Source organism: Achromobacter sp. GD03932 (genome assembly GCF_029839485.1).
Classification (GTDB): Bacteria; Pseudomonadota; Gammaproteobacteria; order Burkholderiales; family Burkholderiaceae_B; genus Achromobacter; species Achromobacter bronchisepticus_A.
On sequence record NZ_JAOCAT010000002.1, the window covers coordinates 223,350 to 278,147 of the forward strand.

Genomic DNA, 54,798 nt, shown 5'->3' on the forward strand with positions numbered 1-54,798 from the left:
CAGCTGTTCGACGCGCAGCACGAGCGGCGGCACGCCGGCTTCTATGGCGGCGGCCTGCGCATCGGCTTGCGAAACGTCCAGTTCGGTGGCGACGCCTTCGCGTTGGCGCAAACGAGTCAGCGCCAGGTTGCGCTCGGCATTGGCAAGCGTTTGGCGCAGCACGTCCAGTTGGTTCTGCGTGCCGCGCAGCAGGATGTAGTTGCGCGCCGTTTCGGCGCGGATGGCCAGGACCACGCCGCGCTGCGCCTCCAGCGCCGCCTGGGACTGGGCGCCGGCCTGTTCGACTTCGCGTCGCACGCGGCCCCACAGGTCCAGTTCCCAACTGGCGTCCACACCCGCTTGCCACAGATTGAATGAGGACTTGCCGCCGTGGCCCGAAGGGTCGGCCAGGCCGACCTCGCTGTTCTGGCCGCGCTTGTAGCTCGCGCTTGAGCCTACGGCGGGCAGGCCGTCGGCTTCGGTCACGCGCAGGGCCGCGCGGCTTTGCAGCAGGCGTTCGTGGGCGATGCGTATGTCCAGGTTGGCGGCGGTCGCTTCGGCGATCAAGGCGCTCAGGGTGGGATCGCCGAAGCTGTCCCACCAGGATGTGTTCACATCTTGCGGCACGGGGACGCTGTCCACGGCGGAGGCGTCAGGCATCCGCCATTGCACGGGCAATGGCGCCTGGGGAGCCTGAAAGTCGGGGCCCACTGCGCAGCCTGCCAAGGCGGAAAGCGTGCAGGCCAGCGTGGCATTGATCAAGCGGCGCGGGGTCATTGCATGGACTCCTCTGCCGCGGCGCCGGTATCGACCACGGCTTCGACGGACATGCCGGCGCGCAGCGGCGGCGCGCCTTCGGCCGGCGCGTCCAGCACGATCTTGACGGGCAGGCGCTGCGCGACCTTGGTGAAGTTGCCGGTGGCATTGCTCGGGACTACCGGCGAAAAGCTCAGGCCCGTGGCCGGTGCGATGCTTTGGACGCGGCCGCGCAGCGGCGTATCCGGATAGGCGTCGACCGTGATGGTTGCGGGCTGGCCCGGGCGCATGCGGGTCAACTGCTTTTCCCGGAAGTTGGCCACCACATAGGCTTGTTGCAGCGGCACCACCGCCAGAATCGGCGTGCCCGGGCTGACATAGGCGCCCACGCGCAGCGAGCGCCGGCCGACGATGCCATCGATGGGAGAGACGACCTGGGTATGCGACAGGTTGAGTTCCGCGCGGTCCTTCAGCGCCTGTGCGCGCAGCAGCCCGGCCTGCGCGGCCTCGCGGTTGGCTTCCAGCACGTCGCGCTGCTTGCGCGCGGCCTGCAGTGTGGCCGTGTGTTCGGCCTGCCGCGCCTGCGCCATGTCCAGCCGGCTGCGGGCCTGTTCATAGGCCTGCTGGGTGCCCGCGCCCTCGCTGGCCAGCCTGCGGTGGCGCTGGGCCTCGCTTTCGGCATAGCGAATATCCGCCAGGTCGGCGCGCGTGACGGCGACGGCCTGCTCGATCACGGCTTGCTGGCGTTCCAGGGTTGCGGCCGCGTCCGACAGGCGTGCGCTGGCGACTGCGAGTTCGGCGCTTGCGGCCGCCAGCGCGGCCTGATGGTCGCGGTCATCGATGCGGGCGAGCAGCTGGCCTTGCTTGACGGCCTGGTTGTCTTCGACCAGCACGGCGTCGATGAAGCCGGACACCTGCGGGGCGACGATGGTGTGGTCGGCGACGACAGTGGCGTCATCGGTGGATTCGGCGGCGCCGGTGGCGGACCATGACCAGCCTGCATAGGCCAGCAGGACCAGGGCGCCCAAGGCGCAGGCGCGGGGAAGGGGAGAGGTCAAGAGAGAGAAAGGCATGTTATGGACTCGATTTCAGGTCGCGGCGCGCGGTGGATAGATGCGGGTCGCGACGAAGGGGATGAGCAGGATGAGGAGCACGGCCACGCCGGCCATGCACAGATAGAGGTCGGCTGAGGTCAGCACGGCGGCCTGTTCCTGGATGCGGCGGGACAGCGCGGCCGCGTTCTCGCCGGCCGTGCTCAGCGGAAAGTTGCCCAGCTGGTCGGCCAGCATGCTGGAGTGGTAATTGCGGCGCGAGGTGGTCAGCGCGTCCAGCAGGCCGGTGGCGGCTACCGCGGCAAAGCCCTTGATGGTGTTGAACCACGATGACGCCCAGGGGCCGTCCTGCGGCGCCAGGCCGCCGGTGGCCAGCATCAGCAGCGGGATCACGGCCATGGGCTGGGCGAAGATCTGTACGGCTTCGAGCAGGTAGAACTGCTCGCGCGACCAGACGGGCGTCAGTTGCGACCCCAGCAGGCAGGACAGGGCCAGCAGGCCGAGGCCCGAGGCCAGCACCCAGCGGCAATCCACCTGGCGCAGGTTGCACAGCGCCGCGACCAGCGGCAGGGCGATCAGTTGCGGCAGGCCCATGGTGAGCAGCACCGGCGCTGTTTCCAGCGGCCGGTAGCCGCGCAATTGCGCCAGGAATGACGAGGGAATCAGGATCACGCCCAACAGCACGATCAGCACGCCGCCCAGCGTCAGCAGGGCATGGCTGAGGTTGCGGTTGCGCAAGAGCTGGATCTTGAAGAACGGCAGGGGATGCGACCATTCGTTGATCATGAACAGCACCATCAGCACGCCGCCTCCGCCCAGCAGGACGGAGATCAGCGGCGAGTTAAGCCAGTCCAGCCGGTCGCCCTGCAACAGGCCGATGACCAGCATGGACAGCGCCGGGGCGCCCAGCAACAGGCCGCGCCAGTCGAACAGGCGCAGCCGTTCGAGCTTGAGCGGATCCTGGGGCAGCCCGCGCCAGACGGCCCAGGCCGCGAGCGCCGCGGGAGCGACGATCAGCCAGAAGGTCCAGCGCCAGCCCAGCACCTCGGTGCAGAAGGCCGCCAGCGGTATGCCCAGGCTGGGCGCGAAGGTGGCGGTGAGGGCGTAGCCGCCCAGGCCATAGAGCTTGATGCCCGGCGGCAGGAAGCGCAGCGCCACCGTCATGAGCATGGGCGGCAGCGCGCCGCCCGCGAGGCCTTGCAGCGTGCGCAGGAACAGCAGCACGGGCAGGTTGGGCGCAAACGGGCAGAGCGCGCCGAACAGCGCAAAGGCGGCCAGCGCCGTGACCGTGAAGCGGCGCAATGAAAACGTGACCGAGCACCAGGGCGCGAATGCCATGGCGCATACCGACGCCGCGGCGTAGACGGCCACGAACCAGGTGCCCTGGTCGTAGCTGATGCCCAGCGCGCCGCGGATGTCGGGCAGCGCCATCTTGGTCACGTTTTCGTTGAGCCCGGCGAGGATCACCGCCAGCAGCACGCCGAGCAATCCGGTCAGGATGCGCCAGCCGAAGGCCGCCGCGGCGGGCGGGGCGGGGGGAGCGGCGGCCGTCATGATCGTGGGCCGCCCCTGCCCGGGGATGAGGAAGACAACATGGAATAGCGTCCTTGGATAACAGGAGCTATTCAGTCTAGGTAGATGCGGGGGGCGGAAAAACCATTCCTGGATCAACCCACCCTTGCGCCCGGCGCAAGGGTGCGCGGGCCGCAGCGGGGGCGTGCAGCGAGGCTTGCACGGCGGGCAACCTTCGATTGCGCCACGCGGGATTTATCCCGGCGGGCATGCGAACGAATAATGCGGCACTCGTTAACCGCAGAGGATTTCATGAATACATACCGACTCTCCATCCTGGCGCTGAGCATGGCGCTGGTTGGCGCCGCAGCGCATGCCGAAGGCAAGACCCGCGAACAGGTGCGCGCGGAACTGATGGAAGCCAAGGCCGCCGGCCTGGTGACCTACGGCGAACAGCAATATCCCGTGGATCTGCCTCATGTCAGCACCAAGACCCGCCAGCAGGTGCGCGAAGAACTCGACGCCGCGCGCGCGGCCGGCCTGGTCACGTACGGCGAACAGGACTATCCGCCTGCGCTACCGTCGCAATCGCGCCAGACCCGGGACCAGACGGTCGCGGAACTGCGCGAGGCGCGCCTGCGCGGCCAGATGAAATCGGGCGAACTGGACTACCCGCCCACCGTCAATTGATACCGTCGGCCTTGTCCGCGAAGTAGCGGGCAGGGGTCTTGCCCAGCGCCTTGCGGAACATGGTGATGAAGGCGCTGACGGATTCGTAGCCCAGGTCTTCGGCAGTGCGCTGCACCGAGACGCCGGCGGCCAGGCGCTGCAGGGCCTGGATGATGTGCATCTGCTGGCGCCAGCGGCCGAAGCTCATGCCGAGCTCTTGCTGCACCAGCCGCGCCAGCGTGCGTTCGCTCATGGCGACGCGCCTGCCCCATTGCGCCACCGTGCTGCGGTCGGCGGGGTCGGCGTGCAGGGCATCGGCGATTTCGCGCAGGCGCGGGTGGTCCGAAATGGGCAGGTGCAGTTGTTCGGTCGGCATGCGCGCCAACTGCTCGACCAGCACTTCGGCCAGCTTCCGGTTGGCAGGCGTGGCCGTGTCCTGCGGAGCCAGGTCCGCCAGATAGGCGACCAATTCGCGCACCAGCGGCGAGATCGCCAGCGTGCAGCACTGTCCAGGCAGGCCCGTGGCGTCGGGCGGCACGAACAGGAAACACACCCGGCCGTTCTGCGTGACGCGATTGCTGTGCGGCACGCCGCCAGGAATCCAGACGCCATATTGCGGCGGCACCATCCACAGACCCTGCGGCACGGAGCAGGTCACGCCGCCCTGCAAGGACAGCACCAGCTGGCCCATTGCGTGCCGGTGTGGTGGAGACTCCTGGTCGTTCTCGTCCGCATGCACGCGCATTGCATAGGCCTGTTGCGTGTCGATATCGGGATTGAAGAACGGGGCCGGGTCGTCCAGACGGTGCATTGAATTTCACCTTGACCGAATTTAGGGATAATTTGTCATTATGGCGAAATTCGGCGAAGGCGGCGATGCTTAAGCTGGCGGCATGAATTCGCATATCCCTACTTCCAAACGTCCCGCCGGCCATCCCGTGTTGCTGATCGCCGGCATTCTTTGCATGTCCATGGCGCTGCGCGCGCCGATTACTGGCGTGCCGCCGCTGACCGGCATGATCCGCGAGCAGTTGGGGCTGAGCGCCACCGCCGCGGGCATGCTGATCACCTTGCCCTTGCTGGCCTTTGCCGTGGTGTCGCTGTTTGCCGCGGGCCTGGCTCGCCGCCACGGACTGGAGCGCAGCTTGTTTGCCGCCATGCTGCTGATCGCGGCTGGCATCCTCGTGCGCACGCTGGGGCCGGCCTGGAGCCTGTTCCTGGGCACGGTTGTCATCGGCGCCGGCATCGCCATCGGCAATGTGTTGTTGCCCAGCCTTCTGAAGCGCGATTTTCCGCAGCAGCTCGCGGGCCTGACTTCGGCCTATGTGCTGACCATGAGCCTGGCCGCGGGGCTGGCGTCCGCCATTGCCATCCCGCTGGCGGGTCTGTCCGACGCGGCCTGGCGCTTTTCCTCGGGCTGCCTGTTGGTGCTACCCGTGCTCAGCGCCTTGCTATGGCTGCCGCAGCTGGCCAATCACACCGCGCCCGCGGGATCCACGGCGCATGCGCCGCACGGTCCCAGGTTGTGGCGCTCCGCGCTGGCGTGGCAGGTGACGCTGTTCCTGGGCATCAATTCCTTCGTGTTCTATGTGGGCGTGAGCTGGCTGCCGGCCATCCTGCGCGATGCTGGCTATACGGCTGAACGCGCCGGCACGTTGCATGGCTTGCTGCAGCTCATGTCGGCCGTCCCGGCCCTGTTCCTGGCTCCCCTGGTGCGGCGCCTGAAGGACCAGCGCGGCGCGGCGTTCTGCGCGGCCGCGGCTTCGCTCGTCGCGTTTGCCGGCTTGATCGTCGCGCCCGGCTGGGCGACGCTGTGGATCGTGCTGATGGGCCTGGGCACGGGCGGCGGCATCATTCTGGGCCTTGCATTCGTGGGCTTGCGCGCCAGTCATGCGCAGCAGGCGGCGGCGCTGTCGGGCATGGCGCAGTGCGTGGGCTATCTGTTCGCGGCCAGCGGCCCTGCGCTAGCGGGCACGCTGCACGACACGCAGGGAGACTGGACCCTGGCGCTGGCCCTGTGCGCGGTCTTGTGCCTGGCGATGGCGGCCACCGGTCTTTACGCGGGCCGCGCCATCCAGATCGGGCAATACCGGGATGCCGCGCTCAAGTCTGTCCGGCCCGGCTTTTCCACAAGCGCACCAGTGGCTCGGGCGCGTCGGTCTCCGGCACGTCGAAGCTGATGTCCGCGAGGTCGTCGCCTTTGTACACGACTTCGACGTGGAAATAGCGCTGATCGCCGCCTGCCGGCGCGCAGCGCGGAACGGCCACCGGCGCGGCGCGTTGCAGGGCGTCGCAAACCTCCTGCCGCAGGTCCGGCGGGCAGGTGGCGAGGTCGATGCTGCGCGGCTGCGCCAATGCCGGCATATAGGCCAGCCCGCCTTCGCGGGTCAGGCGCACCAGCATGGCAAGGTCCAGGGATGGCAGCTCGATCATGTCTGGACTCCCACGCCGGCCCAGGCGCGGGCGACGGCATCGCGCACGGCGGCGTCATGGCGTTCCGCCGCGACGGCCAGCGTCAGTTTCGCGAACTGCACGAAGTCGGCATCGTGGCGCAGGCGCTTGTCGCACAACGCGTCGTACCAGACGCGGCCCGCGCTGGCCCATGCGGGGCCTTCCATCGAAGTGGCCGCCAGATAAAAGGCGCGGTTGGGGATGCCGGAGTTGATGTGCACGCCGCCATTGTCGTTCGGCGTGTCCACGTAGTCGCGCATGTGCGCGGGCTGCGGATCCTTGCCCAGCAGAGGGTCGTCGTAAGCGCTGCCGGGTTCCGCCATGGAGCGCAGCGCGCGGGCGCGGATCTTGGGCTTGAACAGCCCGGCGCCCACCAGCCAATCGGCCTGGCGCGCGTCCTGGCCCAGCGTGTGCTGCTTGACCAGCGCGCCGAACACATCGCACAGGGATTCGTTCAGGGCGCCGGACTGGCCTTGGTAGAGCAAGGCGGCCTCGGCGTCGATCACGCCGTGCGTGAGTTCGTGGCCGATGATGTCCACGGCCACCGTGAAACGGTTGAACACTTCGCCGTCGCCGTCGCCGAACACCATCTGTGCGCCGTTCCAGAAGGCGTTGTCGTAGTCTTCGCCGTAATGCACGGTGCCGACCAGCGGCAGGCCCTGGCCGTCGATGGAGTGGCGCTTGTAGACGTCCCAGAACAGCTTGTAGGTCGAGCCCAGATGCTCATAGGCCTCGTCCACCGCCACGTCGCCGCTGGCGGAGGCGCCTTCGGCGCGCACCAGCTTGCCGGGCAGGGTGGTGGTGTTGGCGGCGTCGTGCACGGCGCGCTGCGGCGTGCCGGCGGGCGCTGCCTTCTTGGGCCGGGCGGGCTTGGCGCGCGGCGGCTGCGCCGCCATTTCGCGCAGGCTGCGCTGCTGCTGGTCGATGATCAGCGTCTTGACCGCGGGCATGCTGACCCGCGCATCGGCGTGCTGCGCCAGCCGATCCAGCATGTAGGGGGGGATCACGCCGATCAGCGGCGCGGACTCGGAAGGACGTGGCATGCGCGGTCTCCGTCGTGGGCGCCGGGCCAGGGCCGCGGCGCGAGGCGATTCAACGGTAGCAGATAGATCCGCGGCAGGGACGTAACAGTGTGCGGCCTGATGCTAGGAACTATGGACGCCGCGTGGCGGCGTCCATGGCGCGCGGCGCCTAGTTGAACACGCCCGTGAGGACGTCCGCGACGACGGCGGTGGCGATGGCGACGAGGATCAGGTCGCTGCCCGCGACGCGCCATTCGTAGCCCGGATGCACGGGCAGGCGCGCCAGCATGGGGCCGGGCACCATCTTCTTGGCGATGCCCGGAGGCAGGGGCTTGCCGCGCGCCAGGTTCTTGCGTATGCCCGGCGGCAGCGAGCCGTAGCCCGTCGCCCCGGCCTGCACGGCATAGCTGCGCGCGGTGGACACGGTGATGCCCGCGGTGCTGAGCGTGACGCTGACGCCGCTGTCCTGGCTCTGCTGGCCCTTGTTCTTGCCATTGCCGTTACCGCCGCCATTGCCATTGCCATTGCCTTGGCCCGCGTGGTCTGGCTTGCCTTTGCCCTCGGGCGGCGCGGCCTGTGCCGGTGCGCCAAGCACGGCGGCACAGGCAAGGATGGCGACGATCATTGAAGGTGTGCGGCGCATGGTTGTGGCTCCTGCAGTGTAGAGAGTTGCCTAGCGTAGCGCTGTCGTTGGGTTCGTGCCACTGTCCTTCGCCGATGCCGTCGCAACAATCGCCACAATTCGCCTGACGTTCCAGTCGCGATAGAATCCCCTGCTTATTTTCCGGGGGGGAACGCACGATGAGGTATTTCCTGATCTTGGTTGGGGCGGCCGTGGTCGCCTATTTGCTGGCGCGCGGCATCGCCGCCGTGCTCTCGGACCGTAAACGTTCAAAATCAGAAAGGGATTCGAAGTGAAGCCGACAGATATCCAGATGGTCAAGACGATTGGTGCCGTAAAGCCGCGTAGTTTCAAGATCGCGGTGATCACGGCGGTGTTGTTTTTGCTGATTCTGTTCCTGGCCTTCGATTCCTGGTTCCAGGTCGACCAGGGCGAGCGCGGCGTGGTGCTGCGCAACGGCAAGCTGGTGCGCGTGTCGGAACCGGGCCTGGACTTCAAGACCCCGTTCATCGACAACGTGATGACGGTGTCGGTGCGCGACCACACGTTCGTGTTTGAAAAGCTGGAAGCCTACAGCTATGACCAGCAACCGGCCACGCTGCGCGTGTCGGTGACCTACCGCGTGCCGTCCGAGCACGTGGCCGAGCTGTACTCGGAATACGGCACCATCAGCAATCTGCAGATGCGCGTGCTGGAGCGCAAGACCCCGGATTCGGTGAAGAACGTGTTCGGCCAATACACGGCGGTGCGCGCCATCCAGGAACGCCAGAAGCTGGGCCAGGACGTGAATGCTGCCGTGCTCAAGACGATGGAAGGCGCACCGGTGCAGGTGGTGGGCGTGCAGATCGAGGAAGTCGGTTTTTCGCAGGCCTATGAGCACTCGATCGAACAGCGCATGTTGGCGCAGGTGCAGATCGAGACGACCCGCCAACAGAAGGAAACGGCGATGATCACCGCCGAGATCCAGGTGGTCAAGGCCAAGGCGGAAGCCGACGCGCGCCGCCAGCAGTTCACGGCCGAGGCCGACGGCATCCGCATGCGCGGCGACGCCGAGGCGGCCGCGATCCGCGCCAAGGCCGAGGCCTTGGCCGCCAACACCAATCTGGTGAGCCTGAACGCGGTGGAGAAGTGGGACGGCGTGCTGCCGACCACGCAGGTGCCGAACGCGGCCCTGCCGTTCATCGGCATCAAGTAGGCGCCGCGGGCGCAGGCTGTGCCCGCAGCGGCGGCGCAGCCTGACGCCGGCGCGCGTAGTCCATGAGGCTGTCGCCCGACAAGGCCTTGCTGTAGTACCACCCCTGCACGATGATCTCGGCGGGGGATTCCAGCGCCATCAGCTGCTGGTCCGTTTCCACGCCTTCCACCACGATCTGCAGGTTCAGCGCTTCGCAAAAGCGCAGCAAGCCGTTCAGGACCAGCGCGCCTCGGGGACTGTCTTGCGCCACGACGAAGCTGCGGTCGATCTTGACCGCATCGATTTCGAACTGGTGCAGATAGCTGAGGGCGGAATAGCCGGTGCCGAAATCATCGATGTAGATGCGGGCGCCTATCGCATGCAGACGGTCGAAGGCGGTGTGCAGCGCCTGGGTGTCCTCCACCAGCGCGTCTTCGGTCAACTCGACCGAGATCTGTCCGCCGGCCTGCGCCAGCACCTTGATCAGTTTTTCGAGGTAGTCGCCGGACGTCAGCGTGCCGGCCGTGACGTTGATGGTCATCGGCAAGCGGAAGTCGCGCTTGCGCCATTGCAGACATTGCTGCACGGCCTGTCTGGCCACCCACAGGTCCACCTCCCGCATCAGGTCGGCCTGCGCCAGCCAGCGCAGGAATTCCACCGGCGTTTGCCGCGCGCCGTCGGGTCCGGTGGCGCGCAGCAGCGCTTCGCAGCCGGTGCACAGGCCGCTGCGCAATGACACCTGCGGCTGGAATTCCAGATGGAAGTCGTACTGGCTGATGGCGCGGATGCGCGTGTTTTCGGCGTTGCGGCGTGCACGGTCGGCATAGGTCTGCACCACCGGATCATGCGCGTACAGCAGCGATTCCTCTTGCAGCCGCGTGAAGGTCGTGTCCAGCGATTTGAAGTAGACGGTGGCGCTTTCCTGGCGCTGCCGCTCCAGTGCGACGACAAAGGGCGCGTACAGACACGCGCCCAGCGCCACCAGCACGAGTTGCAGCGCCACGCCGCCCAGGCTGCCGCCGGCGGCAATGTAGGCGTTGAACAGCACCGGCGAGGTCAGCGGCAAGGTCGTCGCCGCGGAAGGCAGCCAGCCCAGTTGCACGACGGCCAGCGCGAGGATGGCGTTGGTCACCGGCGCCAGGATGAACGGCGCCAGCAGGCGCGGATTCAGGATCAGCGGCAGCCCGAACAGCAGGATTTCATTCACGTTCAGGAGCGCCACCGGCAGGCTGGCCAGCGCCAGCAGCCGCAGCGATTCGGTGCGCGCAAACACCAGCATGGCCACGGCCAACGACAGCGTCGCGCCCGATCCGCCGATGAAGACGAAAGCGCCCAGGAGGGTGCTGTTCAAGGCATACATGCCTTCGTAGCCGGCGGACTGGGTGGCGGAATTCAGCATGGCCGCCTGGTCCATGACGCTCATCAGGGGGGCCAGGGCGTGGTAGCCGTGTATGCCGAAGAACCACAGCAGCGAATTCAGGCCGGCGATCAACGCGCCCGAGGTGAAGGGGCTGTCCAGCGAGGCCAGACTCAAGGGTATGTTGAACTGCGCCACGGCGGGGATCTGGAGCGCGGCGGAGAGCGTCAGCACGACCAGGCCGGCCGTCAGCAGGCCGGGTACGACCATGTTCAGCGTGTCGCGGACGTTATCGCTGATAACGCCGTCGGGCGCCAGCTGGGTCCAGCGGCGACGGTGCAGCCACGCCATCAACGGCACGGTCAGCAAGGGCGAAACGATGGCGATGAACAGTACCAGGGTGGCGGCGGCCTGGGGGTAGGGCGTCATCAGGCCGTCGGCGATCATCACGTAGGACAGGCACAGGAACGCGGTGGGCAGATGCGGCACCCGATGGCGGAACGACAGCATGTAGCCGATGGACGTGCCGGCCAGGATAGGCATGAGGTTCGTCAGCTTGTCGTGGACGGCGGTCAACAGTTCCACGACGGTGGCTGGCAGGCCCAGTTGCCGGGCGATGACGGTCAGCACCAGGAACAACGCCGTGACCAGCAGGCACGGCAAGGTCCAGAGCAGGCCCTCGCGTATGGCGCGCAGGGCGCTTGCGCCCGCCAGCGCGGCCAGCCGATCCTTTGGATAACGCATCAACGCCAGTTTCGACATGGCGGTTCGCTCAAGAGTCCGTGCAAGCGAAGATCCCCGCTCCCGTGTTTGTAAGAATATTTTGCTACATCCTAGCCCCGCTTTTCCAGGTTAAGCAATCGACGCCTATCAGAATGTCAGGGATTCCCCTCTATCAAGAATTGCAAAGCGGGCGCAAGGTGGCAGCACAGGCGCACGGGGCCGCTATACGATCAAGCGTCGTTCGCCCGGTGGCGGGACTACAAGCTTCAGAAAGAGGAGACGTGGATGTCTCAGTTGGATTGGACGTCCGGCGATACCAAGCCGGACCGGCAGGGATACTACGAAACGCGGTACGACACAGGATGCACGGCCATCACGCTTTACAGCGTGCTGGGTTGGATGCCGGTGAAAACGCCCGGCAACATGGTGAGCTGGCGCCCGTTGCCGCCCGCCGTCGAAAGACAGGAAGCCGAGCGCCACATCCAGGAACTGCGAGAAGCGCAAAGCCACGTTCCCATGGATTACTGAGGCGGCGCGCGGGAGGGGCCCCAAGGACAGTGGCAGGCAGTTGCGATAATGAGAATTATTTGTAAAATTCGCGGCGTCGCCATCTCCGTTGTCCGATCGGTCCATGTCCCGTTCCCCTCCGCCCCGTTCCGGCTGGCTCGCCTACTACGACGAGCTGGTGGGGGTATGGAGCCGTAGAGTCGGCAACCGGCATGATGCTGAGGACGCGGCGCACGATGCCATCGAACGCCTGCTGAAGGCCGACGCCAGCGTCGCGTTGAAGGCGCGCAGCTACCTGTTCCAGGCCGCCGGACATCGCTTGATCGACCGCTGGCGCCGGCAGGAACGGACCGAGCATGTACCGCTGGACCTGCTGGACGAGGCTGACCAGCCCGCCTGGACCGACCCGGAGTCGCCGGTGCGCGCGTCGCGTCTGGCGGACGATCTTGCGCAAGTCCTGGCAGAATTGCCACCCAAGTGCCGCGAGGCCTTTGTCCTGAATCGCATCGAAGGCTGGACGCAGGCCGAGGTGGCGCAGCATATGGGCCTGTCCAAGAACATGATCGAACGCTACGTCATGCGGGCAATCGAATTCGTCCGCGACCGCATGCGTGAACACAATCCATGACGATGCCTTCCACCAACGACCGCGATGAGCAGGGCGCGCCCGATACGGCGGCGCAGTGGTTCGCGCGTTGGCATTCGGGCGACCTGACGCGCCGCCAGCGACGCGAGTTTGCCCGCTGGCGGCGCGATCATCCCGAGGCCGCGCGCGAGTTCGACCGCATGCAGCAACTGGGCAAGGCCGCCGCCGGAATGTCCCGCGATCAAGTCCGGACCTTGCTGGGCGGAGAGATTCCGGCCCGGCCCCGGCCGCAACGGCAGCGCCGCCTGGCGCTGCGCATGGCCGCGGGCTGTGCGGCATTGGCTGCGGCCGCCATGGTGGCGTGGTGGAACCTGCCGGCGGAGATTCCGGGATACTCCGCGACGCTGGTCGCGGAGCGCGGCGAACGCCGGCAAGTGACCTTGCCCGATGGTTCCGTGCTGGAACTCAATGGCGCGACGCGCGCCGAGGTGCGTTTGTACGCCGGGCGCCGGGAAGTGGCGCTGGACGGCGGCGAGATCCTGTTCACCGTCAGCGCCGATGCGGCGCGGCCATTCATCGTGCGCGCAGGCAGCGGCGTGGTGCGCGTGACCGGCACCGTCTTCGATGTGCGGCGCGACGAGGATCAGGTCGCGGTGCTGGTGGCGTCCGGCACCGTGGAGGTGTCGGGCGGCCGCTGGTGGAACATGGGTCATGCCGTGCTGCGCGGGGGGGACGGCATCCGCGTGCCAGCCAGCGGCGCGATCGGCGTGCCAGCGCCCGCCGACGTCCAGAGCGCGATCGCGTGGCGCGAAGGCCGGGTGGTGTTCAAGAACGCGCCGCTGGCCGAGGTGGTGCGGGATATGAACCGCTATTTGCCCACGCCGTTGCGGCTGGCGGACGACAGGGCGGGGCGCTTGCGGGTATCGGCGTCATTCAGCCTGGATCGGCCCGAAGCCCTGGTCGACGCCTTGCCGGCGGTGGCGCCGGTGCGCCTGACGCCGCGCCCGGACGGCGCCATCGACATCAGCGCAAAGTAGCTTCATCGAGGCGTGGTTACAAAATAAATGAGAATGGGATTCAGGTTTATCTTGGGCTGATTCGTTCTACGAAGGAAGGCGGCAGCCGCCGCGTTTCCATCTCGGGAAACGTTCCCCGTATCGTCGAACAGAACAGCAGGTACTTGTGACTATTCCAGCAGCCCGGCATTTCCCCGCCGTTGCGCGCCTTGCGTGCGCATCTCCCCGGTTCATGTTTTCTTCCCTGCTGTTGGCAGTGGCCTTGGCGACGGCGGGCACGCCGGCGATTGCTCAGCCGCAAGCGCCCGCCGTGCCTATCGACATCGCGGCACAGCCCTTGGGCGATGCCGTGATGCAATGGGCGGCGCAGGTCAAGGTGCGCGTGTTCTACGCGCCTGAAGTGGTGGCCGGTGTAAGCAGCAACGGCCTGCGCGGCCGGCTATCGCCCGAGGAGGCCTTGCGCAGCCTGTTGCAAGGCACGGGCGTGACGTACCGTTGGCAGGGCGACAGCATCATCTTGTCGCGCGATGGCGGCGTGGCCAGCCTTGCGCCAGTGACGGTGCTGGGCAGTATGAATCCGGCGGTGACCGAAGGCACCGGCTCCTACACGACTCCGGCATCGGCCGCCGCCACGGGCCTGACCTTGTCGCTGCGCGAAACGCCGCAGTCCGTCAGCGTGGTGACACGCCAGCGCATCGACGACCAGAACCTGCGGTCGCTGGACGAAGTGATGGGCAGCGTGGTGGGCGTGCAGGTGGTCAGCGAGGACACCGATCGCACGGACTTCTGGTCGCGCGGCTTCTACATCGACAGCCTGCAGTACGACGGCGTTCCCACCACCATCGGCCTGTCGATGTATGGCGAATCCGACAACGATTCATTCATCTACGACCGCATCGAAGTCGTGCGTGGCGCGACCGGCCTGATGACGGGCGCGGGCAATCCGGGCGCTTCGATCAACCTGGTGCGCAAGCATGCCAATAGCCGCGAATTCACCGGAACGGTGAGCGCCGGCGCGGGGTCGTGGAATCAATATCGCGGCGCGGTGGACATGTCCACGCCATTGAACCAGGAAGGCACCGTGCGTGCGCGCATGGTGGCGATGTACCAGGGCCGCGACTCCTACATCGATCTGTACCATGCCAACAAGCAGGTGTTCTATGGCGTCATCGATGCGGACCTGACGCCATCGACCCGGTTGAGCCTGGGCGCGGACTACCAGGACAAGCGTCCGCGCGGATCCACCTGGGGCAGCCTGCCGGTGGTGTTCAGCGACGGCACGCCGACCGACTGGCGGCGTTCCAAGACCACCGCGGCGGACTGGACCTACTGGCATACGACCAACCAGACCGTATTCGCCACGCTGGAACATCGCTTCGCCAACGATTGGGCGGTCAAGGCCGATTGGTCGCAACGCAAGAGCAAGTACGACGCCAAGCTTTTGTACCTGTACGGCGACCTGGACCGTGCAACCGGAACCGGCTTGGCGGCGCTGCCGGGATACTGGAATTCCTACGCGCAGCAGACCTCGCTGGACTTGCAGGCCACGGGGCCGTTCAACCTGCTCGGCCGCAAGCACGAGCTGGTGGTGGGCGCCATGCGCAGCCGCTACGGCGAGGACTTCTACCGCTACGGCTTCGACCGCGCCACGCTGGCGGATACCGGCAACTTCTACCAGTGGGACGGCTCGTACGCGCAGCCGACCTGGACCGAGGCCAGCTTGCGGGACACGGTGACGCACCAACGCGGCGTCTATGCCGCGGCGCGGTGGTCGCTGGCCGACAATCTGACTGTCATCACGGGCGGCCGTTACGCGAGCTGGGAATCGAAATCGCCCACGCGCGACCAGAAGGATTCCCAGTTCATTCCGTACGCCGGCGTGGTGGTCGACCTGAACGACACCTACTCCGCCTACGTCAGCTATACCGACATCTTCCAGCCCCAGGACAATCGGGACAGCAGCGGCAATTACCTGGATCCGGTGCAGGGCCAGAACTATGAAGTGGGCCTGAAGGGCGAGTACCTGGACGGCAGGTTGAATACTTCCGTCGCGCTGTTCAAGGTCAGGCAAAGCAAGGTCGCGGTGCTGGACGGAGACAAACTGGTGCCCGGCACGCCCGATCAGGCCTACAAGACCGCCGACGGCGTCACCACCAAGGGCATCGAGCTGGAAGTGAGCGGGCTGTTGTCGGAGGGCTGGAACGCCTATGCCGGAGGCACGTACTACACCAGCCGCGATGCGCAGGGCGTGTCGGTCAATCCCGAGCGTCCGCGCGCGGTGGCCAAGCTGTTCACCACCTATCGGTTGCCGGGTGCGTGGAACCGCCTGACGGTGGGTGGCGGCGTCAACTGGCAGTTGTCGAGCTACTCCGAAGTCAGCGCCGGCGACGCCACGGTCACGGTCAAGCAGAAGGCCTACGCGATCTACAACCTGATGGCGCGCTACGACTTCAATTCGCGCCTGTCGGCGCAGATGAACCTGAACAACCTGTTCGACAAGAAGTACTACCTGGGCGGCGTGGGCAACCAGGTCTACTACGGCGAGCCCAGAAGCGTGTTCGTCAACCTGACCGCCAAGTTCTGATTGGCGGCGCGCCGCTGCGGTAGCCAGGGGCGCGTCCAGAGCGGGGCAAGGATACGATAGAATATAAATGGTTCCTATTTAGATTCTATTGCCAGGTGCGCCTTGCCTCCGCCCGACTCCCCTCCCGCCGACAACGTCGCGCAACTCTATCGTGACCACCACGGCTGGCTGTCGGTCTGGTTGCGCAGGAAGCTGGGCAATTCCTTCGACGCGGCGGACCTGGCCCATGACACCTTCGTACGCCTGATGGCCGGGCGGCGCAGGACGGAGGCGGGCGCGGAGCCGCGCGCGTTGCTGACGCACATCGCGAAGGGCCTGGTGGTGGACCACTGGCGCCGGCGAACGCTGGAAGAGGCCTATCTGGCCACGGTGGCGCAATTGCCCGAGCAGCAGGCGCCGTCGCCGGAGGCGCGCGCGCTGATCCTGGAAACCTTGCACGCCATCGATACGGCGTTGCGGACGCTATCCGCCAAAACGCGCGAGATCTTCCTGCTGTCGCAGTTCGACGGCATGGGCTATGACGCCATCGCGCAACGCCTGGACGTGTCGCTGTCCACGGTCAAGCGCCATATGCAGGCGGCGCTGACCGCATGCCTGATCGCAAGCCAGGCCGACGCGTGATCGACCCCGCGATCCTGAGGGAAGCGGCCGGCTGGCTGGTGCGTTTCCAATCCGAGAGCTTGTCGCCGTCCGAGCGTGAGGCGTTCGACCGCTGGCGCGCCCGCAGCCCGGCGCACGCCGCCGCATGGCAACGCGCCGAAGAAATGCTGCGCGGATTCGGCCAGGTGCCTCCGCGCATCGCTGGCGATACCTTGCGCCGGCTGGATCGCCCGGGTCGGCGCCAGGCCGCGCGCGCGCTGGCCGGCCTGTTGATCGCGGGACCCGTGGCATGGCTGGGCTGGCGCGAGCTGCCCTGGCGCGAGTGGAGCGCGGATGCGCGCACCGCGACCGGCGAGCAGCGCCGCCTGGAATTGGCCGATGGCACGCAACTGGTGCTCAATACCGCCAGCGCGGTGGACATCGACTACACCGCACAGCAGCGCACGGTCTGGTTGCGGGCGGGCGAAATCCTGCTGACCACGGGTAGCGATACGCCGCAGTTGCGCCGTCCCTTCATCGTCCAGACCGCCCAAGGCGCGATCCGCGCGCTGGGCACTCGCTTCCTGGTGCGCGACGAAGGCGATGCCGTGCGCGTGGCGGTCTTCGAGGGCGCGGTGGAGATCTGGCCCGTGGCGGCGGCTGGCAGCGCCACGGTGCTGCCGGCCGGACGGCAGACCGTCTTCAACGGGCGCGAGGTGCAACCCCAGATCCCGGTGGAGACGTCGGCGGCGTCGTGGGAGCAGGGCATGCTTGCCGCGCGCAACTGGCGGCTGGCCGACCTGGTGGATGAACTGGCCCGGTATCGCCGCGGCATGCTGCGCTGCGATCCAGCAGTGGCGGGGCTGCGCGTGTCCGGGGCGTTTCCGTTGAACGATATCGATGCCAGCTTGCGCTTGCTGGAAAAGACCCTGCCCGTGAGGGTGAGCAAGGTCACGCCGTACTGGACGACGGTGGTACCGCGCGCCGGCGTTACAAATTAATCGCGAACTGGCTGAACCTTTTCTTCGCTTCGTCCGGTGTACCGGGTGAATCGCCGCGAATCGCGCGCCGCCCAGACCCTTACGAAGGATGGTTTCATGGTTTCCCGAATCTCCCGTTCGCCGCGCCCCGTGCGCGGCAAAGCCGTGCTGACGCCGCTGGCGGCGATGCTACGGGCAGCCGGCATGGGCTTGGCGCTGTTGGCCGCCACGGGGACGTCGCAACAGGCGGTGGCGGCCGATACGGTGAGCGCCGCTGCGCGCAAGCCCTACGCGATCGCCGCCGGTCCGTTAGGCGACGCGCTGGCTCAGTTTGCCGCCGCTGCCGGCGTGCCGCTGTCGTTCGATCCGGCCATGGTGTCGGGGTTGCGCACGAACGGGTTGGATGGCGCCTACACGGTGCAGGAAGGCTTTGTCCGTTTGCTGTCCGGATCGGGCTACGTCCTGTCGGAGCAGGGCGGAGGAGCCTATTCCCTGCGCAAGCTGCCGTCGGGATCGGATGCGTCGGCGACCGTATTGCCGGCAGTGACCGTAGCGGCTAGCGCAGCGGCGCCCTACGCGTTGCCGGCGGAGTACGACGGTGGCCAGGTGGCCCGGGGTGGACGGCTGGGATTGCTGGGCAACCGCGACGTGATGGACGTGCCATTCAATGTCACGAACTACACATCGGACCTGCTGGCGAACCGTCAGTCGGTGACGCTGGCGGATGCGTTGAACGTCGAGCCATCGGTGCGTTTTACCGGGCAGATCGGCGGCGTGACCGACTCTTTCTACATCCGGGGCTTTCCTATCGGCGAAGGCAACCTGGGTGAGATCGCCTTTGACGGGGTCTATGGCGTGGCGCCCAACTATCACGTCTACACCGACTACATCGAGCGGGTCGAAGTGCTGAAAGGACCGGCAGCGCTGCTGTACGGCATGTCGCCCAATAGCGGCGTGGGCGGCGTGATCAACATGGTGCCCAAGCGGGCGCTGCCGCAGGACCTGAGCCGCGTGTCCGCCGATTACGTGGGCGACTCGCAATTCGGCGCGCGCGCGGACCTGAGCCGCCGCTTCGGCAATGACGGCGAATGGGGCGTGCGCATCAACGGCATGCACCGGCAGGGCGATACGCCGCTGGACAATCTGTATTCGCGCACCGACATCGGCGCGCTGTCGCTGGACTACCAGGGCGAGCGGCTGCGCGCCTCGCTGGACCTGCTGACGCAGAATGAAAAGATCGACGCGCCCACGCGGCCTTTCCTGGTGGCGGCGGGCATCGATGTGCCGCATGCGGCGGACGGGCGGCGCAACGCCACGCAGCCCTGGGGCTGGTGGAAGTCAGACGGGCAATCGGCGCTGCTGCGGGTCGAGTACGACATCAGCGACCGCCTGACGGTGTTCGCCGACGCGGGCGGCTCGGACACGAACGTGTCGCGTCTGTCGGACCAGACGCCTACCATCGTCAACGAGGCCGGCGACACGGTGGTCACGCCGAACAATTTCAGGTTCGAGGTCAACCGCAGCACCTACAACGCAGGCCTGCGCGCCAAGCTGGATACAGGTCCGGTGCGCCATGCCATCAGCTTCATGGGCAGCCTGTACAGCGACCGGAACTCGCAGGCTAGCGTAATGGGCACGCCGCTCACGTCGAACATCTATCATCCGATCACGCGGCCGGAGCAGTACATCCCGGCGCCGGCCAACGTGCCCAAGATTTCCTCGTCCGATCTTTCCGGCCTGGCGTTGGCCGATACGCTGAGCATCCTGGACGAGCGCGCGCAGCTGACCCTGGGCGTGCGCCAGCAGCGCATCCAGTCCCGCAATTTCAACGCCACGACCGGCGTGCGCACCGTCAGCTACGACGAAAGCGCGACCACGCCGCTGGCGGGCATTGTCATCAAGCCCTGGAGCCATGTGTCGCTGTACGCCAATTACATCGAAGGCCTGAGCAAGGGCGACGTGGCGCCTGCCACCGCGTCCAACGCCGGCCAGGTGTTCAAGCCCTATAAGGCCAGGCAGAAGGAAGTGGGCGTGAAGGTGGACCTGGACAGCGCCATGCTGACCCTGAGCGCCTTCGAGATCACCAAGCCCAGCGGCCAGCTGACCAACGGCGTGTACGGCGCGGACAGCGAGCAGCGCAACCGCGGCCTGGAATTGAACCTGGCCGGTGAACCGTGGCGCGGCTTGCGCCTGCTGGGCGGTGTGACCTTGCTGGACGCGGAGCTGACGCGCGCCGGGAGCAAGGCGGTGGTCGGCAATCGGCCCGTGGGCGTGCCCAAGGTGTCGGTGAACCTGGGCGCGGAATGGGATACGCCTTGGGTCGCGGGCCTGACCCTGACCGGCAGCGTGATGCACACCGGCAGCGAATACATCAATCAGGCCAACACCCAGTCGGTGCCGTCGTGGACCACGTTCGACCTGGGCGCGCGCTATGCCACCAAGGTCTATGGTAAAGACCTCACGCTGCGCGCCAATGTCGTCAACGTGTTCAACCGGGCCTACTGGTCGGGCGTGGCCTCGTACGGCACGATTTCCCAAGGGGTGCCGCGCACGCTGATGCTGTCCGCGTCTATGGACTTCTGACCGGCGCTAGGAGGCCAGCAGCCCGCTGATGCGGGCCAGGTTGTCCAGCGTGCTGCGCAGGTGCTCCGCCAGTTCGGCTGCGGCCTCTTCGTTGCGTTCGTGTTCCAGCAGTTCCAGGATGGCCAGGTGCTGGTCGCAATGCTGGCGGTAGCGGCTGCGGTCCTGCATGGAGCGGTACGAGAGCAGCCGGCGCACGCGGTTCACGCGCTTGATGGCGTCGATGAAGAAGGGATTGCCCGAGGCCTCCACCAGCGATTCATGGAAGCGCACGCCGCGTTCGTGCAGCTGGTCGGCGGTGTCGGTGGCGATGCCGCCGTCCAGCAGGTGCTTTTCGGCGGCGCGGCAACGCGCCAGCACTTGCTTGTCGATGTGAAAGCCCGGCTCCAGCAGCGCGGCCGGCTCCAGCGCCAGCCGCAGACGGTAGGACTGCAGCAGGCTGTCGGGCGTGGTCATCATGGATGAGAATTCCCAGCCATAGCCGGGCCGCCGCTCTGCCCAGCCTTCCTGCGCGATGCGGCCCAACAGGGCTTGGGTCTGCGCCGCCGTCAGGCCATAGCGCGCGCGCAGCAGCGCTTCGCTGCATTGCATGGGCAGTTCGCCGCGCAGCAGTTCGTCGGCCAGCTTGAAGTAGCTGTGCGTGACGATGTCGTCAACGGAGGGCGGCGCCAGGTCCCCTTGCATGTGTGCCAGCGCGGCGTGATCCCGTTCCAGGAAATAGCCGCGGTTGGGTTTGCGCGAGACGACGCCGCGTTGCTCCAGGATGCCCAGCGCGTCGTTGACCGGCGAGCGCGACAGGCGCAGCCGGTCGGCAATCTTCTGCGCCGTCAGGTGCGCGCCCGCGGGCAGGCGGTCTGCCTGGATCAGCGCCAGGATTTTCGCGGCGGTATTGGATTGGGCGCTCATGCGTTGCGGACGGCGGAATGGATGGTGTCCGAGAGAATAGCGGGAATGACGCCGCCCATGCGCAGCAGCCTGACTTCCAGCCGGGTCTCGACCGCCGCCGTGGCCTGCAGCGTCTCTTCGGCGCCGCCGGCGCGCAGGATGCGGACCGCCACGGGCATGCGCGGCGTCAGCGCCGCGGCCGGGGCATCGATCTCGATCCTGTCGCCAGGCCGGATCCGCAGCGTTGCCGGCGTGAGGCCGGCGGGCAGGCGCAAGGGCAGGATGCCCATGCCGATCAGGTTGGAGCGATGGATGCGTTCGAAGCTGACCGCCAGCACGCAGCGGATGCCCAGCAGACGTTGCCCCTTGGCGGCCCAGTCGCGCGAGGAGCCGGTGCCATAGCGCTCGCCTGCCACCAGGACCACGGGCTGGCCGGCCCGGGCGTAGCGGCCGGCGGCCTCCCAGATCGGCTCCACCCGGCCGCTGGGCGCATGCAGCGTGTGGCCTACCGGCGCTTCGGGTATGAGCAGATTGACGAGGCTCTTGCTATAGAAGGCGGCGCGCAGCATCACCTGCCAGTTGCCGCGGCGCGATGCGAAGACGTTCAGGTCGTTGCGGTCGTCGCCGCGTTCGACCAGGAAGTCGGCGATCAGGCTGTCCGGCGGAATGGCGCTGGCGGGCGACAGGTGATCGGTGGTCACGTCGTCGCCCAGCACCAGCAGGGGATGCGCGGTGTAGCGGCCGAGCTGGCCGGCCGCTTCGGTGCTGGCGAAAGGCGGACGGCGCAGCGCGGTGGAGGCGGGGTCCCAGGGGAAGCGCGCCGAGTCCGGCGCTTGCAGCGCATGCCATGCCGGGTTGGCGCTGGCCATCCGGAAGGCCTGGCGGTAATCGGCGGGCTGCTGGCCGGCGGCAAGCGCGGCGTCTATCTCCGCGTCGTCAGGCCAGAGCTCGCGCAGATGGACGGCGCGGCCGTCGGGCGCGGCCTGCACGGGTTCGCAGCTCAGATCGCGTTCGGCGTCGCCCGCCAGCGCGTAGGCGATGACCAGCGCCGGCGACATGAGAAAGCCCAGATCCAGGTCTGGATGGATGCGGCCGGCGAAATTGCGGTTGCCGGACAGCACCGCCACGGGATGGACCGCGCCCGCCGCCATGGCCGCGCGCACGGACTCGGGCAGGGGGCCGGAATTGCCGATGCAGGTGGTGCAGCCGTAGCCCACGATGTCGAAGCCCACGGCGGACAGATCTTCCAATAGCCCGGCGCGCGCGAGATACGCCGCCGCCGCGGGCGAGCCGGGAGCCAACGAGGTCTTCACCCAGGCGGGCACGCGCAGGCCGGCCTGGCGCGCCTTGCGGGCCAGCAGGCCGGCCGCGGTAAGCAGCCGTGGATCCGAGGTATTGGTGCAACTGGTGATGGCGGCGATCGCCACGGCGTAGCGGGGCAGGCCGTGCGCAGGGACCGCAGGGGCACCCGCCAACCCGGCCAGGATGGCCTTGGCGTGTCCGTAGGGATGCAGGTCCTGCGGCCGCCGCGGACCGGCCACATGCACCTGCACGCGGTCCAGCGCGATGTCGACCACGCGCGTGTAACGCGGCTCGGCAGCGGGGTCGTAGGCGATGCCGGTGCGCTCGGCATAGGCCTGTACCTGCGCGATCAGCGTTTCGGGCCGGCCCGTCTGGCGCAGATAGGCCAGCGTCTGCCCGTCGATGGGGAAGTAGCCCGTGGTGGCGCCGTACTCGGGCGCCATGTTGGCCACCACGCAGCGGCTGCCGGCCGGCAGCGTGGCCACGCCCGGTCCGAAGAATTCCACGAACTCTCCGGACACCTGGATCTCGCGCAGGCGCTGCGTCACGGTCAAGGCCAGGTCGGTCGCGCTGACTCCCGCGCCCAGCGCGCCGGTCAGGCGCACGCCGATCACGTCGGGAATGCGCAGCAGCGTGGGCATGCCGAACATCACTGTCTGCGCCTCCAGGCCGCCCACGCCCCAGCCCAGCACGCCGATGCCGTTGACCATGGGCGTGTGGCTGTCGGTGCCTATCATCATGTCCGGATGCAGGGCGATGCCGTCGGCGTTTTCCTGCTCGCAGACCACTGTCGCGAGTTGCTCCAGATTGATGGTGTGCATGATGCCGGTGCCCGGCGGATGGATGCGCACATTGGACAGGGCCTTGGAGGCCCAGCGCAGGAAGCGGTAGCGCTCGGCGTTGCGGCGCAGCTCCAGGTCCAGGTTCAAGGCCGCGGCATCGGCGCGCGCATAGGACTGCACCGCCAGCGAATGGTCCACCGACACGTCCACGGGCAATACGGGATTCAGCGCGGAAGGATCCACGCCGGCCTCGGCCAGCGCGTCGCGCATCGCGGCGATGTCGACCAGGGCCGGGGTGCTGGTGGTGTCGTGCATCAGCACGCGCCCGGGCTGGAAGGCGATCTCGGCTTCGCTGGTGCCGTGCTCCAGCCAGCGGAACAGGGCCGCGGCGGCCGCGTCGCGCTCCGCGTCCTGCATATTGCGCAGCGCGTTTTCCAGCAGCAGCCGCAGGACCACGGGCAGGCGGAAATATTGGGCGCCGTACGTGCCGGGCAGGTCCAGGCAGGTATGGCGGACGCCATTGAGGGTGAAGACGGCGTGGCGAGGCGTGACGGCATGGATGTGCATGGCCGTCATTTTGCATATTACATTGTAAAAATGCAATTTAAGAAAATTGGGGGCGGATAGCCCGTAATTCGTCCCGACGTAGCCCGGATACCGCGGCCACGGGTTTAGCGCATGACGGAGTCCAGCGCGCTCAGGGCCGGCGGAATCATGGCCAGCAGGCGGGCCTTGCCCACGCCGTCCCTGGCTTGCACCGACAGGCCGTGCAGCACGACGGCGTAGTAGTCGCCCAAGGCCTGCACATCGGTGCCGGGCTTGAGTTCGCCCGCCTTCAGCGCGGCTTCGAGCCGGTCGATGATGGACTGCGTGCGCGCCTTGCGATGGGTGGTGAGCCACGCCATGACCGCTTCGTTTTCGGCGGCGTAATTGGTGGCGGCCGACACCACCATGCAGCCTTGCGGACGGCCGCGCCGGGTATAGGTGGCCACTGCGTCAGCCAGCAGCTTGGCGATGGCCTCGCGCACGCTTTCCGTGCCTTCCAACGCTTTTTCGGCGAAGGCGCCGTCGCCGGCTTCGTAACGCGCTACCGCTTCGCGGAACAGATCCTGCTTGGAGCCGAAAGCGGCATAGAGCCGTGCGGAAGCCAGTCCCGTCGCGGCCACCAGGTCCGCCATCGAAGTGCCTTCGTAACCCTGCTTCCAGAACGCAAGCATTGCCTGCTGAAGCGCCAGGTCGCGGTCGAATTCTCTGGGTCTGCCTGCCATGACGGTCTCGTTGAAATGAACTGAGGCGCAGTGTAACGCCGCATGTGCGCTGCCTGGCGTGCGTAGCCTGCGCTTGCGCCGATTCTTCGCATCGTCTATTCTTTGTCGTTCGACAAACAATTAGGTTTAAGAATCATGCAAACGATCAAAGGACCCAGCCTGCACCTGGCCCAGTTCAGCGACGCCGTCGCGCCCTTCAACAGCCTGCCCGCCATCGCGGAATGGGCGGCGGGCGTAGGCTTCAAGGCCTTGCAGATTCCCGCCTGGGACCAGCGCTTTTTCGACAGCGCGACGGCGGCCGTCAGCCAGGACTATTGCGACGAGATCAAGGGAACGCTGGCCGCCCATGGCCTGGTGATCAGCGAACTGACCAGCCATATCTACGGCCAGTCGCTGGCGGTGCATCCGGCCTACGACGCCATGGTCGACAGCTTTGCGCCGCTTAAGGCGCGGGGCAATCCGCAAGCCAGGACGGCGTGGGCGCGGCAAGGCCTGCTGGATACGGCGCGCGCATCGCGCAGGCTTGGCCTGACCGATATGGGCACGTTCTCGGGTTCACTGGCCTGGCCCTATCTGTTCCCGTTTCCGCAGCGTCCGGAAGGCCTGATCGAAGCGGCGTTCGATGAACTCGCCAAGCGCTGGCTGCCGGTGCTGGACGAGTGCGAAGAGCAGGGCGTGAACCTGTGCTTCGAGATTCATCCCAGCGAAGACTTGCACGATGGCATTTCCTTCGAGATGTTCCGCGAGCGCGTGGGCGGCCATGCGCGTTGCGCCATTCTGTTCGACCCCAGCCACTTCGTGCTGCAACAGCTGAATTACCTGGAATACCTGGACATCTACAAGGACCACATCCGCATGTTCCATGTGAAGGACGCGGAGTTCAATCCGACTGGCCGGCAGGGCATCTATGGCGGATACCAGTCCTGGATCAACCGGGCCGGGCGCTTCCGCTCGCTGGGAGACGGGCAGGTGGACTTCAAGGCGATCTTCTCGAAGCTGGCGCATTACGACTACCAGGGCTGGGCCACGCTGGAATGGGAATGCTGCCTGAAGGACCAGGAGACCGGCGCGCGCGAGGGCGTGGAGTTCATCAACCGCCACATCATTCCGGTTACCTCCAAGGTCTTTGACGACTTCGCTGGCGCGGCCATCGACAAGCAACAGATCAACGCCCTGCTGGGCATCGCATGAACGGCCCGCGCCGCATCGGAAATCATCCATGACACACCAGAACTTTTCCTTCGACGCCTTTTCACACCAGTACGTCCATGTCGGCGGACACCGCATCCATTGCGCCACGGCGGGCTCCGGCACGCCCGTGCTGCTGATTCCGGGCTGGCCCCAGACCTGGTACACGTGGCGCCACGTCATGGCGGCGCTGGCGCAGGCCGGCTACCAGGCGATCGCGGTGGATCCGCCCGGCACCGGCGATTCCGACCGTCCGGCATCGGGCTATGACACCGGTGCCATCGCCGCCACGCTGCACCAGTTGATGGCGCAGCTGGGCCACGCGCGCTACCAGGTGGTGGGCCACGATATCGGCATGTGGGTGGCCTACGCGCTGGCCAGCGATTTTCCGGCGGCGGTGAGCCGGCTGGCGCTGACGGAAGCCGTCATACCCGGCCTGGCGCCCGCGCCCACGATCTTCGCGCCGCCGCAGGAGAACATCTTCCTGTGGCACTTCATGTTCAATCAGTTGCACGATCTGCCCGAGACGCTGATCGCGGGCAGGGAAAAGGCCTACCTGACCTTCATCTTCGACAAGTGGTCGCATCGCCGCGACCGGGTCGCGGCCGAGGTCTACATCGACGCCTATGCGGCGCCCGGCGGACTGCGCGGCGGATTCGCATACTACCGCGCCATTCCGGAGACCATCAGGCAGAACGCGCTGCGCGCCAAGCGCATGCTGGAAATGCCCACGCTGGCCATCGGCGCCGAGCATGCGACCCGCGACGCGCCGCTCGTCACCATGCGCGAGAATGCCCGGAATCTGCAGGGGGCGATCATTGCCGACTGCGGGCATTTCGTCACCGAGGAATGCCCCGAAGCCTTCCTGGAGCACCTGCTCCCGTTCCTGTCGCGGGAGGGCTGAAGGTGGCGCTCGACCCTCGCATCAATGCCTATCTGAGCCGTCTGTCCGCGGTGTCGGGGCCCATGGTGCTCGAAGAGATCCGGGCAGAGACTGAAATCAGTCTGCGCAAGCTGCAGGGCCCGGACGAAGAAGTAGGGGCAACGGAGTTGCACCAGGCCGTTTGCGGGCAAGGCCAGCCGTTGCGGATCAGGTCCTATACGCCGGCCGGCAGGGAACACGAAACCGGTCTGCCTGCCCTGGTGTACGCGCATGGCGGCGGCTGGTTCCAGTGTTCGCTGGAACTCTATGACAATCCTTGCCGGGCGCTGGCCAACGCCACGCAATGCAAGGTGTTTTCGGTGGATTACCGCCTGGCGCCGGAGCACAAGTTCCCCGTGCCGGTCGAGGATTTCTACCGCGGCGTGCAATGGGTGTGCGACAACGCCGAAAGCCTGCGCATCGATGCCGCCCGCATCGCGGTGGGGGGCGACAGCGCGGGCGGCAACCTTGCGGCCACGGTGGCGCTGATGGCGCGGGACCGGGGCGGTCCGGCCATCGCCCATCAGTTGCTGCTGTACCCGGTGCTCGACTATTCGTTTTCGACCGAGTCGTACAGGACCTATGGGCAGAACTTCTTCCTGACCGAGGAGGTCATGCGGTACTGCTGGTTCACCTATCTGCTCAACGAGAGCGACGGCGCCTCGCCGTACGCCTCGCCGGCGCGGGCGGAATCGCTGGCAGGCCTGCCGCCCGCGACGCTGCTGGCCTGCGAATACGACCCCGTGCGCGACGAGGCCGAGGCTTATGTGCGGCGCCTGCGCGAAGCCGGCGTTCCGGTCGGCGCCCACAGGCTGGAAGGCATGGTGCATGCCTGCATCCACATGCTGGGCCTGACCCCCGCGGCCCGGCGGCTATTCGACCTGGCCGGGCAGGCTTTGCGGTCGGCCTTCGGGGCCTGATGCCGCGCAAGCCTCCTGCGTTGTGCAGGAGGCTTGCAGTATGCTTACCGGCTTCCAGAACATTCCCGACCTTGCTGCAATGACTGATTTCCCCTTCGATGCCGTGCTGTTCGACTGCGACGGCGTCCTGGTCGATTCCGAACCCATCACCAGCCGCGTGCTGACCGAAATGCTCAATGAACTGGGCTGGGGCATCACGCATGCGGAAACCATGCAGATCTTCACGGGCAAGGCCGTCAGGGATGAGCTGCCGCTGATCGAGTCGCGCACGGGCGCCACGATCACGCCGGACTGGTTCGATCAATTCCGCCAGCGCCGCAACGCCGCGCTGGATCGGGATCTGGTCGAGATCCCCGGCGCGCCGGACGCGGTGCGGGCGCTGCATGTGGCCTTGGGCGGCCGCATCGCCGTGGCTTCGGGCGCGGACCGGCGCAAGGTGGAGCTGCAGCTCGCCAAGGTCGGCATTGCGGAGTGCTTTCGCGAGCGCGTCTTCAGCGGCCATGAAATGCCGCGCAGCAAGCCTTATCCGGACGTGTACCTGGCGGCCGCGCAGGCGCTGGGCGTGGACCCCCGGCGTTGCGCCATCGTGGAAGACACGGTGACCGGCGCCACGGCCGGGGTGGCCGCCGGCGCCACGGTGTTCGGCTATAGCCCGGACGCCAACGGCCATAGCGGCGCAGAGGCCTTGCGCGGCGTGGGCGTGGCCCACGTGTTTACCGACATGGGCGCCCTGCCAGGGTTGTTGGCGGGGTGGCGCCAGGCCGCCTAGGGGGCTGGCGCGCCGAACGGTCTTTAACCCGCGTATTGCTCGCCGCCGTCCAGGTCTATCACCGTGCCGCTCAGGTAGCCCGCGCGCGGCGAAGCGCCGAACACGATCATGTCGGCGACTTCGCCGGGTTCCATCAGGCGTCCGAAAGGCAGGTCCGACAACGTTTCCTGCCAGCGGCTTTCGTCGCCCCAGCGCGCCTGGGCGCGCTGTTTGGCCAGCGTCAGCACGCGGTCGGTGCGGGTACGCGAGGGATTCACGCCGAAGACGCGCACGCCATGGCGCGGCGCATCCCCGCCCAGGGCGCGGGTGAAGCCGATCAGCGAGGCATTGGCCGCCGCGCCGCAGATGTAGTCGGCGCGCGGCGCCGCCCCGCCCATGCCGATGATGTTGGCGATGACGCCGGCGCCGGCTTCGCGCATGCGCGGGTAGTAGTGCCGGGCCAGATCGATGTAGCCGTAGACCTTCAGTTCCCACCCCGCGCGCCAGCGTTCGTCCTGCACCTGGTCCAGCGCCCCGCCGGGCACCGCGCCGGCATTGTTCACCAGGATGTCGATATCGCCCGCTTCCTGGCTCAGGTGTTGCACCGCGCCGGGTTGGGCGAGGTCTAGCGCAATGGTCCGGGGCTGCTTGCTGGTTTGTTCGTGTATGGCCTCGGCCGCCGCGCGCAGCGCCGCCCCGTCGCGCGACACCAATATCGGATCGGCGCCCTCGCGGGCGAAGGCGAGCGCGCAGGCCAAGCCTATGCCCTTGGATGCGCCCGTGATGAGCACGCGTTTACCGTCCAGCTGCAAATCCATATAACCCTCCGGTTGGTTTCGTGCGCAGTCGTGCGCGACGCCTCGAAGTTTGTACCCCAGTCGCACCCGCTAGTGCCAGCGGGGCTCGGCGCCTGCTATGCTGGCCGGACCATTTCCCATCAAAAAAGGGGGGGACGGCGATGACGGAAATCTGGCTGGAAATCTGGTCCACCGCGCGCAGCGAGTTCGCCGACATCCCCGATGTGGGCGAGGCGACCCGCATCGTGCTGCGCCTGAGCATGGCGATGCTGCTGGGCGGCCTGCTGGGCTACGAGCGCGAGCGCAGCGGCAAGGATGCGGGCTTGCGCACCCACATGCTGGTGGCGCTGGGAGCGGCGATCTTCGTGCTGGTGCCGCTGCAGGGCGGCATGGAAGTCGGCGACCTGAGCCGCGTGCTGCAGGGCGTGATCGCCGGCATTGGTTTCCTGGGCGCGGGCGCCATCATTAAACTGAGCGGCGAGCGCGAGATCCGCGGGTTGACCACCGCGGCCGGCATCTGGATGACGGCGGCCATCGGCGCCGCGGCGGGCATGGGGCGCGAGGCCACCGCCGTGGTCAGCACGCTGATGGCCCTTTTCGTGCTGGCGGTGCTGCGGCGGGTCGAGGCGCGCATCGCCGCCCGCAAGGAACGCGGCCTCATCTCTACGGACGCCAAGTAGATCCGGCGCAGGCGTTTCAGTTGCCGCCGGACACGTCGATGAACGAACCGCTGGTGTAGCCGGCCTCGTCCGAGAACAGCCACATCACCGCGCCCGCCACTTCTTCGACGGTGCCGCCGCGGCGCAGCGGAATCACGCCCTTCAGGCGGTCCACGCGGCCGGGTTCGCCGCCGCTGGCGTGCATGTCGGTGTAGATGGTGCCGGGACGCACGCCGTTGACGCGGATGCCTTCCGGCGCGACTTCCTTGGACAGGCCGATGGTCATCGTGTCCATGGCGCCCTTGGAGGCGGCGTAGTCCACGTATTCGTTGGGCGAGCCCAGCCGGGCGGCCGCGGACGAGACGTTGACGATGGCGCCGCCCTGGCCGCCATGGCGCGTCGACATGCGGCGCACCGCCTCGCGGGCGCACAGGAAGGCGCCGATCACATTGGTGGACAGCACGCGCAGCAGGCGCTCGGCGCTCATCTGGTCCACGCGCATCTGCTGTTCGAGGATGCCGGCGTTGTTGACCAGCGCGTCGATGCGGCCCAGTTGTCGATCCAGTTCGCCGTACATGCGCAGCACCTGGTCCTCTTGCGAGACATCGGCCTGCAGGGCAACGGCGCGGCCGCCGCCCTGCACGATTTCCGCGACCACCGCGTGCGCGGTGTCGGCGTTGGCATGGTAGTTGACGCCTACCGCGTAGCCGCGGCGGGCGGCCAGCTTGGCGACGGCGGCGCCGATGCCGCGGCCACCGCCCGTGACGAGCATGATTTTGGACATGGCTTGCTCCTGGTGGGCTTACACCTTAGCAGATGGCGGCGGGCTCAGATCCAGACGTCGTTGGGGGCGCTGCGCTCGCCGCCCTGGTCGCCGGTGTTGCGCACGCCGCGCGGTTCGATCAGCAGCATTTGGACTTCTTCGAGCGCACAGGGCTTGTGCTCCACGCCCTTGGGGACCACGGCCATTTCGCCTGGGCCGAGGTCGATGTGGCCGTCGCGCAGTTCGATGCGCAAGCGGCCCTCGATGACGATGAAGGTCTCGTCGGTGTCGCCGTGGCTGTGCCACACGAATTCACCCTGTATTTTCACCAGCTTGAACTGGTAGTCGTTCATCTCGGCGACGACCTTGGGCATCCAGTGTTCGGAAAACAGCGCCAGTTTTTCGGCGAAATTGATGGGAAGGATATCGGGCATGGGACGGCCTGCGGGCGGGGTTGAGCAGACCCAAGGATAGAAGGCCGGGCGGGCGCCGTCTTGTACGATCGTGCAGCCTTGCGCGCAGGCCAGTGGCTCAGCGGCGCAGCATGCGGCGCCAGCGGTCGGGCGCCATGCCGTAGGTCTGGGCGTGGCGGCGCGTCAGGTGGCTCTGGTCGGTGAAGCCCGCCGCGGCGGCCGCTTGCGCCAGCGGCATGCCCGCGGCGATCAGGCGCCGGGCCTGGTCCAGGCGGCGCAGCATTACGTAGCGGTAGGGACTGGTGCCGAACAGCGCGCGGAAGTCGCGCGACAGGCTCCAGCGGTCCGTGCCTGCGGCCGCTGACAGCTGTTCCAGGGTGATGGACTGTTCGAGCGAGGCGTGGATGTACTGGCGCGCGCGCTCGGCGGCGGCGTAGTCGACGCTGCGGCGCGCGGGCTTGCCGCCGGCCGCGGCGCACAGGGCATGGCTCAGCTCGTACAGCGCGTCGTCTTCCTGCAGCGGGTCGATGGACTCATGCGTGTCCTGCAGCAGGCTGGCGCTGGCGGCGTACAGCCGCGGATCGGCCGAGATGCCGCCGGGGATGAACGGCAGCGGCCGTCCGCCCAGGATCTGCTGGATAAGCGCAGGCTCGACGTAGATCATGCGGTAATGGAAACCGGCCTCGGTGCCGGCCTGTCCGTCGTGGACTTCGTCGGGATGCAGCACGATGGTGCCGCCGGGCAGGCTGTGCCGCAGCCCGCGGCGGTAGTGGAAGCTCTGTACGCCCGACAGCGTGCGGCCGATGGCGTAGGTGTCGTGGCGGTGCATGCCGTAGCCGGGACCGCCGAAGTAGGCCTCGATGCGCTCCAGCTGGCCCGAGGGCGCTGCGCGCAGTATCCAGTCTTGCTTCAATCCGCCTCCCGCAGCAGCCTCAGTCCCACCAGAGGATAGCGCGTTTCCTGCGTGTTCCAGTTGCGGTAGGAGGCGCGCGTGTACAGCGCCCAGGTATGCCAGGAGCCGCCGCGGCGCACGCGCACGTTGCCGCTGGCGGGGCCTTGCGGGTCGTCCACCGGCGAATGCGCGTAGTAGTCCTCGCCGTACCAGTCCGAGACCCATTCCCAGGCGTTGCCGTGCATGTCGTACAGGCCGAAGGCATTGGGCGCGTAGCTGGCGACCGGGGCGGTGAAAGCGTGGCCGTCGGCGCGGGCGGAAGCGTGCGCCTGCCATTTGGGCCAGAGCGGCGCGGCGTCGGCGTCGAAGCCGTTGCCGACGTCGGGCATGGCGGCGGGATCGTCGCCGTTCTGGTAGCGGGTGCGCGTGCCGGCGCGGCAGGCGTATTCCCATTCGGCCTCGGTGGGCAGGCGGTAGACCTTGCCCTCGGTCTGGGTCAGCCAGCGGGCCAGCGCCGTGGCGTCGTTCCAGCTGATGTTGACGACGGGATGGTCGTCGCCCTGGGCAAAGCCCGGATTGCGCCAGGAGTAGCGGCGGTCGCGGCCTTCGAAGGCGTCGCCGCGCTCGGACTTGTCGGGGTCGTACTGCGGGTTGTAGCCATAGCCGCCGGTGCCGTCGGCCTCCGACTCCGGCACGTACCCGGAAGCTTCGACGAAGCGGCGGAACTGGCCCACGGTGACTTCCGTGCGTTCCAGGTAGAACGGGCGGGTGATGCGCACCGTATGCACCGGCGCTTCATCGGACAGCTGGGCGTAGCGGTCCGGCGGATACAGCGGATAGTCGCGCGCCAGCGCCTCGGGCGCTTCGTCGCTGCCCATCTGGAAGCTGCCGGCCGGTACGCGGACAAAGGTCATGCCCAGTGAATTTTCGATCAGGGCGGGCGGTTCGCCCGACCAGCAAGGCGCCGATACGAGGGTGCAGAGCAAAGCCAGGGCGGTGCGTGTGCGCATGGGAATCCGGTAGGCGGAGCATGAGGGGTGCGCAATAGTAGAGCCGCCGCTCGCGGCCGGCCAGACGCGGGGAACCCTCATGTCGCGGCGGGGGCTCAGCCGGCGCGGCGGATGGTGAAGTTGATGCGCTGGCTGCCCAGCCGCGGATGCGGCAGGTCCTTGATGGGCATGATGCCGTGGTAGCGCAGCCGGTCGACGCCGCCCCATACGGCCACGTCGCCATGGAACAGCGGCGTGCGGCTGGCCTTGTCGGCGCGCTGGTCGCCGCCGAAGAGGAACATGGCGGGCATGCCCAGCGACACGGAGACGATGGGCGCGCCGTAGTCGCGTTCGTTCCTGTCCTGGTGCAGCGACAGGCGCGAGCCGGGCTCATAGCGGTTGACCAGGCAGGCGTCGGGCTCGAAGCCGGGAAAGCCGGCCTCGGCCGCGGCGGCTTGCGCCAGCTGCAGAAAGGCCAGCGGCATGGCGGGCCAGGGCTGGCCGGAAAGCGGATCGATGCGCGCATAGCGATAGCCGCGCGCGTCGCTGGTCCAGCCCAGCTGTCCGCAATTGGTCAGCGCCACCGACATGGTGTAGCCGCCGGGAGTTTCCATGTGCCGGAAGGGCGCCTGCGCGGTCACGGCATCGACCCCGGCGAGCAGGGCGTCCATCACGGGCAGGGCAAAACCGCGCAGCACCACGGATTGCGGGCCGAGCACGACGCGCCCGCCGTGCGCGGCGCCATCGTCGCCGTTCTCGCCAAACAGGTCCAGGTTGGCAGCCATGTCAGCCTACAGCAGCGGTTCCAGCGGCAGCAGCGACACGAACCAGACCGACAGGCGCTGCCACACCGTGGTGCCGGGTTCGGTGTCGTGCCGTATGGTGTGGCCGTTGCGCTGCTCCAGCCAATAGAGCTGGCCCTTGTCGTCCAGGCAGACGCGGTAGGCGGACTTGGGCAGGTCATTGTCGAACGCGTCGGCGATGCGGCGCGCCAGCGTGGGGCTGTCTATGACGAAGCCCAGTTCGGTGTTGAGCTTGGCCGAGCGCGGGTCGAAGTTGAAGGAGCCGACGAAGATGCGCTGGCCGTCGACGGCGAAGGTCTTGGCATGCAGGCTGGAGCCCGAGCTGCCGAAGGGGCCCATGCTCTTGTTGCGTTCGACTTCGGCGCCCATGCGCTTCATTTCGTAGAGTTCCACGCCGCTGGCCAGCAGGTCCTTGCGGCGCTTGGCGTAGCCGGAATGCACCACGGCGACGTCCGTGGCTTCGAGCGCATTGGTGAGGACCTTGACCTTGATGCCGCTGCGCGCCATTTGTCCGAAGGACTCGGTGCCGACGGCGGTAGGCACGAAATAGGGCGACACCAGTTCGAGATCGGTGGTGGGGGTGCCGATGATTTCATGCAGCTGATGCGGCAGCATCGCCTCGGGTGGCGCGGTGCCCAGCGTCTTGCGCGGATCGTCGCTGACCATGCGCGTGTCGGCCCACTCCAGTGTCAGCTGGCCTTGCAGCAGTTGCTGGATGAAGGGCAGCTTGCGCATGGCGTCGGCATAGGCGGCGGCTTCGGGAGAGCGCTCGACCCGGGTGGCGGCCTGTTCCAGTTCGTCGAGTTCGCCGGGGCTGGTCTTCTTCAGCAGCCGGTCTACCGGGTAGGCAGAGTCGCTGGCCCAGTAGCGGTCGAAATCCGTCGACACGTCATTGACCGCGGCGCCGATGGCCAACACGTCCAGGTCGGTGAAGAGCACGCCGCTGGCCGCGCCGAAGTACTCATCGCCGATGTTGCGCCCGCCGATGATGGTGGCCTGGTTGTCCGCGGTGAAGGACTTGTTGTGCATGCGGCGGTTCAGGCGGCTGAAGTCCGTCACGTAGCCCAGGGACTTGGGCCAGCGCAGCACGAAGGGGTTGTACAGCCGCACCTCGATGTTCGGGTGCGCATCCAGGGCGGCCAGTTCCTCGTCCAGCCCGGAGGTGCCGTTGTCGTCCAGCAGCAGCCGCACGCGCACGCCGCGGTCGGCCGCGACGTGCAGGGCTTCCAGCAGCATGGTGCCGGTCATGTCCTTGTGCCAGATGTAGTACTGCACGTCCAGGCTGCGTTCGGCGGCGCGCGCCAGCAGCATGCGGGCGGCGAAGGCGTCGTAGGCGTCGGGCAGGGGGTGGATGCCCGATTTGCCGGGATGTTTGGCGGCCAGCGGTGCGATGGCCCGGCCCAGGGCGGTGTCCTGCGACGCCTCGGGCGTCAGGGCGTGGGATACGCTGCGGTTGTCCAGCGGCGGCAAGCCGCAGCCGCTCAGGAGGCTCAGGCAAAGGGCGGTCATCATCAGGGGTTTGGCCAGGTGCATGACCCGTATTGTGCCGAAATCGCGGCGCGGGTTGGTTGCGGCGGCGGTTCGTCCGCGGCGCTTGACGTATTTCCGTATTTGAGAGAAATTCTCTAATATGGAAAATTCAAACGAACCCGACGCCGATCTGGACCGGCGCATCGCGGGCCGGCTCAAGGCGTTGCGCCAGGAGCGCAACTGGTCGCTGGACGAGCTGGCCGCCCGCGCCGGTCTCAGCCGCGCCACCCTGTCGCGCCTGGAGAACGCCGAGGTCAGCCCGACCGCCAGCGCGCTGGGCAAGCTGTGCGCGGCCTATGGCATGACCATGTCGCGCCTGATGCTCATGGTCGAGGACGATTTCGTGCCGCTGGTGCCGCAGCAGGCGCAGGCCGTGTGGGTGGACGCCAGTGCGGGATTCCGCCGCCGCTCGGTGTCACCGCCCGCGCAGCAATTGGCGGGCGAGGTGCTGGCGTGCGAACTGGAGCCCGGCACGCGCATCGCCTACGAGCGGTCGCCCCGGCCGGGGCTTGAACACCATCTGCTGATGCTGGAAGGCGAACTGGCCATCACCGTCGACGGGCAGGCGCATGGCTTGTCGCAGGGCGACTGCCTGCGCTACCAGCTGTTTGGCGCCAGCGAATTCTCAACCCCGCCGCATTGCGGCGCCCGTTATCTGCTCTTCATCGTCTGAGTCCATCATGTCCCATCCGAATCCTGAATTGACCCTGCTGTCGGCGGATGCCGCCGACGTTCTCGTGCCCGAGCTGGCCGAGCTGCTGCGCGCCTGCGTGCAGGGCGGCGCCAGCGTGAGCTTCGTACTGCCGTATTCGTCGGACGAGGCGCAGGCCTTCTGGCGCGCCAAGGTGTTGCCGGCGGTCGCCGGCGGCAAGTCCGCGCTGTGGGTGGCGCGCCAGGACGGACGCGTCGCGGGGTCGGTGCAGCTGGATTGGGACACGCCGCCCAATCAGCCCCACCGCGCCGAGGTGCGCAAGCTGCTGGTGCATCCGGATTTCCGCCGCCGCGGCATCGCCCGCGCCCTGCTGGCCGAGGCGGAAGCCATGGCAGTGCGTCAGGGCCGCAGCCTGATCACGCTGGACACGCGCACGGGCGATAGCGCCGAGCCGCTGTATGCGTCGCAGGGCTACCAGACGGTGGGAGTGATACCGGGTTTCAGCCGCGATCCGCATGATGCCGCCAAGCTGGACGGCACCACCATCATGTACAAGCAGCTGTAATGGACGCTGCCGCCGCAGGCGGCAGCGGCAGGCCTCAGGCCAGCGGCTTGATGCCCACGCTGTACGGCGGGGCGTTGCCGCGCGCCGGGGCCTTGATCTTCAGCATCGAGCCGCCAGGGGTGAATTCGAACTCCTGGTAGGGCACTTCGAACCATTGATGAAAGCTGGTGCGCGAGAATTCCGGCACCCAGACCTTGGCGCGCTTGGCATCGCAGTGGAATTCGACCAGCGTGCGGTCTATGCCCAGCGGACGGGTATTGCCGATGCGGTAGCTGACTTTGAGTTCGGCGCGCGCGGTCGAGCCGGGGCGCCAGGCCAGGCCGACAGATTCCATGAATTTTTCGATCGCCTCGATACCGCGATGCATGACTGACTCCGAATGCGGGCGGGCGCTAGGCCCAAGAAAAGTGCTGTTTCCCGCAGCGCTGCGGCAAACACCCCGAATTATCCGTCATTCCAGGCCCGGGCGTCTCCCGGCTTGCATCCCGTCAATCGGCGCCATTGAGTAAAGCAAATGGACGGCGCGCGGCCAGGCCCGCACCATGGCATCCATGTCCTCTATAAGACCTGCGCGGCCCGCGCCGGTCCGGACGCAAAATCCTAGGAGTCATCATGGCAAATTTCATACTGGCATTGGTCAACGCGGAACTCTCTCTCTTCGGCGTCGAGACGCCCGGCGCGGCGCAGGAACCGTCAGCCGCGCCGCAAGCGGCAAGCGCGCCGGCATTCGATAGCGAGCACTACCGCAGCGCGTTGGGCTGAGCGCGAGCGGAACACAGCATTGCAGGAATAGGCAGGTTTCACGCAAGAACGAGCCTGTACGCGCAGGCTGGCGATTCTTACCATCTCTTCCAGGGTCGGGGCGGCGAGTCCATTGCGGATGCGCTGGCTCCGCCACGCTGCCGGGCGCGTTGCCGGCAGCACACGCAAGGGAAGGGAATCGCATGAATACCGAAAAAATCTGGTTGGTGACGGACGCATCCGCGGGCCTGGGCCTGGTCCTGGTGAAGATGTTGCTGGACTTGGGCCACAAGGTCGCGGCGACCTCGCAGGACGGCGATGCGCTGCTGGACGCGGTGGGCGCCAAGCTGGAGGGGCGGTTCCTGCCCCTGACGGTGGACCTGGCCGATGAGCGTAAGGTGCAACGCGCGGTGGATGCCGCGGTGACAGCCTTCGGCGGGCTGGACGTGGTGGTGAACAACGCGGGCCATGGCCTGCGCGGCGCGCTGGACAGCCTGCCGGACGAGGACTTGCGCGACACCTTCGACATCAATGTGTTCGCCACACTGAACGTGATCCGCGCGGCCCTGCCGCGCATGCGCGCGCAGCGCAGCGGCCACGTGTTCAATATCTCGTCGATCCTGGGCTTTGATGGCGGCCGGGCCGATTGGGGCGCCTATAGCGCCGCCAAGTTCGCCGTCAGCGGCCTGACCGAAGCCCTGGCCGCCGAGGCCGCGCCGTTCGGCATCCGGGTGTCGCTGGTCTATCCAGGCGCGCTGCGCATCGCGGACGGCGAGCAAGCGCCCGAGCGGGCGGCGCGCAATGCGCAGGCGCGCGACGCGGACGGAGATCCGGCCAAGATGGCGCGCACGCTGATCAACGCGGCCCAGGCGCAATATGCGCCTCTGCACCTGTTCCTGGGGCGCGACGCCTTCGACCAGGCGCGCGCCAAGATCCAGACCGTGCAGCAGGAGTTGGCGCGCTGGCGCGAGATGTCCGTGTCGATTGGCTTCGTGGACGAAAGGCGGATGGCCGCCTGACTTTCCGTCCGACGGCCGGCCTCAGGCCGTCCAGCCTTGCACCGCCTGGTAGGCGCCCAGGAGCGCCAGGCTCACCATGAAGCAGCGCTTGAAGGCCTGCGCCGACATCCTGCCGCGCAGCCATGTGCCCAGCGCCATCCCGGCCAGCGCGGGCAGCAGCATCAGCAAGGACGCGCCGGCGGCTTCGGGCGCGTAGCCGCCGTTGACGCCCAGGCCGATCGCCAGCGCCACCGTGGACACCGTGAACGAGATGCCCATGGCCTGGATCAGGCCGTCCTTGCCCAGGTTCAGGGCTTGCAGATAAGGCACCGCGGGGATGACGAACACGCCGGTCGCCGCGGTGATGACCCCGGTAATGGCGCCGACCGATACGCCCACCAGCCCTTGATGGCGCCGCGGCGCCCTGGGCGGCGAGCCGAACAGGCCCCAGGCGGCATAAGCCACCAGCGCCAGCCCCAGGCATACGCTGGCCCAATGCCCCGAAGGCGGACCGAGCCACAGCGCACCGCCTATCGTGCCGGCGCAGACGCCGGCCTGCATGGCGCCGATGCGGCGCAGCACCTGGGGCAGCGTGGCCCAAGGCCGGGCCTGCCAGAGGTTGGTGATGAGGGACGGCACGATCAGCAATGCCGCGGCCTGGGCCGGGGCCATGACCAGCGCCAGCATGGCCATGGAGATGGTGGGCAGTCCCAGCCCCACGACGCCCTTGACCACGCCGGCCAGGATGAATACCGATACGGTGACGGCAAGCAGCGTCGGCGTGCCGCCGGGAAACAGGTCCAGGAGGTTCATGCGGGCTCGCAGGCGACGGTGAGGCCGTCGCGCGGACGGCCGAACAGGGCGTAGGCAACATCGTCCGCGCCCTTGCCGTCCTGGCGGGCCGCGCGCAGCAGCCACCGCCGTCCCTCGCACAGGTCGGCGCGCAGGGACTCTCCGTAGAGCGCCGGACCGCCCAGCAGCGCGATGCCCAGCATGCGCTGCGCTGGCGCGTGACCGTCGCTGGCGGCCGCGCGCAGCCACTGTGTCATGGCGGCGTAGTCGCCCTGGGTCTGGGCTTCCAGCGCCAGCGCGTATTTCTGCGCGGGCGTGGTGTGCGGGTCCAGGCTGCCGGCTACGGCCAGGCCTGAGCCGTGCAGGCTCAGGGCCAGCAGGACAAGAGCGGGCCAATGGACCCGGGGGCGCCGCGGTGTGATGGTTTTCATGGAATTTCCCTGGATTGGAAGGGGCGAGACTTGATTGTCATCCGCGGCGCCCTGGGACCGGTATCGGGATCTTGCGTAGTTGGCCTATGGCACAGCCTGAGGGGTGCCGTGCTACGCTTTTCGCATGCGATTCGATCTCACCGATCTGCGGCTGTTCCTCAACGTACAGGAAACCGGCTCCATCACCGCGGGAGCCAAGCGCTCCCACATGACGCTGGCATCGGCGAGCGAGCGTATCCGCGGCATGGAGGACACGCTGGGCGTGCCGCTGCTGCTGCGCGAGCCGCGCGGGGTCGAGCCCACGCCGGCGGGCCGCACGCTGGCGCACCATGCGCGCGTGGTGCTGGCGCAGATGGACCGCATGCGCGGCGAGCTGGACCATTACGGCCTGGGATTGAAGGGGCTGGTGCGCGTGCTGTGCAACACCACGGCCTTGAGCGAATACCTGCCGCCGGTGCTGGGCGCGTTTCTCAAGGATCATCCCCGCGTCTCGGTGGACCTGGAGGAACGCTTGAGCCACGAGATCGCCGACGCGTTGCGGGCAGGCACCTGCGATATCGGTGTGCTGGCGGATTCCGCTGACCTGCAAGGCTTGCGCACGCAGACCTTCCGGCATGATCCCCTGACGCTGATCGTGCCGCCGGAGCACGCGCTGGCCAGCCGTCAGTCGGTGTTGCTGGCCGACGTGGCCGACCAGGAGTTCGTCGGGCTGGTCGAGGGCAGCGCCTTGCAGGAACACATCGCGCATCACGCGCGCCGCGGCGGCAAGGCCTTGTCGTACCGCGTGCGGTTGCGCAGTTTCGATGCCGTGTGCCGGATGGTGGGGCAGGGCGTGGGCATTGCCATCGTGCCGCGCGTGGCGGCGGCGCGCTATGGCCGGGCCGCGGGCGTGCGGCGCGTGGCGCTGGCCGACGATTGGGCCGCGCGCGACCTGGTGCTGTGCGTGCGCGACACGCTGCCGGCCTACGCGGCAGCGCTGGTGGAATACGCGCTGCGCGACGCGCCTGCGCGCCCGGACCGCTAGGAGCGCGCGAACAGCCGGCGCCAGCCCTGGGCCGGGCGGTCGAACCAGGAGCCCGACGCGACGGCGCCCAGGATGACCAGGCCATAGACGCACATCGCCAGCGCCGCGATGGCGAAGAACAGGCCCAGCGATCCCGTCAGGCGCAAGGCAATGGCGCCGGCGCCGATGCCGAGCAGCAGGCGCAGGAAGCCTGCAATCAGCGGCCATTTCAGGCGGCCGGCGCCCTGCGATGCGAAGTACATCGAGAATCCCAGGGCGAAGAAGCCGTAGACCGGGCCGACCGTGCGCAGGTAGCTGGCGCCGGCTTCCAGCATGTGATCCTGCGCGCCGAACAGGCGCAGCCAGGCCTCGGGGAAGAACGCCGCCGCCAGTCCGATGGTCTCGGCCAGCACAAAGGCCATCGCGCCGCCGGTCAGGGCGATGCGCAGCGCGCGTTCGGGCTGGCCCGCGCCGATGTTGGACCCGACCATCGCCACCATGGGCGCGCCCAAGCCGAAGGCGATGGGCATTAGCAGGTATTCCAGGCGCACCGCGATGCCGTAGCCGGCGACCGCCGCGGTGCCGGCATAGGCGCCGACCAGGGCCGCCGTCAGCGCCACCAGGGCGTTGGTCAGGAGCGGGTTGATGGTGGCCAGCGCGCCCACGCTGAGGATGTTGCGCATCAGGCCCGGATACAGGCGGCTGGGCACCAGCCGCGCGGCATTGCGTCCGCTGGCGCAGTACAGGCCCAGGATCAGCGCGCCCAGGGCGTAGTAGATCACCAGCGCCCAGCCGCCGCCGGCCACGCCCAGCGCGGGAAAAGGCCCCCAGCCGAAGATCAGGCACGGCGACAGCGGGATCAGCAGCAGGGCGCCGCCGCAGATCACGGCGCCGGGCACCAGCATGTTGCCGGTGCCGCGGATGGCGCTGGCGAACGCGTTCATCAGCCACATCAGGACGATGCCGCCGAAGATGACGTCGGAGTAGGCCAGGGCGGCCTCGAGCGCCTCTCCCTCGGCGCCCAGTGCGCGGTACAGCCACGGACCGCCAAGCAGCAGCAGTGCGCAGAACGCCAGGCCCAGCAGGCCGTTGAGCACCACGGCATGCAGTACCAGCTGGTCCGCCTCGCGCTGCCGGCCGCCGCCCAGCGATCTTGCCACCGCGGCCGAGATGCCTCCGCCCATCGCGCCTTGCGACATGTTCTGCATCAGCATCAACACCGGCACCACCAAGGCCACGCCCGCCAGTACCGGCGTGCCCAGGCGCGCCAGGAACCAGGTCTCGATCAATCCCGTGGAAGACTGCGCCAGCATCATCAGGATGTTCGGCCACGCCAGGCGCGCCAGCGTGGGGCCGATGGGCGCGTGCAGCATGGCCTGCAGGCGCGCGTTGGCGGGACGGGGCGGCGGGGGCGCGGACATCGGAAGGAACCCTTGGGTGGCGTTCGAATATTTACGTGCATATGCCAATAAAAGTCAAGATTGAGCTAGACTCGAGTCCATGCCGGCGGTAGCGTTGAGTCCTCGCCGTCCTCCTCTTCCTGCGCCTGTCATGTCCGACGAACAGCCCTCCGTTTCCGCCGCTTCCGTTGCACCCGATCCGTTAGTCTGCAACGGCGCCGCGCTGCGCAAGGCGACCCGGCGCGTGTCGCAGCTGTACGACACGGTGCTGGCTCCCTGCGGCCTGAAGGTGTCGCAGCATTCCATCCTGGTGCACATCGCGCGCGCAGGCACGCCGTCGATGACGGACCTGGCGCGCATCATGGTGCTGGACCGGTCGGCGCTGGCGCACAACCTCAAGCCGCTGGAGCGCGACGGCTACGTGCAGATGTCGCGCGACCCGCTGGACGGCCGCAGCCGCCGCGTGGCGCTGACGGATGCGGGACGCGCCAAGCTGGCGGAATCCAAGCGGCTGTGGAAGGATGCGCAGCGCCGCTTCGAGGCGGCCTACGGCGCCGAGCGCGCGGCCGCGTTGCGGCGTTCGCTGGCCGATATTTTTTCCGACGAGTTTGCGCTGGCCTTCAGCCGCGGCTAGGGCCGCTGGGTGCTTCGTCGCCAGCGGCTGCGGGCTCGGCGCGTAGCCGCCGGCCGCGCGAGCGCAGCCCGGACCCGCCCAACATCAGCACCGCGCCCAGCACGCAAGCCATGCCGGCCAACTGCGCGGGAGCCAGGGCCTCGCCCAGCAGTCCGGCGGCAAGCGCTACCGCCGACACCGGCGCCAGCGCGGTGAACAAGGCGGCTTCGGCGCCGTTGACGCGGGCCGCGCCCGCATACCAGAGCAGGAAGCCGCCCACGGTGGGCACCAGCGCGTAGTAGGCCACCGCGGCCACCGCCGGCGCGGGCAAGTCCAGGTTCCAGGGCGCTTCCGCCACGCTCGCCACGGCCGAGAACGCCAGGCCGAAGCCCGTCATGAGCGTCGATAGCGCGAGCGGCGCTACCGGCTGGCGCAGCCGTTTGTTCAACAGGATGAATAGTCCTTCGCACAGCACCGCGCCCAGGATCAGCGCGTTGCCCGCCAGCGAGCGCGCGCCGCCTTGGCCGGCCGAATGGCGCATCATCAGCCAGACGCCGAAGGCGGCGGCGATGATGGCGGCCAGCGTGGCTTTGCCCGGGCGTTCGCCCAGCAGCAGGATGGCAATGGCGGCCGAGACCAGCGGCAAGGTGCCGAGGATGATGCCGCCGTCCACCGCCGACGCGCGCTGCAGCCCAGCGATCAGCAGCGCGGTGTAGCCGACGCTGCCGGCGATGGCCTGGACGGCCAGCAGCAGCCAGTCGCGCCGCTCCAGCCGCGGCAGGCGCGCGCCGGTCAACGCCATCAGCAGCGCGAAGCAGGGCAAGGCGATGGCGAAGCGCAAGGCCGTCGCGGTGAAGGGCGGCAAGCCCGTGCCGATGATCTTGCTGGCGGCTACCGTGCTGCCCACCAGCGCCATGGCGGCCGCCAGATAGCAATAGCCCCGCATTCGATTGTTCATGATCCGATCCGCGCTCTTTCAGAGAGAAGCGCACAGGCTAAGCGGCCGGGCGCGCCCGGGTCTTGAACGAAATTGCAGGGATCAGGCCGCGGCCCGCGCGTAGCGCCGCGGCGATACGCCGTAGGCGCGCACGAACAGCCGGGTCATGTGGCTCTGATCGGCAAAGCCGACCGCGGCGGCGGCATCGGCCAGCGCCGAGCCCTGCCGGATCAGGCTGCGCGCGAGCAGCAGGCGCCGCTGCACCTGGTAGGCGTGGGGCGTGAGGCCGGTGTCGCGGGCAAAGGCCCGCAGCACCTGGTAGCGGCTCAGGCCGCTGGCCGTGGCCAGGTCGGCCAGCGACAGCGAGGCCGCCGGGTCGTCGTCGATCAGCGCGCGGGCATGGCGGATGGCGTCGGGGGTGGCGCGCGCAGGCCGGGCCAGGCGCTCGGCATCGCGGTCGCGCGCCTGCGCCAGGATGCGCAGCAGCAGCGCATCGCAGGCCAGCGGCGCTGCGCCGGCGGTGGCCTGGGCATAGAGTGCCAGCACGTCGCGCGCCAGCGCGGGACGGTCCTGCGCGGGGTGCTCGAATTCGTAGCCGAGCCTGCTTGCGCCCAGTTCGGCCGCGGCCTGCGCCACCACCTCGGGATCCAGATACAGCATCTGCCAGGCGCGTTCGCCATCGCCGATGGGGGCGCCGTCATGCACTTCGCCCGGGTTCACCGTGATCACGTGCCCAGGGCCGGCCTCGACCTGGCCGCGGCCGCTGTGCGAGACCTGGGCGCCCTGGCGCATGACGCCGATGCCGAACTGCTCGTGCGTGTGGCGCGCGAACGCATGCCGGCTGTGCGCGGCCACGGCCTGCACGCCGGCGAGGGCGCTGCGCTGCATGACGAACTGGCCTGCGTTCATGGGGAGTCTGGGATAAGGGGCTTGCAGGCAGTATCACCCGCCCGCCCGGGCGCGATCAAGGGGCCGGCGGCCCCGCGTTCAGGCTATTGCAGGCCGTTCCAGCGCGCTACCGCGGGTTCGGCCGCGGCCCACTTCCACTGGCCGCCCGGCTGCTGGCAGATCATGCTGGAGTAGGCGGGCGCGGGCGCGTCCTTTTGCTCCACCGTGAACAGCACTTCGCGGCAGTGGGTCAAGGGCGTGGCGATGTCGCGCACCACCTGGATGCCGCCGCGCTCGCTGCCCACCGGCAGCGCGTGGCGGATTTCCCACTGGCGCACCTGGCCGATGGGCAGGGCGCCCGCCGCATTGGCCATGACGTTCTGCTGGTCGTTCTTCCACTCGCGCAGCACGTATTTCACAGTGGCATCCACCGCCGCCTGCACCGTGACGCCGATGGCGTAGCCCGCGACCGGATTGGCGGTGGCGGCGCCGCTGACGGTGCCGACCACGGCGCCCGCCGCGCCGCCGATGGAGGAACTCTGGCAGCCGGCCAGGCCCAGGCAGGCGGCCAGCGCCAGCAGGCTTGCGGCGCGCCTCACTGCAGCGAGCCCCAGCGGGCCGTGGCGGGTTCGGCGCTGGCCCAGCGCCAGTGCTTGCCGTCGCGGCACACGGTGGTGACGTAGAACTCGCGTTGCGGATCGGCGCCGGCCTTGTCGGCCGGCGTGTCGATGGAGAAGACCACTTCCTTGCATTCCAGGTCCACGCCGCCGATCAGGCGGCTAACCGTGACCTGGCCTTGCGCGTCGCTTTCGATGGGCAGCTCGTGCTTGACCTGCCAGTTGGCCACTTTGCCGACCGCCAGCGGGCCGGCGGCCATGGCGATGGCGTCCTGTTCTTCGCCGCGGGTCTTGCGCTGGGCGTAGGCCAGCGCGGCCTTGGCGCCGGCCTGCACGCCCAGGCCGATGCCGGTGGCGACGGTGGCGTTGTCAGTGACCTTGTTGGCGATGGCGGTGCCGGCGATACCGGCCGCGGCGCCCGTGCCTTCGTTCAGCAGCGAATTGCAGCCGGACAATCCGGCAAGCGCGGCGAGGGTGAGGAGGGCGATTGCGCCGCGGCCCGGGTTGATAGGCGGAAGTGTGAACAAACTGCGTGCCCTCCTGCTTGTTGCTTGGCGCGGGAAGTATAGGAGGGCGCGCCGCCGCGGCGCGAGCGTATTTGCATTTGTTGGCAATTTTCCCGCTGGGCGCGGATCAGGCGGGCGGCCGCGCACCTTTGGTATAGGCCTCGCGCAGCGCGGCGGCGAACAGCGCGTCGACGTTGCGGCGCAGACCGTCGGCGCGCGTGAACAGCGCGATCGGCGGCAGGGTCCAGTCGAAGGAATACGGCACGATGGCCGCGCCCGCGATGCGCACCAGTTCGTCGGCGATGTCGGCGGGCAGGATGGCGACGGCGCGGTCGCTGGCCACGATCATTTCGCCGATCAGCTTGGACGAGTCGCTTTGCACCGACGGCGTCGGGGGCGCCAGCCCGGCGCGCAGGAAGATCTCGGACACCTGTTCGCGGATCGGGCTGTCCGGCGTGCCCAGGATCCAGTCCAGGTCGGCCAGCCGGTTCCATTCCAGCCGCGAGCGGCCCAGGCGGGCGGCCAGCCGGCGGCTGGCGATCAGGCGCGGCTGCTGGTGGTACAGCACCTCGAAGCCCAGGTTGTCCATGTCCACCGACGGCGTGGCCCAGCCCACCACCAGGTCCAGCGTGTGGTCGCGCAGCTGCCGCAGCAGCGCCGGCCCCTGGCCTTCGTGGATGGTGGCGGTGATGCGGCGGCCCTGGGGCAGGGTGCGGCTGATGGCGGACGACAGCATCTGGCCGGACACGAAGGGGATGACGCCGATGTGCAGATGGGCGGCATGGCCGGCCGCCACGGCCTCCATTTCCTGGACCAGATGGCCCAGGTCGTGGACCAGGGCGCGGGCCCGCGCCAGCACCACCGCGCCCAGGGGCGTGGGCGTCATGCCGCGCACCGAGCGTTCGAACAGGGGCACGTCGAACATGCTTTCTAGTTCGGCCAGGGCATTGGTCACGGCCGGCTGGCTGGTGGCCATGTGTTCGGCCACCCGGGTCAGCGAGCCGTGCTGCTCGATCTGCAGCAGCAGCACCAGGTGGCGCATCTTCAGCCGCGAGGTCAGTTTCCGGATAACCAGGTCCGGATCAAAGGCTGTCATAGGCGATGCATAAGGTAAATATTATGGGACGATATTAAAGTTGAATGATCTGCTTATGTATTGGAGCCTAGAATTTTTCCTATATCAAGACTAGGAGGCTCAGCCCCATGAATACGCAATCGGATCGCCAGGCAGCACTGGACTATCACGAGTTCCCCACCTCGGGGAAGATCTCCGTCGTGGCGTCCAAGCCGCTGGTCAACCAGCGCGACCTGGCCCTGGCGTACTCGCCCGGCGTGGCGGCGGCCTGCGAAGAAATCGTGGCCGATCCGGCCAATGTGTACCGGTACACCGGCCGCGGCAACCTGGTGGGCGTGATCACCAACGGCACCGCGGTGCTGGGCCTGGGCAACATCGGCGCGCTGGCCTCCAAGCCGGTGATGGAAGGCAAGGCGGTGCTGTTCAAGAAGTTTGCCGGCCTTGACGTGTACGACATCGAAATCAACGAGACCGACCCGGACAAGCTGGTCGAGATCATCGCGGGCCTGGAAGCCACCTTCGGCGGCATCAACCTCGAAGACATCAAGGCTCCGGAGTGCTTCACCGTCGAGCGCAAGCTGCGCGAGCGCATGAAGATTCCCGTTTTCCATGACGACCAGCACGGCACGGCCATCACCGTTTCGGCAGCCTTCATCAACGGCCTGAAGGTCGTGGGCAAGGACATCAAGCAGGTCAAGGTGGTGACTTCGGGCGCAGGCGCCGCCGCGCTGGCCTGCCTGGATCTGATGGTGGACCTGGGCCTGCCGCTGGAAAACGTCTGGGTCACCGACATCGAAGGCGTGGTCTACGAAGGCCGCACCGTGCTGATGGACCCGGACAAGGCGCGCTTCGCGCAGAAGACCGACGCCCGCAAGCTGGCCGAAGTGATCCAGGACGCCGACGTGTTCCTGGGCCTGTCGGCCGGCGGCGTGCTCAAGCCGGAAATGGTCTCGGCCATGGGTCCGCGCCCGCTGATCCTGGCGCTGGCCAACCCCACGCCCGAGATCCTGCCGGAAGTGGCGCAGTCGGTGCGCGACGACGTGGTCATGGCGACCGGCCGTTCGGACTACCCGAACCAGGTCAACAACGTGCTGTGCTTCCCCTACATCTTCCGCGGCGCGCTGGACGTGGGCGCCACCACCATCACCCGCGAGATGGAAAAGGCGGCGGTGTACGCCATTGCCGAGCTGGCCGAGGAAGAGCAGAACGAAGTGGTGGCCGCGGCCTATGGCACCTACGACATTTCGTTCGGCCCCGAATACCTGATTCCCAAGCCCTTCGATCCGCGCCTGATCGTGCGCATCGCCCCGGCGGTGGCCAAGGCCGCAATGGAAGGCGGCGTGGCGACGCGTCCGCTGGCGGACCTGGAAGCCTACGAAGAGCAACTGCAGCAGTTCGTGTACCACTCGGGCGCCTTCATGAAGCCGCTGTTCTCGGCGGCCAAGCGCATCGTGCGCGAAGGCGGCAAGTCTCGCATCGTGTTCACGGAAGGCGAAGACGAGCGCGTGCTGCGCGCGGTGCAGGTGATCGTGGACGAAGGCCTGGCCCGTCCCATCCTGGTGGGCCGTCCCGCCGTCCTGCTGTCGCGCATCGAGAAGTTCGGCCTGCGTCTGCGTCTGGGCGAGGACGTCGAAGTCACCAACCCGGAATACGACGAACGCTTCCACCAGTACTGGACCACGTACTGGGAACTGATGTGCCGCCGCGGCATCACCAAGGAAATGGCGCGCGTGGAAATGCGCCGCCGCCTGACCCTGATCGGCGCGATGATGGTGCACCTGGGCGACGCCGACGGCATGGTTTGCGGCACGGTGGGCGCGTACCACGATCACCTGCGCTTCGTGGACGAGGTCATCGGCCGCCGTCCTGGCCACAACGTGTACGCCGCCATGAACATCCTGCTGCTCAACGAGCGCACGGTGGTGCTGGTGGACACGCACGTCAACGATGAACCCTCGGCCGAGCAGATCGCCGAGTTCACGGTGATGGCGGCGCAGGAAATGGCGCGCATGAACCTGGCGCCCAAGGTCGCGCTGCTGTCGCGTTCGAACTTCGGTTCGGGCAGTTCGGCCTCGGGCGCGAAGATGCGCCGCGCGCTGGAACTGGTGCGCCAGGCCGCGCCGGAACTTGAGATCGACGGTGAAATGCACGGCGATTGCGCGCTGGACGAAGCGCTGCGCATGCGCATCCTGCCCTCGTCTTCGCTCAAGGGCGAGGCCAATCTGCTGGTGTGCCCGAACGTGGACTCGGGCAACATCGCCTACAACCTGTTGAAGACGGCCGCAGGCGGCAACGTGGCGGTGGGTCCGTTCCTGCTGGGCGCCAACGCCCCGGTGCACATCCTGACCTCCAGCTCCACCGTGCGCCGCATCATCAACATGACCGCGATGACGGTGCTGGACGCCAACCGCGTCGAAGCCTCGGCCTGATCCTGCTTGCGCGCCCTTGCGGCGCGCGGACCAGGCGAAAAAAACGCGCCACCCCATCCCTGGATGGAGCGGCGCGTTTTTTATGCGCTCGGGCGCTGGAGTCCGGCGCGCTTAGTTGCTGCTGGCCTTCCAGGTGCCGTCCGGCTGCTTGCAGAACCAGAACTGCCACTTTTCGGTGGTGGCGCCGCGGGCGAAATCGCCAACCAGGAAGCGGCAGACGCGGTCGTCCTTGAGTTTGCTGGTCTGCGTGGGGGTCAGCTGCACCGTGATGGGCGGCGCCTTGCGCGGCTGGTGCGTGCTGCTCCACTGGGTGCGCTAGCCGTCGGCCGAGTTGTTCAGCGCCTGCACCACGGCGTCACGGTAGGAGGGCTGATCGGCCTTGGGGATCTGCGTGATGATGGCATTGTTCAGCATCACTGGAGGCGCGGCAAAGGCCGGCGCGGCGATGCCGCAAGCCACCAGCAAAGAGGCGAGAACGCGAGTGTGTTTCAAGATGGGCTCCCTGTTGAGTCGTAGTGTTATGCCTGATCTTGGGGCGATAGTACGCGAACGGATGGAACAATGCCTTGCGCAGGCGAAAAAAGGCCGCCAGAAGCTGGCGGCCAAGGTACAACAAGGGGAGGGGTAAATCCGCGTGCGCTCAGTTGGCGTGGTAGACGCCTTGGAAGGGCACGTTGTTCGGTTCCACATCGGCCATCTGGCCGGCAGCGCGGGCGGCGGCCAGTTCGGCGCGCACTTCAGCGCGGGTCTTGCCGGTGTGGGGCGTGCCGTAGACGCCTTGGAAGGGCACGTTGTTCGGTTCCACTTCAGCCATCTGGCCGGCAGCCTTGGCAGCGGCCAGTTCGGCCTGCACCTGGGCGCGGGTCGGGCCTTCATAAGGCGTGCCGTAGACGCCCTGGAACGGGACGTTGTTGGGTTCGATGTTGGGCGAGGCGGCGTAGGCGCCGGCGCTTAGCGCGGCCAGGGACATCATCAAAGCGGTAGCGAGGGTCTTCATGGTAAATCTCCGATTTCAAGAGCTTTGGGAGCGAATCGGCGGCCTATCCGTCTGGTTCGTTGCTGTTTCCCGATGGCTCAATAGTGCGCTGAATCGGACTAGGGATAAACCCGTATATCGGTAAAAGATATTCCCATCAGTGGAAAGATAGCTAATTTATTAGGATATATTTTCCATTGATGGAATTGGGGACGGATTTTCAGGCGTGAGCAAGCCTGGAATACGGCGATTCCATGCGGTTTGGGCGTGATAGGGGGAATGCAGCGCGGACGCGCCGCCCGTACCGCAGGCGCAGCGTCAGTAGTGCGGCGGAATTTCGTCGCGCAGGCTGCGGAAGGGGGCGCCGCCCTCGGGCGCTTGCTGCCGCAGGTCGGCCACTTCGCGCATCAGCCGGTCTATCTGCTGTTGCTGGCGCACGATGATCTGGTTGAGCTGTTCCAGCATATCGTCCGAGAAGCTGGCCTTGACCTCCAGCTCCAGCAGGCGGCGTTCGATGTCTTGCAAGTTATCCATGGCGGGTATTAGAACCGATTCCCGCCGCGGCCCCTACAGGAGACGTGTTTGGCGCAGCGGCAGTGGTGGCGTACGGGCGTGGGGCATTGGGCCGTGCATGGCCTGCTGGCGTCGTTGCCGGCCGGAATCGCCTGGGCGCAGGAAGCCGAACCGCTCCTGCCCGCGGTGGTGGTGACGGGCACGCGCCTGGGTACCGCGGTGCTGGATACCCCCGCTTCGGTCAACGTGGTGGAGGGTGCGGCCATGCGCCTGCAGCAGCCGGGCATCAACCTGTCCGAGGGTCTGGCCGGCGTACCCGGCCTGCAGATCCAGAACCGCCAGAACTACGCGCAGGACCTGCAGATCTCCAGCCGCGGCTTTGGCGCGCGCTCCACCTTCGGCGTGCGCGGCGTGCGCCTGTACGTGGACGGCATCCCGGCCACCATGCCGGACGGCCAAGGGCAGACCTCAAACATCGACATAGGCTCCATCGGCAGCGTCGAAGTGCTGCGGGGGCCATTTTCGGCGCTGTACGGCAATTCCTCGGGCGGCGTGATCCAGGTGTCGACCGAGGATGGCGTGGCGCCGCCGTCGCTCACGGCCAGCGGCTGGGGCGCCAGCTACGGCACCTGGCGCTACGGCGCCCGCGCCAACGGCGCCAGCGGCGGACTGGACTACGTGCTGGACCTGACCCGTTTCACCACCGACGGCTACCGTGACCACAGCGCCGCCCGCAAGAACCTGGGCAACGCCAAGCTGGGCCTGCAGCTGGACGACGCCAGCCGCCTGACCCTCGTGGCCAACAGCGTGGATCTCAAGGCCCAGGATCCGCTGGGCCTGACCTATCAACAGTTCCAGGACGATCCGCGCGCGGCGCCGCTGGCCGAGCAGTACGACACCCGCAAGACGGTCAGGCAGACCCAGGGCGGGGCGATCTACGAGCGCCAGGTCGACAGCCGCAATACCTTGCGGGTGATGGTCTATTACGGCCAGCGCGACACCACGCAGTACCAAGCCATTCCTCCTGCCGCGCAGACGGCGCCCACCCAGGCGGGCGGCGTCATCGACCTGAAGCGGCAATACGGCGGGGCGGACCTGCGCTGGACCTCCGAGCTGACGATGGCGGGCCGGCCGCTGACCGTGATCGGCGGCTTTTCCTACGATTCCATGCGCGAAGACCGCAAGGGCTACCAGAACTACACCGGCGCAGGCGCCGGCCGCCAACTGGGCGTGCAGGGGGCGCTGCGGCGCGACGAGACCAATACCGTCTACAACGCCGATCCTTATCTGCAGGCTTCCTGGCAGGTGTCGCCGCGCTGGACGCTGGACGCGGGCTTGCGCTTCAGCACCGTCAGCTTCGATTCCAACGACCACTACCTCGCGCCGGGCAACGTCGACGACAGCGGCGACGCGCGCTATCGCAAGGCCTTGCCGGTGGCGGCCATCCGCTATGCGCCGGACACCGATCTGAGCCTCTACGCGTCATATGGCCGGGGCTTCGAGACGCCGACGCTCAATGAGATCTCGTATCGGCCCGGGGGCCAGCCCGGCTTGAATTTCGGGCTGGCCCCCGCGCTCAGCACCAACCTGGAAGCCGGCATGAAGGCGAACCTGGCAGGCGGCCTGCTGACGGCCGCCGTGTTCCATACGGGCACCGAAGATGAGATCGTCTCCGCGGGCAGCTCGGGCGGACGGACCACGTACCAGAACGCCGGCCGCACGCGGCGCGACGGCGTGGAACTGGGCTGGTCCGGCGAATTCGCCCGCCACGGCCGCGCGCAGCTCGCCTATACCTGGATGAATGCGCGTTATGCCGATGACGGACCCGGCGACATCCGCGCCGGCAACAAGATCCCCGGCATCGCGCGCCAGGCCGCCTTCGCCTCGCTGGCCTGGGCGCCGCCCGAAGGTTGGCAGGCCACGGTGGAAGGGCGTTTCCTCAGCAAGATCTACGTGAACGACGCCAACGACGGCGATGCGCCCGCCTATTTCGTGGCGGCCTTGAGCGCGGGCTATGTGTTCAAGGCGGGGGCCTGGGAACTGAACGCTTATGGTCGCGTGGACAATCTGTTCGACCGCCGCTACGCCGGGTCCGTGATCGTCAACGAGACCAATGGGCGCTACTACGAACCGGCAGCCGGGCGCAGTCTGGGAGCGGGCCTGGGGGCAACGTACCGGTTCTGAAGCCGGGCCTCAGTCCGGCATGTCCGGATAGCAGAAGCCATAGTCCTCGCAGGCCGGACAGCCTGGCGCCGCGGCCGGCGGCAGGCCCGCCTGCTCACAGGCGGAATAGGCCAGGAACTGCTTCCAGCGCAGGTTGCGCACATTGCGCACCACCAGTCCCGGATAGTGGCGCGCCAGCAGGAAAGTCACGTCCTCGCGGCCCGACAGGCCCAGGTCCCGCCACAGATGGTCGGGCCGCAGACAGGCCTGGGTCAGCACGCTGCTGACCCAGGGCGTGGTGCCCGCGCCGGGGGCGGCCCAGGTGTCCAGCAGCGCGCGCAACAGACGCGTGAATTCGGTTTGAGCGGCATCCATGCCGCGGGCCGGGTAGATGGCGGCTTGCTCGCGCAAGTCCGCCAGCGCGGGATCATGGCCCGTCAGCGCGCCGGGGAAGAGACGCGCGATCAGGCCTTCCAGTTCCCGGGTCGACAGGCCGCAGCGTCCCAGGTCGCCGCAGGCCAGGCTCTTGCCGATGACCGTGGCGAAGAATCCCGCGTCGGGATGGCCGGGCGGCGCATGGCGCAGCAGCGCGCCGGCGAACCGCAAGGTGGGACCGGCGCTGTCGGCCGGGGCTGGTGCGGGGGCGATGGAAACGGCGTGCATGGTCGGGGTTGCGTCGTCCGCGGGATTATTAAACTGTTAATGAAGTCGTTATGTTGTTCAATATATAACGAAAGCTGTCCGCAGTCTTTGCGGTATCGCAGGGGGCGTGGCGGGACCGGGAAGGCGCGTATCATCGGCCTCTTTCCATCCGTCCCCAGAAGCTTCCGCATGCCGCGTCCGTTCCGTCCCGCAGTCTCCCGCCTGTTCGGCGCCGTCGCGTTGGCGCTGGCCGGCCTGGCCGCCGCGCCGCCGCGGGCGATGGCTTCCGATATCGGCGCCGTCATCGAGTCCGCCCGCCTGTCGCGCTATCCGTTGCGGGAACCCGAGAAGCGCGTGTGGGGTACCGAGAACGTCAAGGACGCGGTGCTGGTCGGAGAGTTGCAGAGCCGGCTGTACCTGTACCGCTATGTGCGGGAGCCGGGTGGGAAATTCAGGCCGGATTTTCGTTCCGGACCGTTGGTGATGTACTCGCCCACCGGAATCAAGACCGACAAGGAGAGCGTAAGGGTCAGGATGCCTCGCGACGGGGAAAGCCATTATTGGGTGGGCTATTCCTACGATGGCGATCTGTGGGTGACCGGCTTTCTGGTGGACGAGGAGGGCAGTGCCTACGAGGTGACCGCGGATAATTCCGCCGCGATCGTGAGCAGCGACCAGCCCTGGGATGATGTGCGCAAAGCCCGGATCCTGGCGGCGTTGCGGCCGCCGCTGGCGGACTACCCGGACTTGTTGAAGACGTTTCCCGAATCCATCAGCTTCGAGCATCGGCCGCGGCCGGACCTGAAGGCCGGGCTGCTGGACGTACACCGGCATGTCCGCGGCATTCCGCGTGCGCAGACCGCCGAGTTCCGGCGCGCGCTGGGAGAGCTGCGCAGCTTTTTCTGGCGCAACGATTATCGGGATGTCGATCCCACCGGCAAGGATCCCGAGGTGTTGACGGCCTTCAACGACTACGGCTTCTGGCTGGCCGAATCGGGCGAGGCGCAGGAAGCCGACCTCTTTCTCGGCGAGGTGCTGCGGCGCGATCCGGCGCGCACGGCGGCGTACCTGAACCGCGCCGATGCACGCTGGCAGCAGGCAGGAAAGGCGGGCGACAAGCGCGGCCATTTCGAGGCCTTGGCGCGCGAGGATTACCGGCAGTATTGCTCGCGCCGGCTGGCCGCGCAGGAACCCATTCCCGGCAACATCGCCGGCCGCATCGGCGCGGCGCTCGGCGTGCCGGCCCTGGACGCGGCGGCCTGCCGGCCGCGCCTGGCCATCTTCCAGGCGATCCAGGCCGGCGATGTCGCCGCGGTGCAGGCTGAATTGGCGCGCGGGCAAGACCCCAACGGCGTCAACGAAAACGGCACGCCGGCGCTGGCCGTCGCGGTAGCGCGCAAGCAGCTGGAGATCGTGCGTATATTGCTTGCGGCAGGCGCCCGGGCCGACGGCTCCAACAACGGCTACCCGCTATTGGCCAGCGCGCTGCCGGACGGTCAGGACTCGCGGCCGGACGCCGAGCGCTATGCGTTGGCCGACACGCTGATCGCCGCAGGCGCGCCCGTGGATGCCGTGGACAGCGGCGGCACGCCGCTGCTGATGCGGCGCATTTCCTACTACAGCGGCGACAAGGACAATCTGCTCTATCTTCTGGACAAGGGGGCCAATCCGAACGCCCGCGAGAAGAACGGGCGCTCGCTGCTGCATGCCGCCATGCAGAGCACGAAGAACTTCTGGTACGCCGAAAAGCTGTTGGACAAGGGCGCGGACATCAACGCCGCCTACGTGCGCATGTACTACGGCAACCGAGCGATGTGGGAAACGCCGCTGCTGGAAGCCCTGCGTGA

The 54,798-nt window shown here is 67.7% G+C and carries 56 protein-coding genes (2 of these 56 running past the window's edge); 24 read left to right on the forward strand and 32 right to left on the reverse strand.

Going from position 1 to position 54,798, the window contains the following annotated elements; translation table 11 throughout:
* The 3 genes in view from N5C88_RS02750 to N5C88_RS02760 are tightly spaced (at most 15 nt apart) and all read right to left on the reverse strand, a layout consistent with a single transcriptional unit that may run on beyond the window.
* A protein-coding gene (locus tag N5C88_RS02750; RefSeq protein WP_118932949.1) for an efflux transporter outer membrane subunit crosses the window boundary here: on the reverse strand, positions 1-756 show its 5' portion. 711 nt of this gene lie to the left of the window's left edge; 756 of the gene's 1,467 nt are visible here — the first part of the coding sequence; it begins with the start codon at positions 754-756; its stop codon lies beyond the left edge, outside the window.
* Entirely contained in the window at positions 753-1,808 is a 1,056-nt protein-coding gene (locus N5C88_RS02755; protein WP_280014634.1) for an HlyD family secretion protein, read from the reverse strand. The genes N5C88_RS02750 and N5C88_RS02755 overlap by 4 nt, the downstream gene beginning before the upstream one ends.
* 15 nt (positions 1,809-1,823) lie before the next feature.
* Positions 1,824-3,341 carry an MFS transporter gene (locus N5C88_RS02760; RefSeq protein ID WP_280014635.1) on the reverse strand — a complete coding sequence of 506 codons (1,518 nt, stop codon included), beginning with the start codon at positions 3,339-3,341 and terminating at the stop codon, positions 1,824-1,826.
* A gap of 270 nt (positions 3,342-3,611) precedes the next feature.
* On the opposite strand from N5C88_RS02760, the gene N5C88_RS02765 reads away from it, so the two are divergent.
* Complete coding sequence (locus N5C88_RS02765; RefSeq protein ID WP_280014636.1) at positions 3,612-3,989, forward strand: DUF4148 domain-containing protein; 378 nt, start codon at positions 3,612-3,614, stop codon at positions 3,987-3,989.
* Here the strand turns inward: N5C88_RS02765 and N5C88_RS02770 are convergent.
* Positions 3,982-4,779, reverse strand: a complete 798-nt coding sequence (locus tag N5C88_RS02770; RefSeq protein ID WP_118932953.1) for a helix-turn-helix transcriptional regulator — start codon at positions 4,777-4,779, stop codon at positions 3,982-3,984. The genes N5C88_RS02765 and N5C88_RS02770 overlap by 8 nt on opposite strands.
* Before the next feature lie 82 nt (positions 4,780-4,861).
* Between N5C88_RS02770 and N5C88_RS02775 the strand changes: the two genes are divergently transcribed.
* Positions 4,862-6,148, forward strand: a complete 1,287-nt coding sequence (locus N5C88_RS02775; RefSeq protein WP_280014637.1) for an MFS transporter — start codon at positions 4,862-4,864, stop codon at positions 6,146-6,148.
* Here the strand turns inward: N5C88_RS02775 and N5C88_RS02780 are convergent.
* The 3 genes from N5C88_RS02780 to N5C88_RS02790 form a co-directional block, all read right to left on the reverse strand.
* A complete protein-coding gene (locus N5C88_RS02780) occupies positions 6,072-6,401 on the reverse strand; it encodes a protealysin inhibitor emfourin (RefSeq protein ID WP_280014638.1) in 330 nt (109 codons plus the stop codon). The two genes, N5C88_RS02775 and N5C88_RS02780, sit on opposite strands and share 77 nt — an antisense overlap.
* On the reverse strand, positions 6,398-7,462 hold the full coding sequence (locus tag N5C88_RS02785) for a M4 family metallopeptidase (protein WP_280014639.1): 1,065 nt from the start codon (positions 7,460-7,462) through the stop codon (positions 6,398-6,400). Before N5C88_RS02785 ends, N5C88_RS02780 begins: the two co-directional genes overlap by 4 nt.
* Before the next feature lie 148 nt (positions 7,463-7,610).
* Positions 7,611-8,084, reverse strand: coding sequence for an anti-virulence regulator CigR family protein (locus N5C88_RS02790; RefSeq protein WP_280014640.1), 474 nt, complete (start codon positions 8,082-8,084; stop codon positions 7,611-7,613).
* A 292-nt stretch (positions 8,085-8,376) separates the two neighbouring features.
* On the opposite strand from N5C88_RS02790, the gene N5C88_RS02795 reads away from it, so the two are divergent.
* On the forward strand, positions 8,377-9,258 hold the full coding sequence (locus N5C88_RS02795) for a prohibitin family protein (protein ID WP_118932958.1): 882 nt from the start codon (positions 8,377-8,379) through the stop codon (positions 9,256-9,258).
* Here N5C88_RS02795 and N5C88_RS02800 read toward each other — a convergent pair.
* Positions 9,251-11,356 carry an EAL domain-containing protein gene (locus N5C88_RS02800; RefSeq protein WP_280014641.1) on the reverse strand — a complete coding sequence of 702 codons (2,106 nt, stop codon included), beginning with the start codon at positions 11,354-11,356 and terminating at the stop codon, positions 9,251-9,253. The two genes, N5C88_RS02795 and N5C88_RS02800, sit on opposite strands and share 8 nt — an antisense overlap.
* 246 nt (positions 11,357-11,602) lie before the next feature.
* On the opposite strand from N5C88_RS02800, the gene N5C88_RS02805 reads away from it, so the two are divergent.
* The 7 genes from N5C88_RS02805 (at position 11,603) to N5C88_RS02835 (ending at position 20,152) form a co-directional block, all read left to right on the forward strand.
* Positions 11,603-11,845 (forward strand): hypothetical protein, encoded by a 243-nt coding sequence (locus N5C88_RS02805; RefSeq protein WP_054451693.1) that lies wholly within the window; start codon positions 11,603-11,605, stop codon positions 11,843-11,845.
* Positions 11,846-11,948: 103 nt separating this feature from the next.
* On the forward strand, positions 11,949-12,452 hold the full coding sequence (locus N5C88_RS02810) for a sigma-70 family RNA polymerase sigma factor (RefSeq protein ID WP_059378861.1): 504 nt from the start codon (positions 11,949-11,951) through the stop codon (positions 12,450-12,452).
* On the forward strand, positions 12,449-13,447 hold the full coding sequence (locus N5C88_RS02815) for a FecR domain-containing protein (protein ID WP_280014642.1): 999 nt from the start codon (positions 12,449-12,451) through the stop codon (positions 13,445-13,447). The genes N5C88_RS02810 and N5C88_RS02815 overlap by 4 nt, the downstream gene beginning before the upstream one ends.
* Positions 13,448-13,658: 211 nt before the next feature.
* Positions 13,659-16,010, forward strand: a complete 2,352-nt coding sequence (gene fhuE / locus N5C88_RS02820; RefSeq protein ID WP_280014643.1) for a ferric-rhodotorulic acid/ferric-coprogen receptor FhuE — start codon at positions 13,659-13,661, stop codon at positions 16,008-16,010.
* Positions 16,011-16,112: 102 nt separating this feature from the next.
* Positions 16,113-16,631 (forward strand): sigma-70 family RNA polymerase sigma factor, encoded by a 519-nt coding sequence (locus N5C88_RS02825; RefSeq protein ID WP_280014644.1) that lies wholly within the window; start codon positions 16,113-16,115, stop codon positions 16,629-16,631.
* Complete coding sequence (locus N5C88_RS02830) at positions 16,601-17,590, forward strand: FecR family protein (RefSeq protein ID WP_280014645.1); 990 nt, start codon at positions 16,601-16,603, stop codon at positions 17,588-17,590. Before N5C88_RS02825 ends, N5C88_RS02830 begins: the two co-directional genes overlap by 31 nt.
* Positions 17,591-17,686: 96 nt before the next feature.
* Complete coding sequence (locus tag N5C88_RS02835; protein WP_280014646.1) at positions 17,687-20,152, forward strand: TonB-dependent receptor; 2,466 nt, start codon at positions 17,687-17,689, stop codon at positions 20,150-20,152.
* Between the two features lie 6 nt (positions 20,153-20,158).
* Here the strand turns inward: N5C88_RS02835 and N5C88_RS02840 are convergent, their stop codons facing one another.
* From N5C88_RS02840 to N5C88_RS02850, 3 genes are all read right to left on the reverse strand, one after another.
* Positions 20,159-21,055: a GntR family transcriptional regulator gene (locus tag N5C88_RS02840; protein WP_118932963.1), complete on the reverse strand. Its 897-nt coding sequence runs from the start codon at positions 21,053-21,055 to the stop codon at positions 20,159-20,161.
* The gene (gene acnA / locus N5C88_RS02845) at positions 21,052-23,685 is read right to left on the reverse strand and encodes an aconitate hydratase AcnA (protein WP_280014647.1); all 2,634 of its coding nucleotides are present in this window, start codon (positions 23,683-23,685) and stop codon (positions 21,052-21,054) included. The genes N5C88_RS02840 and acnA overlap by 4 nt, the downstream gene beginning before the upstream one ends.
* A gap of 104 nt (positions 23,686-23,789) precedes the next feature.
* The gene (locus tag N5C88_RS02850) at positions 23,790-24,386 is read right to left on the reverse strand and encodes a TetR/AcrR family transcriptional regulator (RefSeq protein WP_118932964.1); all 597 of its coding nucleotides are present in this window, start codon (positions 24,384-24,386) and stop codon (positions 23,790-23,792) included.
* 135 nt (positions 24,387-24,521) lie between these two features.
* Between N5C88_RS02850 and N5C88_RS02855 the strand changes: the two genes are divergently transcribed.
* The 4 genes from N5C88_RS02855 (at position 24,522) to N5C88_RS02870 (ending at position 28,185) form a co-directional block, all read left to right on the forward strand.
* Complete coding sequence (locus tag N5C88_RS02855) at positions 24,522-25,577, forward strand: sugar phosphate isomerase/epimerase family protein (RefSeq protein WP_251879453.1); 1,056 nt, start codon at positions 24,522-24,524, stop codon at positions 25,575-25,577.
* A gap of 28 nt (positions 25,578-25,605) precedes the next feature.
* Positions 25,606-26,478 carry an alpha/beta hydrolase gene (locus N5C88_RS02860; protein ID WP_059378805.1) on the forward strand — a complete coding sequence of 291 codons (873 nt, stop codon included), beginning with the start codon at positions 25,606-25,608 and terminating at the stop codon, positions 26,476-26,478.
* 2 nt (positions 26,479-26,480) lie between these two features.
* Positions 26,481-27,416, forward strand: a complete 936-nt coding sequence (locus tag N5C88_RS02865; RefSeq protein WP_280014648.1) for an alpha/beta hydrolase — start codon at positions 26,481-26,483, stop codon at positions 27,414-27,416.
* A 79-nt stretch (positions 27,417-27,495) separates the two neighbouring features.
* Positions 27,496-28,185: an HAD family phosphatase gene (locus N5C88_RS02870; protein ID WP_118932984.1), complete on the forward strand. Its 690-nt coding sequence runs from the start codon at positions 27,496-27,498 to the stop codon at positions 28,183-28,185.
* A 23-nt stretch (positions 28,186-28,208) separates the two neighbouring features.
* On the opposite strand, the gene N5C88_RS02875 is transcribed toward N5C88_RS02870, so the two are convergent.
* On the reverse strand, positions 28,209-28,982 hold the full coding sequence (locus N5C88_RS02875) for an SDR family oxidoreductase (RefSeq protein ID WP_280014649.1): 774 nt from the start codon (positions 28,980-28,982) through the stop codon (positions 28,209-28,211).
* Positions 28,983-29,122: 140 nt separating this feature from the next.
* Here N5C88_RS02875 and N5C88_RS02880 point away from each other — a divergent pair, with 140 nt between their 5' ends.
* Positions 29,123-29,641 (forward strand): MgtC/SapB family protein, encoded by a 519-nt coding sequence (locus tag N5C88_RS02880; protein ID WP_118932967.1) that lies wholly within the window; start codon positions 29,123-29,125, stop codon positions 29,639-29,641.
* A gap of 16 nt (positions 29,642-29,657) precedes the next feature.
* Here N5C88_RS02880 and N5C88_RS02885 read toward each other — a convergent pair whose 3' ends face one another.
* From N5C88_RS02885 to N5C88_RS02910, 6 genes are all read right to left on the reverse strand, one after another.
* Positions 29,658-30,404, reverse strand: a complete 747-nt coding sequence (locus tag N5C88_RS02885; RefSeq protein ID WP_059378814.1) for an SDR family oxidoreductase — start codon at positions 30,402-30,404, stop codon at positions 29,658-29,660.
* 44 nt (positions 30,405-30,448) lie between these two features.
* Entirely contained in the window at positions 30,449-30,817 is a 369-nt protein-coding gene (locus N5C88_RS02890) for a cupin domain-containing protein (RefSeq protein WP_280014650.1), read from the reverse strand.
* Between the two features lie 97 nt (positions 30,818-30,914).
* Positions 30,915-31,709 carry an AraC family transcriptional regulator gene (locus N5C88_RS02895; RefSeq protein ID WP_118932970.1) on the reverse strand — a complete coding sequence of 265 codons (795 nt, stop codon included), beginning with the start codon at positions 31,707-31,709 and terminating at the stop codon, positions 30,915-30,917.
* Entirely contained in the window at positions 31,706-32,698 is a 993-nt protein-coding gene (locus tag N5C88_RS02900) for a formylglycine-generating enzyme family protein (protein ID WP_280014651.1), read from the reverse strand. The genes N5C88_RS02895 and N5C88_RS02900 overlap by 4 nt, the downstream gene beginning before the upstream one ends.
* A 95-nt stretch (positions 32,699-32,793) precedes the next feature.
* Positions 32,794-33,462 carry a DNA oxidative demethylase AlkB gene (gene alkB, locus N5C88_RS02905; RefSeq protein ID WP_251879464.1) on the reverse strand — a complete coding sequence of 223 codons (669 nt, stop codon included), beginning with the start codon at positions 33,460-33,462 and terminating at the stop codon, positions 32,794-32,796.
* Between the two features lie 6 nt (positions 33,463-33,468).
* Positions 33,469-35,013 (reverse strand): phospholipase D family protein, encoded by a 1,545-nt coding sequence (locus tag N5C88_RS02910; RefSeq protein WP_280014652.1) that lies wholly within the window; start codon positions 35,011-35,013, stop codon positions 33,469-33,471.
* Positions 35,014-35,110: 97 nt separating this feature from the next.
* Here N5C88_RS02910 and N5C88_RS02915 point away from each other — a divergent pair, with 97 nt between their 5' ends.
* Together N5C88_RS02915 and N5C88_RS02920 are read left to right on the forward strand one after the other, a co-directional pair.
* Positions 35,111-35,683: a helix-turn-helix transcriptional regulator gene (locus N5C88_RS02915; RefSeq protein ID WP_059378827.1), complete on the forward strand. Its 573-nt coding sequence runs from the start codon at positions 35,111-35,113 to the stop codon at positions 35,681-35,683.
* 7 nt (positions 35,684-35,690) lie between these two features.
* Entirely contained in the window at positions 35,691-36,227 is a 537-nt protein-coding gene (locus tag N5C88_RS02920) for a GNAT family N-acetyltransferase (protein WP_280014653.1), read from the forward strand.
* Positions 36,228-36,261: 34 nt separating this feature from the next.
* On the opposite strand, the gene N5C88_RS02925 is transcribed toward N5C88_RS02920, so the two are convergent.
* On the reverse strand, positions 36,262-36,594 hold the full coding sequence (locus N5C88_RS02925) for a hypothetical protein (RefSeq protein WP_059378829.1): 333 nt from the start codon (positions 36,592-36,594) through the stop codon (positions 36,262-36,264).
* 245 nt (positions 36,595-36,839) lie between these two features.
* Here N5C88_RS02925 and N5C88_RS02930 point away from each other — a divergent pair, with 245 nt between their 5' ends.
* Entirely contained in the window at positions 36,840-36,989 is a 150-nt protein-coding gene (locus tag N5C88_RS02930) for a hypothetical protein (protein WP_165867857.1), read from the forward strand.
* Between the two features lie 182 nt (positions 36,990-37,171).
* Positions 37,172-37,987: an SDR family NAD(P)-dependent oxidoreductase gene (locus tag N5C88_RS02935; protein ID WP_251879472.1), complete on the forward strand. Its 816-nt coding sequence runs from the start codon at positions 37,172-37,174 to the stop codon at positions 37,985-37,987.
* A 21-nt stretch (positions 37,988-38,008) separates the two neighbouring features.
* On the opposite strand, the gene N5C88_RS02940 is transcribed toward N5C88_RS02935, so the two are convergent.
* Positions 38,009-38,779 (reverse strand): sulfite exporter TauE/SafE family protein, encoded by a 771-nt coding sequence (locus tag N5C88_RS02940; protein ID WP_251879473.1) that lies wholly within the window; start codon positions 38,777-38,779, stop codon positions 38,009-38,011.
* On the reverse strand, positions 38,776-39,189 hold the full coding sequence (locus N5C88_RS02945) for a sel1 repeat family protein (protein WP_280014654.1): 414 nt from the start codon (positions 39,187-39,189) through the stop codon (positions 38,776-38,778). The genes N5C88_RS02940 and N5C88_RS02945 overlap by 4 nt, the downstream gene beginning before the upstream one ends.
* Positions 39,190-39,313: 124 nt before the next feature.
* On the opposite strand from N5C88_RS02945, the gene N5C88_RS02950 reads away from it, so the two are divergent.
* Positions 39,314-40,213 carry a LysR substrate-binding domain-containing protein gene (locus tag N5C88_RS02950; RefSeq protein WP_280014655.1) on the forward strand — a complete coding sequence of 300 codons (900 nt, stop codon included), beginning with the start codon at positions 39,314-39,316 and terminating at the stop codon, positions 40,211-40,213.
* Here the strand turns inward: N5C88_RS02950 and N5C88_RS02955 are convergent.
* Positions 40,210-41,613 (reverse strand): MATE family efflux transporter, encoded by a 1,404-nt coding sequence (locus N5C88_RS02955; protein ID WP_059378840.1) that lies wholly within the window; start codon positions 41,611-41,613, stop codon positions 40,210-40,212. The genes N5C88_RS02950 and N5C88_RS02955 overlap by 4 nt on opposite strands.
* Positions 41,614-41,743: 130 nt before the next feature.
* Between N5C88_RS02955 and N5C88_RS02960 the strand changes: the two genes are divergently transcribed.
* Positions 41,744-42,226 (forward strand): MarR family winged helix-turn-helix transcriptional regulator, encoded by a 483-nt coding sequence (locus tag N5C88_RS02960; protein ID WP_059378842.1) that lies wholly within the window; start codon positions 41,744-41,746, stop codon positions 42,224-42,226.
* Here the strand turns inward: N5C88_RS02960 and N5C88_RS02965 are convergent.
* The 5 genes from N5C88_RS02965 to N5C88_RS02985 all read right to left on the reverse strand — a co-directional run bounded on the left by N5C88_RS02965 (position 42,213) and on the right by N5C88_RS02985 (position 46,249).
* Entirely contained in the window at positions 42,213-43,163 is a 951-nt protein-coding gene (locus N5C88_RS02965; protein ID WP_280014656.1) for a DMT family transporter, read from the reverse strand. The two genes, N5C88_RS02960 and N5C88_RS02965, sit on opposite strands and share 14 nt — an antisense overlap.
* Before the next feature lie 81 nt (positions 43,164-43,244).
* A complete protein-coding gene (locus tag N5C88_RS02970; protein WP_280014657.1) occupies positions 43,245-44,051 on the reverse strand; it encodes an AraC family transcriptional regulator in 807 nt (268 codons plus the stop codon).
* Positions 44,052-44,134: 83 nt separating this feature from the next.
* Positions 44,135-44,629 carry a hypothetical protein gene (locus N5C88_RS02975; protein WP_118932980.1) on the reverse strand — a complete coding sequence of 165 codons (495 nt, stop codon included), beginning with the start codon at positions 44,627-44,629 and terminating at the stop codon, positions 44,135-44,137.
* Positions 44,626-45,174: a hypothetical protein gene (locus N5C88_RS02980; protein WP_118932981.1), complete on the reverse strand. Its 549-nt coding sequence runs from the start codon at positions 45,172-45,174 to the stop codon at positions 44,626-44,628. The genes N5C88_RS02975 and N5C88_RS02980 overlap by 4 nt, the downstream gene beginning before the upstream one ends.
* 106 nt (positions 45,175-45,280) lie before the next feature.
* Positions 45,281-46,249: a LysR substrate-binding domain-containing protein gene (locus N5C88_RS02985; protein ID WP_059378848.1), complete on the reverse strand. Its 969-nt coding sequence runs from the start codon at positions 46,247-46,249 to the stop codon at positions 45,281-45,283.
* Positions 46,250-46,356: 107 nt separating this feature from the next.
* Here N5C88_RS02985 and N5C88_RS02990 point away from each other — a divergent pair, with 107 nt between their 5' ends.
* On the forward strand, positions 46,357-48,657 hold the full coding sequence (locus tag N5C88_RS02990; protein WP_280014658.1) for an NADP-dependent malic enzyme: 2,301 nt from the start codon (positions 46,357-46,359) through the stop codon (positions 48,655-48,657).
* 111 nt (positions 48,658-48,768) lie between these two features.
* On the opposite strand, the gene N5C88_RS02995 is transcribed toward N5C88_RS02990, so the two are convergent.
* The 4 genes from N5C88_RS02995 to N5C88_RS03010 form a co-directional block, all read right to left on the reverse strand.
* Positions 48,769-48,921, reverse strand: coding sequence for a hypothetical protein (locus N5C88_RS02995; RefSeq protein WP_280014659.1), 153 nt, complete (start codon positions 48,919-48,921; stop codon positions 48,769-48,771).
* A 51-nt stretch (positions 48,922-48,972) separates the two neighbouring features.
* Positions 48,973-49,149 (reverse strand): hypothetical protein, encoded by a 177-nt coding sequence (locus N5C88_RS03000; protein ID WP_280014660.1) that lies wholly within the window; start codon positions 49,147-49,149, stop codon positions 48,973-48,975.
* 148 nt (positions 49,150-49,297) lie between these two features.
* Positions 49,298-49,654 (reverse strand): DUF4148 domain-containing protein, encoded by a 357-nt coding sequence (locus N5C88_RS03005; protein WP_042794901.1) that lies wholly within the window; start codon positions 49,652-49,654, stop codon positions 49,298-49,300.
* 297 nt (positions 49,655-49,951) lie between these two features.
* Positions 49,952-50,167 carry a SlyX family protein gene (locus N5C88_RS03010; RefSeq protein ID WP_059377677.1) on the reverse strand — a complete coding sequence of 72 codons (216 nt, stop codon included), beginning with the start codon at positions 50,165-50,167 and terminating at the stop codon, positions 49,952-49,954.
* A gap of 78 nt (positions 50,168-50,245) precedes the next feature.
* Between N5C88_RS03010 and N5C88_RS03015 the strand changes: the two genes are divergently transcribed.
* Positions 50,246-52,330, forward strand: coding sequence for a TonB-dependent receptor (locus N5C88_RS03015; RefSeq protein WP_347881380.1), 2,085 nt, complete (start codon positions 50,246-50,248; stop codon positions 52,328-52,330).
* A 9-nt stretch (positions 52,331-52,339) separates the two neighbouring features.
* On the opposite strand, the gene N5C88_RS03020 is transcribed toward N5C88_RS03015, so the two are convergent.
* Positions 52,340-52,972 carry a nitrogen fixation protein NifQ gene (locus tag N5C88_RS03020; RefSeq protein ID WP_280014661.1) on the reverse strand — a complete coding sequence of 211 codons (633 nt, stop codon included), beginning with the start codon at positions 52,970-52,972 and terminating at the stop codon, positions 52,340-52,342.
* 168 nt (positions 52,973-53,140) lie between these two features.
* On the opposite strand from N5C88_RS03020, the gene N5C88_RS03025 reads away from it, so the two are divergent.
* On the forward strand, positions 53,141-54,798 hold the 5' portion of the coding sequence (locus tag N5C88_RS03025) for an ankyrin repeat domain-containing protein (protein WP_280014662.1). Its footprint extends 853 nt past the window's final position; only the first 1,658 of its 2,511 coding nucleotides appear in the window; it begins with the start codon at positions 53,141-53,143; its stop codon lies off the right edge, out of view.

Bases quoted from the DNA above. Each gene is read 5' to 3' on its own strand.
- N5C88_RS02790 (WP_280014640.1), bottom strand. From the start codon at position 8,084: ATGCGCCGCACACCTTCAATGATCGTCGCCATCCTTGCCTGTGCCGCC.
- N5C88_RS02965 (WP_280014656.1), bottom strand. From the start codon at position 43,163: ATGAACAATCGAATGCGGGGCTATTGCTATCTGGCGGCCGCCATGGCG.
- N5C88_RS02935 (WP_251879472.1), top strand. From the start codon at position 37,172: ATGAATACCGAAAAAATCTGGTTGGTGACGGACGCATCCGCGGGCCTG.
- N5C88_RS02940 (WP_251879473.1), bottom strand. From the start codon at position 38,779: ATGAACCTCCTGGACCTGTTTCCCGGCGGCACGCCGACGCTGCTTGCC.
- N5C88_RS02760 (WP_280014635.1), bottom strand. From the start codon at position 3,341: ATGACGGCCGCCGCTCCCCCCGCCCCGCCCGCCGCGGCGGCCTTCGGC.
- N5C88_RS02970 (WP_280014657.1), bottom strand. From the start codon at position 44,051: ATGAACGCAGGCCAGTTCGTCATGCAGCGCAGCGCCCTCGCCGGCGTG.
- N5C88_RS02870 (WP_118932984.1), top strand. From the start codon at position 27,496: ATGACTGATTTCCCCTTCGATGCCGTGCTGTTCGACTGCGACGGCGTC.
- N5C88_RS02910 (WP_280014652.1), bottom strand. From the start codon at position 35,013: ATGCACCTGGCCAAACCCCTGATGATGACCGCCCTTTGCCTGAGCCTC.
- N5C88_RS03005 (WP_042794901.1), bottom strand. From the start codon at position 49,654: ATGAAGACCCTCGCTACCGCTTTGATGATGTCCCTGGCCGCGCTAAGC.
- N5C88_RS02795 (WP_118932958.1), top strand. From the start codon at position 8,377: ATGGTCAAGACGATTGGTGCCGTAAAGCCGCGTAGTTTCAAGATCGCG.
- N5C88_RS03020 (WP_280014661.1), bottom strand. From the start codon at position 52,972: ATGCACGCCGTTTCCATCGCCCCCGCACCAGCCCCGGCCGACAGCGCC.
- N5C88_RS02835 (WP_280014646.1), top strand. From the start codon at position 17,687: ATGGTTTCCCGAATCTCCCGTTCGCCGCGCCCCGTGCGCGGCAAAGCC.
- N5C88_RS02850 (WP_118932964.1), bottom strand. From the start codon at position 24,386: ATGGCAGGCAGACCCAGAGAATTCGACCGCGACCTGGCGCTTCAGCAG.
- N5C88_RS03010 (WP_059377677.1), bottom strand. From the start codon at position 50,167: ATGGATAACTTGCAAGACATCGAACGCCGCCTGCTGGAGCTGGAGGTC.
- N5C88_RS02780 (WP_280014638.1), bottom strand. From the start codon at position 6,401: ATGATCGAGCTGCCATCCCTGGACCTTGCCATGCTGGTGCGCCTGACC.
- N5C88_RS02985 (WP_059378848.1), bottom strand. From the start codon at position 46,249: ATGACAGCCTTTGATCCGGACCTGGTTATCCGGAAACTGACCTCGCGG.
- N5C88_RS02855 (WP_251879453.1), top strand. From the start codon at position 24,522: ATGCAAACGATCAAAGGACCCAGCCTGCACCTGGCCCAGTTCAGCGAC.
- N5C88_RS02785 (WP_280014639.1), bottom strand. From the start codon at position 7,462: ATGCCACGTCCTTCCGAGTCCGCGCCGCTGATCGGCGTGATCCCCCCC.
- N5C88_RS02960 (WP_059378842.1), top strand. From the start codon at position 41,744: ATGTCCGACGAACAGCCCTCCGTTTCCGCCGCTTCCGTTGCACCCGAT.
- fhuE (WP_280014643.1), top strand. From the start codon at position 13,659: ATGTTTTCTTCCCTGCTGTTGGCAGTGGCCTTGGCGACGGCGGGCACG.
- N5C88_RS02915 (WP_059378827.1), top strand. From the start codon at position 35,111: ATGGAAAATTCAAACGAACCCGACGCCGATCTGGACCGGCGCATCGCG.
- N5C88_RS02950 (WP_280014655.1), top strand. From the start codon at position 39,314: ATGCGATTCGATCTCACCGATCTGCGGCTGTTCCTCAACGTACAGGAA.
- N5C88_RS02815 (WP_280014642.1), top strand. From the start codon at position 12,449: ATGACGATGCCTTCCACCAACGACCGCGATGAGCAGGGCGCGCCCGAT.
- N5C88_RS02755 (WP_280014634.1), bottom strand. From the start codon at position 1,808: ATGCCTTTCTCTCTCTTGACCTCTCCCCTTCCCCGCGCCTGCGCCTTG.
- N5C88_RS02765 (WP_280014636.1), top strand. From the start codon at position 3,612: ATGAATACATACCGACTCTCCATCCTGGCGCTGAGCATGGCGCTGGTT.
- acnA (WP_280014647.1), bottom strand. From the start codon at position 23,685: ATGCACATCCATGCCGTCACGCCTCGCCACGCCGTCTTCACCCTCAAT.
- N5C88_RS02930 (WP_165867857.1), top strand. From the start codon at position 36,840: ATGGCAAATTTCATACTGGCATTGGTCAACGCGGAACTCTCTCTCTTC.
- N5C88_RS02990 (WP_280014658.1), top strand. From the start codon at position 46,357: ATGAATACGCAATCGGATCGCCAGGCAGCACTGGACTATCACGAGTTC.
- N5C88_RS02885 (WP_059378814.1), bottom strand. From the start codon at position 30,404: ATGTCCAAAATCATGCTCGTCACGGGCGGTGGCCGCGGCATCGGCGCC.
- N5C88_RS02920 (WP_280014653.1), top strand. From the start codon at position 35,691: ATGTCCCATCCGAATCCTGAATTGACCCTGCTGTCGGCGGATGCCGCC.
- alkB (WP_251879464.1), bottom strand. From the start codon at position 33,462: ATGGCTGCCAACCTGGACCTGTTTGGCGAGAACGGCGACGATGGCGCC.
- N5C88_RS02830 (WP_280014645.1), top strand. From the start codon at position 16,601: ATGCCTGATCGCAAGCCAGGCCGACGCGTGATCGACCCCGCGATCCTG.
- N5C88_RS02810 (WP_059378861.1), top strand. From the start codon at position 11,949: ATGTCCCGTTCCCCTCCGCCCCGTTCCGGCTGGCTCGCCTACTACGAC.
- N5C88_RS02770 (WP_118932953.1), bottom strand. From the start codon at position 4,779: ATGCACCGTCTGGACGACCCGGCCCCGTTCTTCAATCCCGATATCGAC.
- N5C88_RS02880 (WP_118932967.1), top strand. From the start codon at position 29,123: ATGACGGAAATCTGGCTGGAAATCTGGTCCACCGCGCGCAGCGAGTTC.
- N5C88_RS02955 (WP_059378840.1), bottom strand. From the start codon at position 41,613: ATGTCCGCGCCCCCGCCGCCCCGTCCCGCCAACGCGCGCCTGCAGGCC.
- N5C88_RS02890 (WP_280014650.1), bottom strand. From the start codon at position 30,817: ATGCCCGATATCCTTCCCATCAATTTCGCCGAAAAACTGGCGCTGTTT.
- N5C88_RS02775 (WP_280014637.1), top strand. From the start codon at position 4,862: ATGAATTCGCATATCCCTACTTCCAAACGTCCCGCCGGCCATCCCGTG.
- N5C88_RS02945 (WP_280014654.1), bottom strand. From the start codon at position 39,189: ATGAAAACCATCACACCGCGGCGCCCCCGGGTCCATTGGCCCGCTCTT.
- N5C88_RS02800 (WP_280014641.1), bottom strand. From the start codon at position 11,356: ATGTCGAAACTGGCGTTGATGCGTTATCCAAAGGATCGGCTGGCCGCG.
- N5C88_RS02875 (WP_280014649.1), bottom strand. From the start codon at position 28,982: ATGGATTTGCAGCTGGACGGTAAACGCGTGCTCATCACGGGCGCATCC.
- N5C88_RS02925 (WP_059378829.1), bottom strand. From the start codon at position 36,594: ATGCATCGCGGTATCGAGGCGATCGAAAAATTCATGGAATCTGTCGGC.
- N5C88_RS02805 (WP_054451693.1), top strand. From the start codon at position 11,603: ATGTCTCAGTTGGATTGGACGTCCGGCGATACCAAGCCGGACCGGCAG.
- N5C88_RS02860 (WP_059378805.1), top strand. From the start codon at position 25,606: ATGACACACCAGAACTTTTCCTTCGACGCCTTTTCACACCAGTACGTC.
- N5C88_RS02840 (WP_118932963.1), bottom strand. From the start codon at position 21,055: ATGAGCGCCCAATCCAATACCGCCGCGAAAATCCTGGCGCTGATCCAG.
- N5C88_RS02900 (WP_280014651.1), bottom strand. From the start codon at position 32,698: ATGCGCACACGCACCGCCCTGGCTTTGCTCTGCACCCTCGTATCGGCG.